The 56,878-nt window shown below is 73.1% G+C and carries 52 protein-coding genes and 1 pseudogene (2 of these 53 running past the window's edge); 23 read left to right on the top strand and 30 right to left on the bottom strand.

Features of this window, described 5'->3' with window-relative positions:
- Positions 1-773, bottom strand: the 5' portion of a protein-coding gene (locus FHU30_RS21530; protein ID WP_253878322.1) for an ABC transporter substrate-binding protein. It extends 550 nt beyond the left edge of the window; 773 of the gene's 1,323 nt are visible here — the first part of the coding sequence; its start codon is at positions 771-773; the stop codon falls past the left edge of the window.
- Between the two features lie 91 nt (positions 774-864).
- Between FHU30_RS21530 and gcvPA the strand changes: the two genes are divergently transcribed.
- From gcvPA to FHU30_RS21500, 6 genes are all read left to right on the top strand, one after another.
- Positions 865-2,232 carry an aminomethyl-transferring glycine dehydrogenase subunit GcvPA gene (gene gcvPA, locus FHU30_RS21525; RefSeq protein ID WP_253878320.1) on the top strand — a complete coding sequence of 456 codons (1,368 nt, stop codon included), beginning with the start codon at positions 865-867 and terminating at the stop codon, positions 2,230-2,232.
- Positions 2,229-3,809 (top strand): aminomethyl-transferring glycine dehydrogenase subunit GcvPB, encoded by a 1,581-nt coding sequence (gcvPB, locus tag FHU30_RS21520; protein WP_253878318.1) that lies wholly within the window; start codon positions 2,229-2,231, stop codon positions 3,807-3,809. Before gcvPA ends, gcvPB begins: the two co-directional genes overlap by 4 nt.
- Entirely contained in the window at positions 3,806-4,897 is a 1,092-nt protein-coding gene (locus FHU30_RS21515; protein ID WP_253878316.1) for an ATP-NAD kinase family protein, read from the top strand. Before gcvPB ends, FHU30_RS21515 begins: the two co-directional genes overlap by 4 nt.
- Before the next feature lie 21 nt (positions 4,898-4,918).
- Positions 4,919-5,668, top strand: a complete 750-nt coding sequence (locus FHU30_RS21510) for an SDR family NAD(P)-dependent oxidoreductase (RefSeq protein WP_253878314.1) — start codon at positions 4,919-4,921, stop codon at positions 5,666-5,668.
- A gap of 85 nt (positions 5,669-5,753) precedes the next feature.
- Positions 5,754-6,428 carry a GntR family transcriptional regulator gene (locus tag FHU30_RS21505; RefSeq protein WP_253878312.1) on the top strand — a complete coding sequence of 225 codons (675 nt, stop codon included), beginning with the start codon at positions 5,754-5,756 and terminating at the stop codon, positions 6,426-6,428.
- 126 nt (positions 6,429-6,554) lie between these two features.
- Positions 6,555-7,325, top strand: a complete 771-nt coding sequence (locus FHU30_RS21500; RefSeq protein WP_253878310.1) for an SDR family NAD(P)-dependent oxidoreductase — start codon at positions 6,555-6,557, stop codon at positions 7,323-7,325.
- A gap of 82 nt (positions 7,326-7,407) precedes the next feature.
- Here the strand turns inward: FHU30_RS21500 and FHU30_RS21495 are convergent, their stop codons facing one another.
- The 6 genes and pseudogenes from FHU30_RS21495 to FHU30_RS21470 all read right to left on the bottom strand — a co-directional run bounded on the left by FHU30_RS21495 (position 7,408) and on the right by FHU30_RS21470 (position 13,394).
- Positions 7,408-8,217, bottom strand: coding sequence for an ABC transporter ATP-binding protein (locus tag FHU30_RS21495; RefSeq protein ID WP_253878308.1), 810 nt, complete (start codon positions 8,215-8,217; stop codon positions 7,408-7,410).
- Positions 8,210-9,178, bottom strand: coding sequence for an ABC transporter ATP-binding protein (locus FHU30_RS21490; RefSeq protein ID WP_253878307.1), 969 nt, complete (start codon positions 9,176-9,178; stop codon positions 8,210-8,212). The genes FHU30_RS21495 and FHU30_RS21490 overlap by 8 nt, the downstream gene beginning before the upstream one ends.
- Positions 9,178-10,032, bottom strand: a complete 855-nt coding sequence (locus FHU30_RS21485) for an ABC transporter permease (protein ID WP_253878305.1) — start codon at positions 10,030-10,032, stop codon at positions 9,178-9,180. The genes FHU30_RS21490 and FHU30_RS21485 overlap by 1 nt, the downstream gene beginning before the upstream one ends.
- Positions 10,029-10,970, bottom strand: a complete 942-nt coding sequence (locus tag FHU30_RS21480; protein ID WP_253878303.1) for an ABC transporter permease — start codon at positions 10,968-10,970, stop codon at positions 10,029-10,031. The genes FHU30_RS21485 and FHU30_RS21480 overlap by 4 nt, the downstream gene beginning before the upstream one ends.
- 244 nt (positions 10,971-11,214) lie before the next feature.
- Positions 11,215-12,588 (bottom strand): annotated as a pseudogene (locus FHU30_RS21475) (ABC transporter substrate-binding protein); the annotation flags it as partial.
- A 74-nt stretch (positions 12,589-12,662) separates the two neighbouring features.
- On the bottom strand, positions 12,663-13,394 hold the full coding sequence (locus FHU30_RS21470) for a TetR/AcrR family transcriptional regulator (RefSeq protein WP_253878299.1): 732 nt from the start codon (positions 13,392-13,394) through the stop codon (positions 12,663-12,665).
- Between the two features lie 112 nt (positions 13,395-13,506).
- Here FHU30_RS21470 and FHU30_RS21465 point away from each other — a divergent pair, with 112 nt between their 5' ends.
- Positions 13,507-15,141, top strand: coding sequence for an amidohydrolase (locus FHU30_RS21465; protein WP_253878297.1), 1,635 nt, complete (start codon positions 13,507-13,509; stop codon positions 15,139-15,141).
- Between the two features lie 28 nt (positions 15,142-15,169).
- On the opposite strand, the gene FHU30_RS21460 is transcribed toward FHU30_RS21465, so the two are convergent.
- On the bottom strand, positions 15,170-15,769 hold the full coding sequence (locus FHU30_RS21460) for a TetR/AcrR family transcriptional regulator (protein ID WP_253878295.1): 600 nt from the start codon (positions 15,767-15,769) through the stop codon (positions 15,170-15,172).
- A 53-nt stretch (positions 15,770-15,822) separates the two neighbouring features.
- On the opposite strand from FHU30_RS21460, the gene FHU30_RS21455 reads away from it, so the two are divergent.
- The 7 genes from FHU30_RS21455 (at position 15,823) to FHU30_RS21425 (ending at position 24,029) form a co-directional block, all read left to right on the top strand.
- Positions 15,823-17,229, top strand: a complete 1,407-nt coding sequence (locus tag FHU30_RS21455) for an ABC1 kinase family protein (RefSeq protein ID WP_253878293.1) — start codon at positions 15,823-15,825, stop codon at positions 17,227-17,229.
- Positions 17,207-18,325 carry a cytochrome P450 gene (locus FHU30_RS21450; RefSeq protein WP_253878292.1) on the top strand — a complete coding sequence of 373 codons (1,119 nt, stop codon included), beginning with the start codon at positions 17,207-17,209 and terminating at the stop codon, positions 18,323-18,325. Before FHU30_RS21455 ends, FHU30_RS21450 begins: the two co-directional genes overlap by 23 nt.
- Before the next feature lie 447 nt (positions 18,326-18,772).
- Entirely contained in the window at positions 18,773-19,741 is a 969-nt protein-coding gene (locus FHU30_RS21445) for an ABC transporter substrate-binding protein (RefSeq protein WP_253878290.1), read from the top strand.
- Positions 19,738-20,631 carry an ABC transporter permease gene (locus FHU30_RS21440; RefSeq protein ID WP_253878288.1) on the top strand — a complete coding sequence of 298 codons (894 nt, stop codon included), beginning with the start codon at positions 19,738-19,740 and terminating at the stop codon, positions 20,629-20,631. The genes FHU30_RS21445 and FHU30_RS21440 overlap by 4 nt, the downstream gene beginning before the upstream one ends.
- A gap of 44 nt (positions 20,632-20,675) precedes the next feature.
- Positions 20,676-21,533 carry an ABC transporter permease gene (locus FHU30_RS21435; protein ID WP_253878286.1) on the top strand — a complete coding sequence of 286 codons (858 nt, stop codon included), beginning with the start codon at positions 20,676-20,678 and terminating at the stop codon, positions 21,531-21,533.
- On the top strand, positions 21,530-22,585 hold the full coding sequence (locus FHU30_RS21430) for a methyltransferase (RefSeq protein WP_253878284.1): 1,056 nt from the start codon (positions 21,530-21,532) through the stop codon (positions 22,583-22,585). The genes FHU30_RS21435 and FHU30_RS21430 overlap by 4 nt, the downstream gene beginning before the upstream one ends.
- Before the next feature lie 220 nt (positions 22,586-22,805).
- The gene (locus FHU30_RS21425) at positions 22,806-24,029 is read left to right on the top strand and encodes a chitinase (RefSeq protein WP_253878282.1); all 1,224 of its coding nucleotides are present in this window, start codon (positions 22,806-22,808) and stop codon (positions 24,027-24,029) included.
- A 59-nt stretch (positions 24,030-24,088) separates the two neighbouring features.
- Here the strand turns inward: FHU30_RS21425 and FHU30_RS21420 are convergent, their stop codons facing one another.
- Complete coding sequence (locus FHU30_RS21420; protein ID WP_253878878.1) at positions 24,089-24,481, bottom strand: nuclear transport factor 2 family protein; 393 nt, start codon at positions 24,479-24,481, stop codon at positions 24,089-24,091.
- Between the two features lie 71 nt (positions 24,482-24,552).
- Entirely contained in the window at positions 24,553-25,491 is a 939-nt protein-coding gene (locus FHU30_RS21415; RefSeq protein WP_253878280.1) for a TIGR03621 family F420-dependent LLM class oxidoreductase, read from the bottom strand.
- Between the two features lie 141 nt (positions 25,492-25,632).
- Here FHU30_RS21415 and FHU30_RS21410 point away from each other — a divergent pair, with 141 nt between their 5' ends.
- Positions 25,633-26,997, top strand: coding sequence for an FAD/NAD(P)-binding protein (locus FHU30_RS21410; RefSeq protein WP_253878278.1), 1,365 nt, complete (start codon positions 25,633-25,635; stop codon positions 26,995-26,997).
- A gap of 34 nt (positions 26,998-27,031) precedes the next feature.
- Here the strand turns inward: FHU30_RS21410 and FHU30_RS21405 are convergent, their stop codons facing one another.
- Positions 27,032-27,694: a DUF6875 domain-containing protein gene (locus tag FHU30_RS21405; RefSeq protein ID WP_253878276.1), complete on the bottom strand. Its 663-nt coding sequence runs from the start codon at positions 27,692-27,694 to the stop codon at positions 27,032-27,034.
- A complete protein-coding gene (locus FHU30_RS21400; protein ID WP_253878274.1) occupies positions 27,691-28,314 on the bottom strand; it encodes an EF-hand domain-containing protein in 624 nt (207 codons plus the stop codon). The genes FHU30_RS21405 and FHU30_RS21400 overlap by 4 nt, the downstream gene beginning before the upstream one ends.
- A 249-nt stretch (positions 28,315-28,563) precedes the next feature.
- On the opposite strand from FHU30_RS21400, the gene FHU30_RS21395 reads away from it, so the two are divergent.
- On the top strand, positions 28,564-30,672 hold the full coding sequence (locus FHU30_RS21395; RefSeq protein WP_253878272.1) for a phosphocholine-specific phospholipase C: 2,109 nt from the start codon (positions 28,564-28,566) through the stop codon (positions 30,670-30,672).
- Between the two features lie 26 nt (positions 30,673-30,698).
- Here FHU30_RS21395 and FHU30_RS21390 read toward each other — a convergent pair whose 3' ends face one another.
- From FHU30_RS21390 to FHU30_RS21370, 5 genes are all read right to left on the bottom strand, one after another.
- Positions 30,699-32,579, bottom strand: a complete 1,881-nt coding sequence (locus FHU30_RS21390) for an endonuclease/exonuclease/phosphatase family protein (protein WP_253878270.1) — start codon at positions 32,577-32,579, stop codon at positions 30,699-30,701.
- Positions 32,580-32,661: 82 nt separating this feature from the next.
- Positions 32,662-33,300: a TetR/AcrR family transcriptional regulator gene (locus FHU30_RS21385; protein ID WP_253878268.1), complete on the bottom strand. Its 639-nt coding sequence runs from the start codon at positions 33,298-33,300 to the stop codon at positions 32,662-32,664.
- A gap of 102 nt (positions 33,301-33,402) precedes the next feature.
- Positions 33,403-34,413, bottom strand: coding sequence for an aldo/keto reductase family protein (locus tag FHU30_RS21380; RefSeq protein WP_253878266.1), 1,011 nt, complete (start codon positions 34,411-34,413; stop codon positions 33,403-33,405).
- 39 nt (positions 34,414-34,452) lie between these two features.
- Positions 34,453-36,072, bottom strand: a complete 1,620-nt coding sequence (locus FHU30_RS21375; RefSeq protein WP_253878264.1) for an amidohydrolase — start codon at positions 36,070-36,072, stop codon at positions 34,453-34,455.
- A gap of 28 nt (positions 36,073-36,100) precedes the next feature.
- Complete coding sequence (locus FHU30_RS21370) at positions 36,101-36,787, bottom strand: TetR family transcriptional regulator C-terminal domain-containing protein (protein ID WP_253878262.1); 687 nt, start codon at positions 36,785-36,787, stop codon at positions 36,101-36,103.
- Between the two features lie 57 nt (positions 36,788-36,844).
- On the opposite strand from FHU30_RS21370, the gene FHU30_RS21365 reads away from it, so the two are divergent.
- Positions 36,845-38,284: a purine-cytosine permease family protein gene (locus tag FHU30_RS21365; RefSeq protein WP_253878260.1), complete on the top strand. Its 1,440-nt coding sequence runs from the start codon at positions 36,845-36,847 to the stop codon at positions 38,282-38,284.
- Between the two features lie 26 nt (positions 38,285-38,310).
- Positions 38,311-39,354 (top strand): agmatinase, encoded by a 1,044-nt coding sequence (gene speB / locus FHU30_RS21360; RefSeq protein WP_253878258.1) that lies wholly within the window; start codon positions 38,311-38,313, stop codon positions 39,352-39,354.
- A 9-nt stretch (positions 39,355-39,363) separates the two neighbouring features.
- Here the strand turns inward: speB and FHU30_RS21355 are convergent, their stop codons facing one another.
- The 8 genes from FHU30_RS21355 to FHU30_RS21320 all read right to left on the bottom strand — a co-directional run bounded on the left by FHU30_RS21355 (position 39,364) and on the right by FHU30_RS21320 (position 47,721).
- The gene (locus FHU30_RS21355) at positions 39,364-41,511 is read right to left on the bottom strand and encodes a hypothetical protein (protein ID WP_253878256.1); all 2,148 of its coding nucleotides are present in this window, start codon (positions 41,509-41,511) and stop codon (positions 39,364-39,366) included.
- Positions 41,512-41,650: 139 nt separating this feature from the next.
- Complete coding sequence (locus tag FHU30_RS21350) at positions 41,651-42,475, bottom strand: SAM-dependent methyltransferase (RefSeq protein WP_253878254.1); 825 nt, start codon at positions 42,473-42,475, stop codon at positions 41,651-41,653.
- A 94-nt stretch (positions 42,476-42,569) separates the two neighbouring features.
- Positions 42,570-43,331: a copper homeostasis protein CutC gene (locus FHU30_RS21345; protein WP_253878252.1), complete on the bottom strand. Its 762-nt coding sequence runs from the start codon at positions 43,329-43,331 to the stop codon at positions 42,570-42,572.
- Positions 43,328-44,272, bottom strand: a complete 945-nt coding sequence (locus FHU30_RS21340; protein ID WP_253878250.1) for an asparaginase — start codon at positions 44,270-44,272, stop codon at positions 43,328-43,330. The genes FHU30_RS21345 and FHU30_RS21340 overlap by 4 nt, the downstream gene beginning before the upstream one ends.
- Before the next feature lie 11 nt (positions 44,273-44,283).
- Entirely contained in the window at positions 44,284-45,132 is an 849-nt protein-coding gene (locus FHU30_RS21335) for an amino acid ABC transporter permease (protein WP_253878248.1), read from the bottom strand.
- A gap of 49 nt (positions 45,133-45,181) precedes the next feature.
- Complete coding sequence (locus FHU30_RS21330; RefSeq protein ID WP_253878246.1) at positions 45,182-45,826, bottom strand: amino acid ABC transporter permease; 645 nt, start codon at positions 45,824-45,826, stop codon at positions 45,182-45,184.
- A gap of 47 nt (positions 45,827-45,873) precedes the next feature.
- Positions 45,874-46,812, bottom strand: a complete 939-nt coding sequence (locus tag FHU30_RS21325) for a glutamate ABC transporter substrate-binding protein (RefSeq protein WP_253878244.1) — start codon at positions 46,810-46,812, stop codon at positions 45,874-45,876.
- Positions 46,813-46,992: 180 nt separating this feature from the next.
- Complete coding sequence (locus tag FHU30_RS21320) at positions 46,993-47,721, bottom strand: amino acid ABC transporter ATP-binding protein (RefSeq protein ID WP_253878242.1); 729 nt, start codon at positions 47,719-47,721, stop codon at positions 46,993-46,995.
- 116 nt (positions 47,722-47,837) lie between these two features.
- Between FHU30_RS21320 and FHU30_RS21315 the strand changes: the two genes are divergently transcribed.
- Positions 47,838-48,995, top strand: coding sequence for an ROK family protein (locus FHU30_RS21315; protein WP_253878240.1), 1,158 nt, complete (start codon positions 47,838-47,840; stop codon positions 48,993-48,995).
- A gap of 103 nt (positions 48,996-49,098) precedes the next feature.
- The gene (locus tag FHU30_RS21310; RefSeq protein WP_253878238.1) at positions 49,099-49,899 is read left to right on the top strand and encodes a class I SAM-dependent methyltransferase; all 801 of its coding nucleotides are present in this window, start codon (positions 49,099-49,101) and stop codon (positions 49,897-49,899) included.
- Positions 49,900-49,902: 3 nt separating this feature from the next.
- Here FHU30_RS21310 and FHU30_RS46205 read toward each other — a convergent pair whose 3' ends face one another.
- On the bottom strand, positions 49,903-51,141 hold the full coding sequence (locus FHU30_RS46205) for a PucR family transcriptional regulator (protein WP_301323469.1): 1,239 nt from the start codon (positions 51,139-51,141) through the stop codon (positions 49,903-49,905).
- A gap of 238 nt (positions 51,142-51,379) precedes the next feature.
- Between FHU30_RS46205 and FHU30_RS21300 the strand changes: the two genes are divergently transcribed.
- A complete protein-coding gene (locus tag FHU30_RS21300) occupies positions 51,380-52,048 on the top strand; it encodes an esterase/lipase family protein (protein WP_253878236.1) in 669 nt (222 codons plus the stop codon).
- A 113-nt stretch (positions 52,049-52,161) separates the two neighbouring features.
- Here the strand turns inward: FHU30_RS21300 and FHU30_RS21295 are convergent, their stop codons facing one another.
- From FHU30_RS21295 to FHU30_RS21280, 4 genes are all read right to left on the bottom strand, one after another.
- Positions 52,162-53,427 (bottom strand): S41 family peptidase, encoded by a 1,266-nt coding sequence (locus FHU30_RS21295; protein WP_253878234.1) that lies wholly within the window; start codon positions 53,425-53,427, stop codon positions 52,162-52,164.
- A gap of 220 nt (positions 53,428-53,647) precedes the next feature.
- Positions 53,648-54,757, bottom strand: coding sequence for a sensor histidine kinase (locus FHU30_RS21290; protein ID WP_253878232.1), 1,110 nt, complete (start codon positions 54,755-54,757; stop codon positions 53,648-53,650).
- A 3-nt stretch (positions 54,758-54,760) separates the two neighbouring features.
- Entirely contained in the window at positions 54,761-55,411 is a 651-nt protein-coding gene (locus tag FHU30_RS21285) for a response regulator transcription factor (RefSeq protein WP_253878230.1), read from the bottom strand.
- A gap of 109 nt (positions 55,412-55,520) precedes the next feature.
- Positions 55,521-55,940 carry a hypothetical protein gene (locus FHU30_RS21280; protein WP_253878228.1) on the bottom strand — a complete coding sequence of 140 codons (420 nt, stop codon included), beginning with the start codon at positions 55,938-55,940 and terminating at the stop codon, positions 55,521-55,523.
- A gap of 92 nt (positions 55,941-56,032) precedes the next feature.
- Between FHU30_RS21280 and FHU30_RS21275 the strand changes: the two genes are divergently transcribed.
- Positions 56,033-56,452, top strand: coding sequence for a hypothetical protein (locus FHU30_RS21275; RefSeq protein ID WP_253878226.1), 420 nt, complete (start codon positions 56,033-56,035; stop codon positions 56,450-56,452).
- A gap of 24 nt (positions 56,453-56,476) precedes the next feature.
- Positions 56,477-56,878, top strand: partial view of an inositol monophosphatase family protein gene (locus tag FHU30_RS21270; protein WP_253878224.1) — the 5' portion only. Its footprint extends 381 nt past the window's final position; only the first 402 of its 783 coding nucleotides appear in the window; it begins with the start codon at positions 56,477-56,479; its stop codon lies beyond the right edge, outside the window.

Genomic DNA, 56,878 nt, shown 5'->3' with positions numbered 1-56,878 from the left:
CCGCGCGCCCAGTCGACCAGGCCCTTGTCGGACAGCTGCTTCAGGACGGTCATCGCCTTGACGGCCTGCGGCGTGTTCACCGCGACCTTGCCGTCCTTGAACAGGCCTTGCCCCTGCTGCTGGAGCATCATCGAGAACGTGTTGTCCTCGGCCGGGTCGAGGCTGATGAACTTGGTGCCGGTCTTGGCCTTGACCTGCTCGCCGGCCTTGACGTAGTCGTCCCAGGTGTTGATCGAGTTCGGGTCGACGCCGGCCTTCTGGAACAGGTCGCGGCGGTAGAAGACGCCGACGGGGCCGGAGTCCCAGGGCAGGCCGAGCGTCCGGCCCTTCTCGTCCGTGGCGGTCTTCCACGCGGCCTGGTTGAACTGGTCCTTGTACTTCCCGGCGAGCGTGCTCAGGTCGTAGAACCCGTTGGGGAACGAGCCGAGGAAGCTCTGGAACCGGGGGCCCTCGACGGTGGTGACGTCCGGCAGGCCCTTGCCCGACTTCAGCCCGACCGTGATCTTGTCGTAGGCGTTGTCGTAGCCGATGTCGACGACGTTGATCTTCGTCCCGGGATGCTGCTTCTCGAACTCGGGGGCGAGCCGCTTGAGCGCGGTCGCGGCGGTGTCCCAGGACCAGACCGTGACGTCGCCCTTGATGTCGGCGGCCGACCCGGCGGTCAGGCTCGGAGCGGCCTTCTTGCTGCTCGAACCGCCTGCCGCGCACCCGCTCACCGCGACCGCGGCGGCGATCGCGCCCGCGAGCAGAACCGACCTTCGTGTCCGTTTCATCCGGTTGGTATGCACCCTTGCCTCCTGACACCGGCATGCTGAATGCTGTATACAGCACACCGAATGATGATGTTTCGTCAAGAGGGGGAGCATGACCGGCCCGTTCGCACACCCGTACATCCCCAACGCGGCACCCGATGTGAAGCGCGAGATGCTCGCGGCCGTCGGCGCCGAGTCGGTGGAGGACTTCTACGCCGACGTCCCCGCCGGGCTGCGGCTGGGACGCCCGCTCGACCTGCCCGCGCCGATGCGCTCGGAGGCCGCGCTGGTGCGGCACATGAGCGGACTGCTCGGCCGCAACACCAGCACCCGCGACGTCCTGAGCTTCCTAGGCGGCGGCGTGTACCAGCACTACGTGCCCGCCGTGGTGGACGAGGTGGTGGACCGTTCCGAGTTCCTCACCGCCTACGCCGGCGAGCCCTACGAGGACCACGGCCGCTTCCAGGCGCTGTGGGAGTACCAGTCGCTCATGGGCGAGCTGCTGGAGCTGGACGTGGTGAACGTCCCGACCTACGACGGCTTCCAGGCCGCGGGCACCGCGCTGCGCATGGCGGGCCGGGTCACCGGCGCGCGCCGCCTGCTCGTCGCCTCGTCCGTCGCGCCCGACAAGCTGTCCAAGATCCGCGACTACGTGCGGCCGGACCACGACGTCGTGGTCGTCCCGGTCGTGGACGGACGCGCCGACGTGGCGGCCGTCCGCGCCGCGCTCGCCGAGGGCGACGTCGCGGCCGTCTACGCCGAGGCGCCGTCCTACCTGGGCATCGTCGACCCGGCGCTGCCCGAGCTGGGCGAGCTGGCGCACGCGTCCGGCGCGCTCTACGTCGTGAACTGCAACCCGATCTCGCTCGGCGTCGTCGCGCCGCCGGCGTCCTACGGCGCGGACATCGTCTGCGGCGACGTCCAGCCGCTCGGCGTGCACATGAGCTTCGGCGGCGGCAACGCCGGGTTCATCGCCACCCGCGACGACGAGCCGCTGGTCGCCGAGTTCCCGTCCCGGCTGTTCGGCGTCGTGCCGACGGCGGTCGAGGGCGAGTACGGCTTCGGCGACGTCGCCTACGAGCGCACCTCCTTCGCGATCCGCGAGGAGGGCAAGGAGTGGGTCGGCACGGCCGCCGCGCTCAACGGCATCGCCGCCGGCGTCTACCTCGCGCTGATGGGCCCGCAGGGCATGCGCGAGGTCGGCGAGACGATCATGGCGAACACCCGCTACGCCATCACCCGGCTCGCCGCCGTCCCCGGTGTCGAGGTCCCGCACGCGGACGCGCCGCACTTCGCCGACTTCGCCGTCCGCTTCACCGGCTCCCGCACCGCCGCCGAGGTCAACGACGCGCTGCTGGAGCGCGGCGTGTTCGGCGGCCACGCGCTGTCCGAGCGCGACGCCCTGTACTGCGTCACCGAGGTGCACACCAAGGACGACATCGACCGCCTCGCCGCCCTGCTGGAGGAGATCGCCAAGTGAGCGCCCCCGCGAACACCGGACCCGTTTCGACCGACGACGCGCGGATCGCCCCGAAGCCGCCGCTGCGCCGGTTCCACCAGGCCCGCTGGGACGAGCCGCTGATCTTCGAGCTGGGCACGCCCGGCGCGCGCGGCGTGGCCGTCCCCGCGCCCGAGGTCCCGCTGGACGACACGCTCCCCGAGGCGCTGCGCCGCAAGGACGCGCCCGGCCTGCCCGATATGTCGCAGCTGCACGTGCTGCGGCACTACCTGCGGCTCTCGCAGGAGAACCTCGGCGTCGACATGAACATCGACGTCGGCCAGGGCACCTGCACGATGAAGTACAGCCCGAAGGTCAACGACCGGTTCGTCCGCGACCACCGGGTCTCCGAGCTGCACCCCTTGCAGGACGAGCGGACCGTCCAGGGCGTCCTGGAAGTCATGCACACGCTGGAGAAGATGCTCGCGGAGATCTCCGGCATGGACCGCGTGTCGCTGCAGCCCGGCGCCGGGTCGGCCGCGATCTACACCAACATCGCGATGATCCGCGCCTACTTCGCCGCGCGCGGCGAGCTGGAGCAGCGCGACGAGGTCATCACGACGATCTTCTCCCACCCGTCCAACGCGGCCTGCGCCAAGACCGCCGGGTTCAAGGTCATCACCCTGTACCCGGACAAGGACGGCTACCCCGACATCGAGGCGCTGAAAGCGGCGGTCGGCCCGCGCACTGCGGCGCTGATGATCACCAACCCGGAGGACACCGGGATCTTCAACTCCCGGATCGCCGAGTTCGTGGACATCGTGCACGAGGCGGGCGGCCTGTGCGCCTACGACCAGGCGAACGCCAACGGCATCCTCGGCATCACCCGCGCCCGGGACGCCGGGTTCGACCTGTGCCACTTCAACCTGCACAAGACCTTCTCCACCCCGCACGCGTGCGGCGGACCGGCGGCGGGCGCGTCCGGCGTGAGCGAGAAGCTGGTGCCGTTCCTGCCCCGGCCGACCGTCGAGTTCGACGGCACCCGCTACCGGCTGGACGACGACCGCCCCGAGTCCGTCGGTAAGATCCGCCCGTTCTACGGCGTGGTGCCGAACCTCGTGCGCGCCTACGCGTGGATCATGTCGCTCGGCGCGGAGGGGCTCCGCGAGGTCGCGGAGATCGCCGTGCTGAACAACAACTACCTGATGAAGAAGGTCCTGGAGATCCGGGGCGTGTCGGCGCCCTACGCCGAGGGGAAGCGGCGCATCGAGCAGGTGCGGTACTCGTGGGAGGAGCTGCACCGCGACACCGGCGTGCACAGCGAGGAGATCGGCGTCCGCGCCGCCGACTTCGGCACCCACTACTGGACGAGCCACCACCCGTACGTGGTGCCCGAGCCGATGACGCTGGAGCCCACCGAGTCCTACTCCAAGCAGGACCTGGACGAGTACGCCGCGATCCTCGCCGAGGTCGCGCGCGAGGCGTACGAGGAGCCGGAGACCGTCCGGACCGCGCCGCACAACTCCACCATCCACCAGGTGAGGCAGGCGACGCTGGACGACCCGAAGACCTGGGCCGTCACCTGGCGCGCGTACCGCCGGAAGATCCTCGGCCAGTGAGGTACGGACTGGTGGTCAACCCGGTCGCCGGACTCGGCGGCCGGGTCGGCCTCAAGGGCAGCGACGGCCCGGACGTGCAGGCCCGCGCCCGCGAGCTGGGCGCGGTGCCGCGCGCGTCCGAGCGCGCGACGGCCGCGCTCCGCGAGCTGGCGGGCCGGGCCGGTGCCCCGGTCGTCCTGACCGCCGCCGGACCGATGGGCGAGGACGCCGTCCGCGCCGCCGGACTGGAACCGGACGTCCGCTACACCCCGGACGACCCGTCCACGGCCGGGGACACGGTCGCCGCCGCCAAGGCCCTCGCGCCGGACGTGGACCTGCTGCTGTTCGCGGGCGGCGACGGGACGGCCCGGGACGTCCTGGACGCGGTGGGGACGTCCGTGCCCGTCCTCGGCGTCCCGACCGGCGTGAAGATGCACTCGGCGGTGTTCGGCGTCGGACCGCGCGCGGCCGGGGAGGTCGCCGCCCGGGCCGCCACCTCGTTCATCGAGGCCGAGGTCATGGACCTGGACGAGGACGCCGTCCGCGACGGCCGCGTCTCGGCCCGCCTCTACGGCCAACTGCTCGTGCCCGACGCGCCCGTCCGCGTGCAGCAGCGCAAGGTCGGCAGCTCGGCCGCCGACCCGTACGCCGTCGGCGGGATCGCCGCCGAGCTGGCCTCCCGCGTCGGCGACGGCCTGCTCGTGCTCGGGCCGGGCGGGACGACCCGGGCCGTCGCGGCGGCGCTCGGCGTGGACGTCCCGGTCATGGGCGTCAACGTGCTGCGCGAGGGCCGCCTGGTGGCCGCCGACGCCAACGCCGCCGAGCTGGCCGGGCTCGTCACGCCGGACACCTGGATCGCGGTCACCCCGATCGGCGGGCAGGGCTTCCTGCTCGGCCGGGGAAACCAGCAGATCTCGCCCGAGGTGCTGCGCACCGTCCGCCCGGACCGGCTGCTGGCCGTCGCGACCGAGGCCAAGCTCGCCGCGCTCGGCGGCCGTCCCCTGCTGCTCGACACCGGAGACCCCGATCTGGACCGGGCGCTGGCCGGATACCGCACCGTGATCACCGGCCGCGGCCGCACCGCCCGCTACCCCGTGCAAGGAGCCTGACCATGTGCAAGGAGCCTTCCCATGATTGATCTGACCGGAAAGCGCGCCGTCGTGACCGGGGCGGCGTCCGGAATCGGCCGCGCCACGGCGGAGCTGCTCGCCGAGCTCGGCGCGTCCGTCGTGCTCGCCGACCTGAACGCCGAGGCGGGGGAGGAGGCCGCCAAGGCCATCCCGAACGCCGTGTTCGCCCGCTGCGACGTGTCGAGGGCGGCCGACTGCGAGGCCGCGATCGGCCTGGCCCGCGAGGCGTTCGGCGGGGTGGACGTGCTGTTCAACAACGCCGGGATCATCCGCCGCTCGACCGTGTCGGAGATCACCGAGGACGACTGGGACCTGGTGATGGCGGTCAACATCAAGTCGATCATGCTGATGAGCCGGTACGCGATCCCGCTGATGGCGGCCGCGGGCGGCGGCAGCATCGTCAACACCGGCTCCGGTTGGGGCATCCGGGGCGGCGCGCAGGCCGTATCGTACTGTGCGTCGAAGGGGGCGGTCGTCAACATGACGCGCGCCATGGCCATCGACCACGGACCGCAGAACATCCGGGTCAACTGCGTCTGCCCGGGCGACACGGCCACCGGGATGCTCGCCGACGAGGCGCGGCAGCTCGGAGAATCGGTCGAGACGTTCTATGCCGACGCGGCCGACCGTCCGCTCGGCCGGATCGGCACCCCGCGCGACATCGCGAGCACGGTGGCGTTCCTGGCCGGCGACGCCGCGGCGTTCGTGTCGGGGGCCGTCCTCGCGGTGGACGGCGCGGGCACGGCGTGAGCCCGCGGCCGGGCGCGCGCACCGACGGCGGTGGCCGCGCGCCCGGCCGGCACGGTCGGAACCGGGCACTGGGAAGAGGGAGAGCATGCCGATCGAGCGCCGCCCGCTGCGCGAGCAGATCAAGGACGAGCTGCTGGAGCGGCTCGGCCGGGGCGAGTTCGCCGCGGACGAGCCGATCAACGAGAACCGGATGGCCGCCGACCTCGGCGTCAGCCGCACCCCGCTGCGCGAGGCGCTGATCGCGCTGGAGCGCGAGGGGGTGATCCGCAGCGAGCGCGGCAAGGGCTTCCGGTTCGCGCCGCTCAGCCGCAAGGAGTTCCTCGACCTCAGCACGATCGTGCGGGAGATGGAGTCCCTGGCGCTGCGGCTGACCGACCCGGCGTTCCTGGTGTCGATCGCGCCGCGGCTGCTGGCCGAGGCGCGCGGGTTCCCCGACCAGCGCGCCGCCTACGCCGTCCTCGAACGCTACGACGACGAGTGGCACGAGCTGCTGACCTCCGGCTGCCCGAACGAGCGGCTGCTGGACATGATCGGCTCGCTGAAGCTCACCATGCACCGCTACGAGCGGGTCGTCGTCGGCGACCAGGACGTGCTGGAGCGGTCGGCCGCCGAGCACGAGCGGATCGCCGAGTGCCTGCTCGCCGGGGACGTCGAGGGCGCGGTCGACGCGCTCAAGACCAACTGGGCGAGCGGCTCCGAGCGGATCATGGAGCGCTTCGACCTGGACCGCCGTCCCGCCGCCGAGCCGACTCCCTCCTGATCCGCGTCCTGAGCCGCGCTTTCGCCGCCCGGTGAGCGGGCGGTGAGGGCGCGGTGAGCGGCCCGCGGCACTGTCTCCTCATCGCCGGAACGCAACCGGGTTCCGGCCCCTGACGAGGAGGACGACATGGGCACGCTGAACGGCAGGACGGCGCTGGTGACCGGCGGCTCGCGCGGGATCGGGCGGGCGGTGGCGCTCCGGCTGGCCGCCGAGGGCGCGTTCGTGGCCGTCCACTACGGGTCCGACGCGGACGCGGCCAAGCGGACGGTCGGCGACATCGAGCGCGCCGGCGGCCGGGCCGTCGCGATCCAGGCGCCCTTCGACGAGGACGACGCGGTGGACCGCCTCTTCGACGCCCTCGTCCCCGCCCTGGACGGCCGGGGCCTGGACATCCTGGTCAACAACGCCGGAATCGGCTCGGCGAGCCCGGCCGCGACGCTCACCCGCGGCGAGTTCGACCGGCTGATGAAGGTGAACGTCGCCGCGCCGTTCTTCGTCGTCCAGCGCGCGCTGCCGCTGCTGAACGACGGCGGCCGGATCGTCAACATGGGCTCGGTCGCGAGCCGGGTCGCGGTGCCGGTGCAGATCGGCTACACCGTGACCAAGGCCGCGCTGGAGGCGCTCGCCCCGACCCTCGCCAACGAGCTGGGACGGCGCGGGATCACGGTCAACACGGTCGCGCCCGGCGCGATCCGCACCGACATGACGGCCGGGTACACCGGCATCCCGGAGGCCGTCGCCGCGCTGGAGTCGATCACCGCGCTCGGCCGGCTCGGCGAGCCCGAGGACGTCGCGGACGTCGTCGCCTTCCTCGCCGGACCGGACGCCCGCTACGTCACCGGCCAGACCCTCGACGTCTCCGGCGGCACCTGGCTCGGCCCGATCACCCCGGCGTGAGGCCGCTCCAGCGCCGGGTGGCCCGGCACCCCTGCGGCTCGGGAGGGGAGCAGAGCCGCCGGGGTGGGTCAGGCGGGACGGGTCAGGCCAGGGCCCGGCGGTCGGCGGCGATGCGGGCCGGGTCCCAGCCGCGCCGTGGCACCGAGTCGAGCAGCAGCCGGGTGTAGGGGTGCTCGGGCGCGGCGAGGACGGCGGCGGCCCGCCCCGACTCGACGGCCCGCCCCCGGCGCAGCACGAGCACGTCGTCGGCGACATGCCGGACCAGCGACAGGTCGTGGCTGACGAACACGAACGCGACCCCGAGCGTGGCCCGCAGCTCCCGCAGCAGCTCGACGATCTGGGCCTGGATGGACACGTCCAGCGCGGACGTCGCCTCGTCCAGCACCAGCACCTTCGGCTCGACGGCGAGCGCGCGGGCCAGCGCGACGCGCTGCCGCTGGCCGCCCGACAGGCGCCGGGGGAGCGCGGCGGCCTCCCGCTCGCCGAGCCCGACCCGGTCCAGCAGCTCGTCCCGGCGGGCGTGCCGCGCGGCCTGGTCCAGGTCGAAGTGCAGGCGGAGCGGCTCCTCCACGGCGCCGGCGACGGTCACCCGCGGGTCCAGCGACAGGTACGGGTCCTGGAAGACCATCTGGACGTCGCGGGCGCGGGCGAGCCGGGATCTCCGGCCGCGCGGCGGGGACGTCCGGTCCGTCCCGCAGACCAGGACGCGCCCGGCGGACGGCCGCTCCAGCCCGACCAGCATCCGCGCGGTCGTGGTCTTCCCGGACCCGGACTCGCCGACGATCGCCAGGCTCCCGCCGGGCGGGACGGTGAACGACACGCCGTCCACGGCCGCGTGGTCGCCGAACGTCTTGCGCAGTCCCTCGACCGCGAGGACGGGCTGCTCAGTCATGTACCAGCTCCTCGGCGCGAAGGCAGGCGACGGACACGCCGTCCACCGGGCGAAGCGGGGGCCGCTCGGCGGCGCACCCGGGCGCGGCGAAGCGGCAGCGGGCCGCGAACGCGCAGCCCTCGGGGTCCTCGGCGAGCGACACCGGACGTCCCGGCACGCCGCGCGGCGGCTCGTCGGACTCCAGCCGCGGCGTCGCGGCGAGCAGACCGGCGGTGTACGGATGCCGGGGGTGCGCGAACAGGCCGTCCGTGGTCTGCTCCTCCACGATCCGTCCCGCGTACATGACGTAGATCCGGTCGCAGACGGCGGCGGCGAGGTCCAGGTCGTGGGTCACGAACAACATCCCGGTGCCGCGCTCGGCCTGCAGCCGCGTGAGGATCGAGATGACCTCGGCCTGCGTGGTGACGTCCAGGGCGGTGGTCGGCTCATCGGCGAGCAGGAGCCGCGGCCCGCCGGCCAGCGCCCCGGCGATCATGACGCGCTGCAGCATGCCGCCGGAGAACTCGTGCGGGAACCGGCGCAGCGCGCGGCGCGGCTGCTCGATCCCGACCGACTCCAGCAGCTCCTCGGCCGCCTTCAGCGCGGCGCGCATCGGCGTGCCGCCCGCGCGCAGCCCCTCGGTGACGAAGTCGCCGATGCGCCGGACCGGGTTGATCGAGGCGCGCGGGTCCTGGAACACCATCGCGACCTCGCGCCGGCGCACCTCGCGCAACCGCGCGGGCGGCAGGGCGAGGACGTCCCGTCCGGCGACCCGGACGGACCCGGTGACCTCGGCCCCGTCCGGCATCAGCCCGAGCACGGACCGTCCGGTGACGGACTTGCCCGATCCGGACTCGCCGACGAGCCCGACGGTCTCGCCCTCCGCCACGCGCAGCGACACCCCGTCCAGGACGGGCCGCGCGGCGCCCGACGCGAGCCGGACGGTCAGCCCCTCGATCTCCAGCAGCGCGCTCTCCCGCATCACGCCTCCCGCTTGGCGACGCGGTCGGCGACACCCTCGCCGACGATCCCGAACGCCACGACCGCGACCACGATGGCCGCGCCGGGCGCGAGCGCGGGCAGCACCGCGCCCTGCAGCAGCGCGGACGCGCCGTTGTTGATCATCGCTCCCCAGTCCGAGTCCGGCGGCTGCACGCCGAAGCCGAGGAAGCTGAGCGCGGCCAGGTCCATCAGCGAGTAGCCGAAGTTCATCGCCGACTGCGCCAGCACCAGCGGCGCGATGTTCGGCGCGAGGTGGCGCAGGCAGATCGTCCAGCCGGACCAGCCCTGCACCCGGTAGGACTGGATGTACGGACGCGTCGCCTCCTGGACGGCCACGTTGCGCACGAGCCGTCCGACGTAGGGGACGTAGGCGATGCTCATCGCCGCGATCGGCGCGGTCAGGCCGGGTCCGAACACGGCGACCAGGACGATCGCGAGCAGCAGGCCGGGCAGCGCGAACACCAGGTCCATGGCCCGCGACAGCAGCGCGTCCACCCAGCCTCCGCACCACGCGGCGGTGACGCCGACGACCGCGCCGAGCACGGTCGAGACGGCCACGACGACCAGCGGGCCGAGCAGCCCGGTGCGCGCGCCGTAGATCATCCGGGACAGCACGTCCCGGCCGGACTCGTCGGTGCCGAGCGGGTGGTCGCCGGACGCGCCGCCGAGCGCGGCCGACAGGTCCAGCCCGTTCGGGTCGTGCGGCGCGATCCAGGGGGCGAGCGCCGCCACCAGGACGATCACGGCGAGCACGATCAGCGCGGCGGTCTGCAGAGCGTCGCCGCCGTGCAGCCGGCGCAGCATCCGGCGCCGCCGGAGGGCCACGGCGGTCATCGCGCGGCTCCCTTCACTCGCGGGTCGATGAGCGGCTGGACCAGGTCGACCAGCAGGTTCGCGAGCACGAAGGCGAACACGACCAGCAGCGACACGGCCTGCACCACGGGGAAGTCCTTCACGGTCACCGAGGACACCAGCAGCTGCCCGACACCGGACAGGCCGAACGCGGTCTCCACGATCGAGGTGCTGACCAGCAGCCCGGCGACGACGGTCCCGGTGACCGTGCTGATCGGGCCGAGGCTGTTGCGCAGCACGTGGCGGCGGACGACGGTCGCGCCCGGCACGCCGCGCGAGCGCGCGACCTCCACGTGTTCTCTGGCGAGCGCTTCGAGCATGGACGAGCGGGTGACGCGGGCGAGCAGGCCCGCGAACGTCAGCGCCAGCGCGACCGCCGGGAGCGTGAGGTGGGTGATCCGCCCGCCGAACCCGGTGCCGTTGCCGAACGCGGGGAACCAGTGCAGCTTCACCGAGAACACCGTGATCAGCCCGATCGCCGCGACGAACGCGGGTGTCGCGGTCGCCACACCCGTCCCGACCAGGACGATCCGGTCGGCGACCCCGCGCCGCAGCGCCGCGACCGCGCCGACCGCGAGGCCCGCGACCAGGATCAGCAGCGCCGCGTAGGCGACCAGCCAGAGCGTGGTCGGCAGCCGCGCGGCGATCAGCCCGCCGACGTCCTGCCGGAATTGCACCGAGCGGCCGAAGTCGCCGGTCAGCACGCCGCCGAGCCACTTGCCGAACTGCACGGCGAACGGGTCGTTCAGGTGGTACTGCGCGCGGATCGCGGCGAGCGTCTCGGGCGTGGCGGGCCGTCCCTTCATGAGGAACACGGCCGGGTCGCCGGGCGCGAGGTAGATCGAGCCGAACACGGCCAGCGCGGTCGCGAAGAGCGTCGCGACCATCCCGGCGAGCCGCTTGAGCAGGAACAGGGCCACCTCAGCCCGCCGATCCGAGCTTGGCCGCCCAGGGGTACTCCAGCTGGGTGATCCCGGTCGGCGCGCCGGTGACCTTCCGGTTCAGGAACAGCGTGTACGGGACCTCGTAGAGCGGGATCCAGACCATGTCGTCCACGGCGAGCTTCTGGAGCTTCGCGACGGTCGCGGCGCGGGCCGCCGGGGCGGGCTCGGAGTTCGCCTGGTCCACGAGCGCGTCGTAGGCGGGGTTGGAGTAGCCGCCGTAGTTGGCGAAGTTGCCCGTCCGCAGGATGCCGTAGAACTCCAGCGGGTCCGGCGTGGAGTCGTACCAGGTCGTCATCATCAGGTCCACGCCCGTGCGGGACTTGGCGTCGGTGAACAGGGCCGTGTAAGCGTCCGGGGCGACCGACCGCAGCTCGACGCTCAGCCCGATCGCGCGTCCGGCGGCCTGGACGGCGTTGGCGATCACGCCGACCTCCGGCGACACCGTGCTGGTCGTCATGACGATCTTCTTGCCGGACGCGCCCGCCTGCTGGACGAGCTGCTTCGCGGCGGTCACGTCCTGCTTGAGGTCGGGCAGCTGGGCGTAGTAGCCCTTGGCCGCCTCGGGCGCGATGCCCCACGCGCCGATCGCGGCGGGGGCCTTGGCCGGGGTGGCGACGCCCGCGGCGGCGGCCTTGATGATGCCCGTCCGGTCCAGCGCCATCGACAGCGCCTTGCGGACGCGGGCGTCCCCGAGCGTCCCCTTGAGGTTCGTCGGGATCAGGCTCACGGCCGTGGTGTTCGGCCCGTAGTACAGCTTCCCATTGGAGGCTGCGCGCAGCTTGGCGAATCCGGACGACGGGAGGAAGTAGGTGCCGTCCACCTCGCCGGACAGCAGCGAGTTCACCCGCGTGGACGGGTCCTGGATGAAGACGGTCCGGATCGTGGCGGCCTTGGGGCGCAGCGAGGCGTCCCAGTAGCCGTCGAACCGCTTGAGCGTGATCGCCTGGCCCTTCTGCCACCGGGCGAGGCTGTACGGGCCGGTGCAGTTGACGCCGGTGTCGGGCGTGCCGTAGTTGCGCCCCTCCCTGGCGAGCGTCGCGGCGCTCTCGACCGTCCCGGCGGAGGTGCCCATCTCCTCGTTGAACAGCTGGTCGGGCTTGGTCAGGTGGACGGTCACCTGCATCGGCCCGGTCTTCTCGACGGACGCGACGTTCATGTAGGCCGAGATCCAGGACGAGCCGACCTTCGGGTCCAGGTGCCGCCGCAGGCTGGCCACCACGTCGTCGGCGGTCAGCGCCGTCCCGTCGTGGAACTTCACGCCCGGACGGATCGTGTACACCCAGCGCTTGGCGTCGGGCGAGGACGACGCCGAGGCGAGGCCAGGTTCGACTCTCAGGTCCGGCGTGATGCGCTGCAACTGCTCGCAGACGTTGGCGAGCACGGTGTTCGGCGGATAGTCGAACGCGTACGCGTAGTCGAGCGACAGCGGTTCGCCGTACAGCGACCAGGTGACCGTGTCGACCGGGCCCTTGGCGGGCGCGGTGTCCTTGGTGATCTGGAACGCGCCGGACCCGGCGGGTCTCGAACCGCCGCCGCAGGCGGCGGCCGCGACGGCGACGAGCGCCAGCGCGGCCAAGGGACGGGAGGTGCGCATCGGACGACCCCTTACAACGGACCGGACGCGGTGACCGGTCGGCGAGCGTGAGGGCCATCAGAGTCCTCTCGGCCTCAACCGTCAATACTGTTGTCATAAGAGCGGGCGGCCGCGGGAAGGCGCGCCTCCATGGCGTCCAGCAGCAGTTCGAGCGAGAACGGGTAGGCGCTGTGCCGCATCTCGGCGGTCAGCAGCTGGGCCGTCGCGGCGATGTTCGGATGCGTGTCCGGGCTCAGCTCGGTGTACTGCCCGCGCCAGACCCGGAGCTCGGCGTCCCGCGCGGCGGGCGGCAGCGCCATCGACGCCGCCTCCAGCGCGGCCATGCCGAGCGCGTGGTCGATGAAGGCGTGGTAGAGCGTGACCGCCTCGGCGTCGGGGAACCCGGCCGTGCGCAGCACGCCGAGGATCGCCTCCACCGCCCGCATCTCGTTGCCGCGCCCGGTCGTGCGGTGCGTGGCGAGCATCGCCAGCTGCGGGTGCGCCTGGTAGGACGCGTGGATCCGCAGCCCGATCTCGCGCAGGTCGGAGCGCCACTCGCCGGTCGGCGCCCAGCCCGCCTGGGTGCGTCCGATCAGCTCGTCGGCGACGGCGAGCAGCAGGTCGTCGGTGTCGCGGAAGTAGCGGTACAGCGAGCTCGGGTCCGCGCCGAGCGCCGCGCCGAGCCGCCGGACGGTCAGCGCCGCCGCGCCGTGCCGCGCGATCAGCCGCAGCGCCGTCTCGACGATGAGGTCCTCCGACAGCACGGTGCCCTGCTTGGTCGGCCGCCGGCGGCGCCGCCGATCCTCGGGTGTGACGCGTTCGCTCATGGCCGCACCTTATGTCAACAGCATTGACGTTGGAAGGCCTGGCAGGCTTGCCTGGTCAGCCGTCCGGTGCCGGAGGCGGCGCGCCGGACGGAACCACCGACGGGAGCAACCCATGACACACGCCGAGCTGATCTTCATAGGCGGACCGGTCCACACCGTGGACGCGGCCCGCAGCCGCGCGACCGCGCTCGCCGTGCGCGGCGGGCGGATCGTCGCGGTCGGGCACGACGAGGTGCGCGAGCTGGCCGGTCCCCGCACCGAGGTCGTCGACCTGGCCGGACGGCTGCTGATCCCCGGCTTCCAGGACGCGCACGTGCACGCCGTCAGCGGCGGCGTCGAGCTGGGCGAGTGCGACCTGACCGGGACGGTCGAGGTGGCGGGCTACCTGGAGGCGGTGCGGGCCTTCGCCGAGGCGCATCCGGACCGCGAGTGGATCACCGGCGGCGGCTGGTCGATGGAGAGCTTCGCGGGCGGTCTGCCGGACCGGCGGCTGCTGGACGGGATCGTCCCCGACCGCCCGGTCTACCTGCACAACCGCGACCACCACGGGGTCTGGTGCAACACCCGCGCGCTGGAGCTGGCCGGGGTGACCGCCGAGACGCCCGACCCGCCGGACGGACGGATCGAGCGCGAACCCGACGGCACCCCGAGCGGCGTGCTGCAGGAGGGCGCCGCCGAACTGGTCGGACGGCTCGTCCCCGCCCGCACCGATGCCGACATGCTCGCCGGGCTGCTGCGCGCGCAGCGGCTCCTGCACTCGCTCGGCATCACCGCCTGGCAGGACGCGGCGGTCGGCGGCTTCGGCTCCTTCAGCGGGAACGACGCGGCGTACCTGGCGGCGGCGCGCGACGGCAGCCTCACCGCGCGGGTCAACGGCGCCCTGTGGTGGGACCGGGAGCGCGGCGCCGAGCAGGTCCCCGAGCTGGTCGAGGCCCGCGCGCGGCTGCGGCACGGCCGGTTCCGCGCGGACAGCGTGAAGATCATGCAGGACGGCGTCGCGGAGAACTTCACCGCCGCGATGACCGGCCCGTACCTGGACGCCTGCGGTTGCGCGACCGACAACTCCGGCCTCAGCTTCGTCGACCCGGTGGCGCTGCGCGGGTACGTGACCGAGCTGGACGCGCTCGGCTTCCAGGTGCACTTCCACGCGCTGGGCGACCGGGCCGTCCGGGAGGCGCTGGACGCGGTGGAGGCCGCGCGCGCCGCCAACGGCCGGCTCGGCACCCGCCACCACCTGGCGCACCTCCAGGTCGTCCACCCCGACGACGTGCCGCGGTTCGCCCGGCTCGGCGCGGTCGCGAACATGCAGCCGCTCTGGGCCGCGCACGAGCCGCAGATGGACGAGCTGACCATCCCGTTCCTCGGCCCCGAGCGCGCGGCCTGGCAGTACCCGTTCGGCGACCTGCTGCGCGCGGGCGCGACCCTCGCCGCCGGGAGCGACTGGCCGGTGAGCAGCCCCGACCCGCTCGCGGGCCTGCACGTCGCGGTCAACCGGCGCGAGCCCGGCTCGTCCGACGAGCGCGTCTTCCTGCCCGAGCAGCGGCTCGACGCGGGCACCGCCCTCGCCGCCTACACCGCCGGGTCCGCGCACGTGAACGGCCTGGACGACACCGGCAGCCTGCGCGTCGGCAACCTCGCCGATCTCGTCGTGCTGGACCGCGACATCCTCAGCGGCCCGCCGGAGGAGATCGCCGACGCCCGCGTCCAGGCCACCTACGTCGGCGGCGAGGCGGTGTACACCGCCTGAGCGCCCGGGCGGACGACCCGGCCCGGCGCTACGCCGGGTCGGGCCTCAGCATGCGGTGCATCATCTCGACCCAGGTCGCGACGAACGTCTCGTCGTCCACACCCACGGCGGTGACGCGCAGCAGGCCGGTCATCATCCGGGACGAGAACAGCGCGCCGAGCCCGACCGAGGCGACGGCGGCGGCGCGCTCCTCCGGGACGCCGGCGCTGTCCCGCAGCCACGCGGTGAACTCGGCGAACGTGGTGTGCACGAGCTGCCGGACGGCGTCCTCGACGATCTCCGGGCGGCTGCGCGCCTCGGTGACCATGATGCGCAGCAGCTCCTGCTCGCCGTCCAGCTCGGTGAGCACGTAGCGCGCGGTCAGCGTCAGCTCGGCGCGCAGGTCGCCGAGGTCGCCGAGCACCCGGCGGATGTCGCGCAGCGCGTCCAGCCGGTTGAGGTTGCGCTCGATGCCCGCCCGCAGCACCGCCTCCTTGGTGCGGAAATGGTGGTACATGCCGCCCGCGCCGGGGGTCAGCCCGGCGGCCCGCTCGATCTGCGCGACGCTCGTTCCGCGGTAGCCCTGCTCGCCGAACAGCCGCATGGCCGCGTCGATGATCCGGTCCCGGGTGGGGGTTGACGTCGTCATGCGCCTAAGTAAACACTGAGGCGACGGCAGTGTCCACTGACTGGGGCTCTTGGATGGCTGAGCAGGAGAGGTCGCACGCGGTGCGCCGGGGACGGGTGGCCCGGGCCGCGCCGCTACTGGGGGCGGCGGGCCGGACGGCGGGCGAGGCGGTGGTCGCGTCCCTGCGCGGGCGGCGCGACGCCTCGTTCCACGAACGGGCCGCCGAACGCTACGCCGAGCGGCTCGGCCGCTCGAAGGGCGTGCTGATGAAGGCGGGGCAGCTGCTCTCGTTCGTCAGCTTCGCGCCCGCGCTGGACGGCGACTACGCGCCCGTCTACCGCGCCGCCCTCGCGCGGCTGCAGGACAGCGCGCCGCCGATGCCGTACGAGGACGCGGCCGCGATGGTGAAGCAGGAGCTGGGCGCGCGGCCGGAGGAGCTGTTCGCCGAGTTCTCCCGCGAGCCGATCGCCGCCGCGTCCATCGGCCAGGTGCACGCGGCGACGCTGGAGGACGGCCGACGCGTCGCGGTGAAGGTGCAGTACCCGGGCGTCGAGGCAGCGATCCGCGCCGACCTGTCCAACACCGAGCTGCTGGTCGGCTTCTTCAGCCTGGCCCGCTCGATGGCGCCGAGCCTGAGCCGGATGGACATGCGCGCGCTCGCCGCCGAGGTGAGCGTCCGGATCGGCGAGGAGCTGGACTACCGGACCGAGGCCGCCAACCAGGCCGAGTTCGCCGGGGTCTACCGCGGGCACCCGTTCGTTCGCGTCCCGGAGGTCGTGCCGGAGCTGTGCGCCGACCGGGTGCTGACCATGGAGTTCGCGGACGGGATGCGCTGGGCCAAGGCGCTGACCGCCGAGCAGGACCTGCGCGACCGCTGGGGCGAGGTCGTCTACCGCTTCACGCTCGGCTCGCTGCGCCGGCGCGGCCTCTTCCACGCCGACCCGCACCCCGGCAACTACCTGTTCCACGACGACGGGACGGTCACGTTCCTCGACTTCGGCTGCGTCAAGCGGTTCACGCCGCGGCAGATCGGCCAGATGCGCGCGATGGTGACCGCGACCGTGGACGGCGACGCGTCCGGGTTCAGCCGGGCGCTCCTGGACGCGGGCTTCTTCCCACCGGACGACGCCGCACCCGACCCCGCCGAGCTGCTGAGCTGGTTCCAGGCGAACCTGCACTCGCTCGTCGGTCCGCAGCCGTACACGTTCACGCCGGACCGGGGCGCGGCGGCCGTCCAGGCGGCGTTCTCGCCGACGGGGGCGTACGGGGCGCTGCTGCGGCGGCTCACGATGCCGGCCGACTTCCTGTTCCTGTCCCGGATCGAGATGGGCATGAGCGCCGTCCTCGGCGAGCTGCACGCGACGGGGGAGTGGCGCGGCATCTGCGACGAGTGGGACCGCGGCGCGCCGCCCGCCACCCCGTACGGAGAACTCGACCAGGACTTCTGGAGGGAGCGCCATGTCGGTCGCAGCCTCGGCTGAACCGGTCGCGTGGGACGCCCACATCGGCGCCTTCGTCGTGTCGGGCTTCGAGGAGGCCGCGCGGGTGCTGCGCGAGCCCGGCTGGAGCAGCGACCCCCGCACGCTCGCCGACCGGCCCTTCGAGGTCCCGCCCGGCGCGCTGCTGTTCATGGACCCGCCCGACCACACCCGCCTGCGCCGCCTGCTCAGCCCGGCGTTCACACCGCGCGCGGTCGAGCGGCTGCGCCCGCGCGTCGCGGCGATCGCCGACGCCGTCCTGGACGGCCTGTTCGCCGAGGGCCCGTCCGGTGACCCGGCGGACGAGTCCGATCTGATGAGCGAGGTCGCCTACCTCGTCCCGCTCGCGGTCATCGCTGAGCTGTTCGACGTCGGCGCGGAGGGCGCGCGGGTGTTCCGCGACCAGACGCCGGGGCTCGTCCGGATGCTGGAGGTGGCGCCGACCGCCGAGGATGTCGCGCGCGGCGCGGAGGCGTCCAACGAGGTGATGATGTTCCTGCTGCCGCTGCTGCTCGAACGCCGGGAGCATCCGCGCGGCGACTTCGTCAGCGAGCTGGCGGCGATCCCGGAGCTGAGTCTCGAAGAGGTCGTCGCGACCTGCGTCCTGCTGCTGGCGGCCGGGCACGAGACGACCGCGAACCTCATCGGGAACGGCGCGTTCGCGCTGATGAGCGACCGGACGCAGATCGCGGCGCTGCACGCCGACCCGGCCCGCGCCGTCGAGGAGCTGCTCCGCGCCGAGACGCCGGTCAAGCTCGCCGGACGCGCCGCGCTCACCGACCACGATCTCGGCGGGACGCGCGTCCCGGCGGGTTCGCGGGTCGTGATCCGCCTGGACGCGGTGAACCGCGACCCGCGCCGCTTCCCGGACCCGGACCGGCTGGACCTGGCCCGCGAGCCCGTGCCGCATCTGGCGTTCGGTGCGGGCCACCACTACTGCCTCGGGGCGGCGCTCGCCCGGCTCGAAACCGCCGAGACCCTGACGCGCCTGTTCGCGCGGTTCCCCGGCCTGACGCCCGTGGACGCCGAGCCGCGCTGGCGCACGTCGTCCACGTTCCACGGGCTGTCGGAGCTGGTCGTCCGGCCCGGCGCGGGGTAGCGCCGGGCGGAGCGGGCCACCGCATCGGAAGACCGGGCGCGGGCCGTCCCACGGGGACGGTCACGCGCCCGTTCGGCGTTGTGAGAGATTCTCGCGCTCGCGAGGCCGTGCGGACCGGGGTTGGGGTTACGACCTAATGCATCAACTTCGCGACCGAAACACATTGCGGACATCGCGGCCGCGGCGCCGAATTGGCACGGTCCATTTCGTGTCCGCCGAGGGAGTGGACGTCTGACCGGATCTGTCAGCGCCGTCCACCGGCGAATGGGAACATCCGATAGGTGCGAATGACTCCGGCCAGAACTCGGAGCGCGGCGGCGTTGTCAATTCTTGATCTTTTAAGCCTGACCGGCGGCACTAAGCTGACCCGCGTTTTCGTTGTCCGCCCTGCCCGGCGCCGTCCCTCCGGCACGTCCGGCGACGGCGTTCCCCCAGCTTGGAGCATAGATGCGGTTCCCTCGCGCACTTTCGGCCGTGCTGGCCGCCGCCCTCGCGCTGTCCGCCTGCGGCGGGTCCGGCGACAAGCACTCCGGCGGCAAGAACGGCCTGGAGAAGACCGACCTCAAGGTCGGGATCATCCCGATCGCCGACTCCGCGGCGGTGCCGATCGCGGTGAACAAGGGCTACTTCAAGGCCGAGGGCCTGAACGTGAAGTTCGAGCCGATCCAGGGCGGCGCGATCGGCACGCAGCGGCTGATGGCCGGCTCGCTCGACGTCACCCTGTCGAACTACGTCTCGGTGTTCCTCGCCCGCGACAAGGGGACCATGGTCAAGGTCATCGCGGACGCCGCCGAGGCGCGTCCCGACCTGTTCCCGATCGTGGTGCCCAAGGACTCGCCGATCAAGTCCGTGGCCGACCTCAAGGGCAAGCGGATCGCGGTCAACACGCTGAAGAACGTCGCCGAGCTGGCGGTCGTCTCCACGCTGAAGCTCAACGACGTGGACGCCAAGGACGTGCACTTCGTCGAGTTCGCCTTCCCGGAGATGCCCGCCGCGCTGCAGAAGGGCGCGGCGGACGCGGCCCTGCTCACCGAGCCGTTCCTGACCGGCGGCCGCGCCAAGCTCGGCCTGCGCACGATCGCCGACTCGATGACCGGCGCGACCGCCAACCTGCCTATCGCGGGCTGGGAGGTCAGCGAGAAGTTCACCAAGCAGAACCCGCACACGGTCGCGGCGTTCCAGCGCGCGATCGCCCGGGCCCAGCGGGACGCGGCGTCCAACCGGCCGGAGCTGAACCAGACCATCACCGGCTACGCCAAGATCGACCCGCAGCTGGTGAAGATCATCACGCTGCCCGGCTACCCGATCACGCTCAACCCGACCCGGATCCAGCGGGTGCCCGACCTGATGGTCCGGTTCGGCTACCTGAAGCAGACCATGGACGCCAAGGCGGCGCTCGCCACCCAGTCCGGATGAGCCCGCAGCCCGTACCGTCCGCCGCCTCCCCGGCCGCCGCCGCGCCCGACGCGCGCCGCGGGCCGGGGCGGGCGGCGGCCCCCGCGCCCGGGGGCGCCCCGGGCCGCCGCGCGGTCCCCCGCCGCCGCCTGAGCCCCGACCTGGTGCGGGGCGCGATCGGCGTGCTGGTGTTCCTCGCCGCCTGCGAGGCCGCCGGACGCACCGGACTCATCGACCGCAAGACCGTCCCGCTGGCGTCGGCCACTTTGGAACGTGCCGCACGGCTCGCCGGGGACTCGGAGTTCCTCGGGGACGTCCGGACGACGCTCACCGCGTGGGCGCTCGGCATGCTGCTCACGCTGGCCGTCGCCGTCCCGGCGGGGTTCCTGATCGGCTCGGTGCCCGCGGTGCGGACGGCGACCCGGCCGTTCGTGGAGTTCCTGCGCCCGATCCCGTCGGTCGCGGTGATCCCGCTGGCCATGATGATCTTCCCGGCCGCGCTGCACCTGAAGCTGGTGGTCATCGCCTACGGCGCGACCTGGCCGATCCTCGTCAACACCGTCTACGGGCTCCGCGAGGTCGACCCGGTCGCCGTGCAGACGCTGCGCACCTTCGGTTTCGGACGGCTCGCCGTGCTGCTGCGGGTGGCGCTGCCGAGCGTCGCGCCGTTCGTCGCCACCGGCGCGCGGGTCGCGTCCGGCGTCGCGCTGATCCTCGCGATCAGCGTCGAGCTGGTGAACGGCGGCACGTCCGGGGTCGGGGTGTACCTCGTCCAGGCGGGCGGCAGCGCGGACGCCCTGGAGATGATCGTCGCGGCGGCCGTCTGGGCGGGCCTGTTCGGCCTGGCGTTCGACGTGCTGTTCACCCGGGCGGAGCGCCGCCTGTTCCGCTGGCGGAGGGCGGCCGCATGACCGGATCCCCTCGCGTCCCCAGCGGCAGGCCCGGAGACCCGCACGTGACCGAAACCCCTGGCGTGACCGAAACCCGGGCCAGGCCGGCGCGCCGCCGCCCGAACCGGCTCGTGCGCGTGCTCGTGTGGCTGGCGCTGCGGATCGTGCCCGTGCCGCTGGTGATCGTGTTGTGGGAGGTGCTCGCGCGCCGCGCGGACGACATCAGCTACCCGCCGCCGACGCAGATCGTGCACGCGATGCGCGCGATGTGGCTGGGCGGGCCGGCCTCGCACCTCTGGCTCGGCCCGGGCGCGCTCGACAACGTGCCCGGCAGCGTGGAGCGGCTGCTCACCGCGTGGGTCCTCGCCGGGGTCGCCGGCGTGCTCGGCGGTCTCGCGCTCGGCCGCTCGCGGCGGCTGTACGGGTACGTCCGGCCGCTGATCCACTTCGGCTACGCGATCCCGCCGATCATGCTGCTGCCGTTCTTCCTCGCGCTGTTCGGCGGCGGCACGTCCATGCAGCTCGGCACCATCCTGTTCGGAATCGTCTGGCCGGTGCTGCTGAACTCCGCCGAGGGCGCCCGCTCGGTGGACCCGACGCAGCTGGAGATCGCCCGGGTGTTCCGGTTCTCGGCCGCGCAGCGGATCGGCCGGGTGCTGCTGCCCTCCGCCGCGCCGAAGATCTTCGCGGGGCTGCGGGTGAGCCTGTCGCTGGCCCTGATCCTCATGGTCGTCTCGGAGATGAAGGGCAGCACCTCCGGGATCGGCTTCCAGCTGCTGGACGAGCAGCGCAACTTCGACAACCCAGGCGTCTGGGGCGGGATCGTCCTGCTCGGCGTGCTCGGCACCCTGCTGAACGCCCTGTTCGGGCTGGCCGAACGCCGCGTCCTCGCCTGGCACGACGCCTCCGGAGGTACCTCGTGACCACGCTCCCGAAACCCGGCGAGCCGGCGAACGGCGAGTCGGCGAACGGCGAACCGGCGACCGACGAGCCGACGAACGCGATCTGGACGGCCATCGGCGGCCTGTCCCGGTTCGCCTCGCTCGCCGCCTTCGCCGACCTGGGCGCGGCCGACCACATGGACGGCCCGCTCACCCCCGCCGAGCTGGCCGCCCGCTGCGGCGCGGACGCCGCCGGGCTCGCGCGCGTGCTGCGCGTGCTGGCCGGGATGGGCATCGTCGCGTCCGACGGCGCGGGCCGCTACGCGCTCACCCCGTCCGGCGAGACGCTCCGCTCGGACGCGCCGGGCTCGATGCTCGCGGCCGTCAAGATGAACGCGTCGCCCGAGTTCCGCTACGGCTACGGGCACCTCGGGGACACGGTGCGCGAGGGCCGCTCCGCGTTCGTCAAGGAGCACGGCATGATCTACGACCACGTGGCGGCTCGTCCGGAGCTGTCCCGGCTGTTCGACGACTACATGACCGCCCGGGCCATCCCGCACCGGCGGGCGGTCGCGGCGCTGTACGACTTCAGCGGCGTGGACACGCTGGTGGACGTCGGCGGCGGCAAGGGCCACTTCCTCGCCGCGGTGATGGCCGCGAACCCGCACCTGCGCGGCACGCTCTTCGAGCTGCCGCACGTGGCCGAGCACGCCCGCAAGTACCTGCCGGCGAGCGTGGACGTCGTGACCGGCGACTTCTTCGCCGACCCGCTGCCCGCGGGCGCCGACGCCTACTTCCTGGCCAGCGTCCTGCACAACTGGTCGGACGGGGACGCGGTGCGCATCCTCCGGAGGATCCGCGAGGCGATGCCGCAGGACGGCCGGCTCCTCGTCCTGGAGTACGCCCTTCCCGACGAGGACCGCCCCCACGTCGGCCTCGACGGCGACATCCGCATGCTCGCCATGTTCGACGCCGGGCAGGAGCGCACGCACGCCGAGTACGGCGCGCTCTTCGAGGCCGCCGACCTCAAGCTCACCTCCGCCCAGGAGCTCCCGGCCGGCACGACCCTGATGGAAGCCCGCCCGACCGGCTGACCGGCCCGGGCCGCGGGGGCCTTCCGGAGGCCGGGGAGCACCCCGGCCTCCGGGGGTGACAGGGGCCGGTTCCGCGGGGGTGACAAGGGCCGGGTGCGCGGGGGTGACAAGGGGCGGGTGCGCGGGGGTGACAAGGGGCGGGTTTGGGCGTATCAATAGGAAAGCTTCTTTATTGATGCGTGGCGGGGGAGCGCTCGGACGTCCCGAGGAGGACCGTCGGATGACCCCGCCCACCCCGCTGCTCCCGCGCGCCGGCCTGCTGCGCGCGCTCGGGGCGCTCTCGGTCGTGCTGCTCGCCCTGGCCCTGGCCGTCGTGCTGCGGCCCGGCGCCGCGCGCGCCGACGTCGGCCGCAACTGGTACGGCGCCGCGCCGTACGTGATGCCGCTGGACAACGATCCGCCCGACCTGGCGCAGGTCATGGCGGCGACGTCGCAGAAGTCGTTCGAGCTCGCCTTCGTCCTGGCCTCCGGCGGCTCGTGCGCGCCGGCCTGGGACGGCACGGCGCCCGTCTCGTCCGACACCGCCGTCGGCGCGGTCATCGCCAAGATCCGGACGGCCGGGGGCGACGTGTCGGTGTCGGCGGGCGGCTACAACGGCACCAAGCTCGGTGAGGTCTGCCCGGACGCCGCGTCCACGGCGGCGGCGTACCAGCAGGTCATCACCAAGTACTCGGTCAAGGCCATCGACTTCGACCTGGAAGAGCCCGAGTACGAGAACAGCGCGGCGATCTCGCGCGAGCTGGGCGCGGCGCAGATCCTCCAGCGCGACAACGCCGGGCTGTACGTGTCGGTGACCACCGCCGGGACGGCCCAGGGCACCGGCTGGTTCGGGACGCAGCTCCTCAACACCGCCAAGAACCTCGGCTTCACCCCGGACAACTACGCGATCATGCCGTTCGACGGCGGCTTCAACGGGTCGTCCGCGCAGATCTCGGCGCTGGAGAACTTCCACTCGCTGCTGATGAGCACGTTCGGCTGGGACGGCGCCACCGCGTACGCGCACGAGGGGTTCTCCGGGATGAACGGGCGCTCGGACTCGGGCGAGTACTTCTACCAGGCGGACTTCCAGGCCGTCTTGAACTACGCGACGAGCCACCACCTGAGCCGGTTCACGTTCTGGTCGGTCAACCGCGACCGGCAGTGCAACCCGCCCGACAACAACGGCCGGACGTCCGGGACGTGCAGCAGCGTCGCGCAGGGCGCGTGGGACTTCACCAAGTTCACCGCGGCCTTCGCGGGCGCGACCCCGCCGACCACGCCGCCGACCACCCCGCCCACGACCCCGCCGGGCACCTGCACGGCTCCGCCGTGGAGCGCGACGACCGCCTACAACGGCGGTGCCGTCGTGAGCTACCAGAGCCACAGCTGGAAGGCCAAGTGGTGGTCCTACGGCGACGTCCCCGGCGGGCAGGCCGGAGTGTGGGTCGACCAGGGCGCCTGCTGACCGCCGGAGGCCCGGCGCGTGCGACGCGCCGGGCCTCCTGGCTGCGGTAACCGGGCGGCTCAGTCGCCGCGGGCCTCGCGCTCGATCTGGGCGAACTGCGCGGCCATGGCCTCGGCCAGCGCGTTCGCCCCGGACAGCGGGCGCACCATGACGGTGAACTCGTCGATCAGCCCGTCCTCGTCCAGGTGCAGGAAGTCGCAGCCGTGCACCTCGCGCCCGTTCACGGTCGCCTTGAAGACGAACGCGTGGTCGCGGCCGCCCGGCTCGGAGATCTCCCGGACGTAGCGGAAGTCCTCGAAAACGCGCAGCACGCCGCGCAGGATCGCCGCCGTGATCGCCTTGCCGGGGTAGGGCTTGTACGCGACCGGGCTGGTGAACACCACGTCGTCCGCGAGCAGCGCCTCCAGCGCCGCGGCGTCGCGCGCCTCGACGGCCTTCCGGAACGGATGCACGACCTCACCCCTACTCAACGAGTTGACTATGCGCCTCGAAGGCTAGCACATGCACCTAATCAACAAATTGACTAGAGGAGCCGTTCGAGCACCGGGCCGAGGACGTCCAGGAACGGCCCGTGCACGGTGATGTTGCTGAACCCGAACCGCTCCCGCGACTCCCGCAGCTGCTCGGCGATCTGCTCGGCCGTACCGACCAGCAGGAACGGGGTGTCGAGCGCCTCGTCCAGGGTCATGTGCGGGAGGGCCTGCGCGGCGAGCTTCTCCACCGTCCCGCGCCGGTCTTCGGTGATCATCACCCGCTGGACGAGCGCGTTCAGCTCGATGCCGGCGAACCGCTCGCCCGCCTGCTCCCGGACGAACGCGACCCGCTCGGCGGCCTGCTCGGCGGTCGCGAGCATCAGCGTTCCGGGCGGCGCGCCCGGAACCTGGTAGGTGCCCGCGATCGCGACCGTGTCCGCGTGCTTCGCGGCGATCCGGAGCACCCGGTCACCCGTCCCGCCGATGAGCAGCGGCGGGCCGAAACCCCCGAACCCGGTGCGCTGGACGGGCCGGAGCGCCGCCAGGTCGTAGAGTTCGTCCACCTTCGCGCGCTGCTCGTACCGGTCCGCGGCGAACAGGCGGCCTAGCTCCTCGACCGTCTCCTCCAGCCGCCGCGCCCGCGCCGCGAACCCCTCCCACGGGATGCCCGCCTCGTCGAACTCCCACTTCATGTGCCCGGCGCCGAGCCCCAGCTCCAGCCGCCCGCCGGTGAGCCGGTCCACCGAGGCGACCTCGCGCGCCAGCAGGTGCGGGTTCCAGAACGGCGCGTTCAGCACCAGCGACCCGACCCGGAGCCGCTCGGTCGCGTCCGCCGCCGCGACCATCGTCGGGAACGGCGCGGGCGACCCGAGGTGGTCCGGCACGAACGCGACGTCGAACCCGTACTCCTCGCCCCGCCGGCACTGCGCCGCGAACTCCTCGCGCGAGCGGATCTCGAAGAAGTTGAACCCGAAACGGAATCTCCTCATCCAGCGATCATGCGCCCCGCCCCCGCGGCCCGGCCACCCGATCCGTCACGCCGAGCGCGAACGCGCGGCCGCCCGCCGGGGGCTGCGAGGCGGTTGATAGAAACGGTGGGGGTGGTTGTTTCGCTGGTTCGGGGGGACGGCGTGCGGCGACGAGTGGTGATCATCGGCGGGGGAGTCGCGGGGACGGCGGCGTTCGCGGCACTGGCGCGGGCCGGGGCGGACGCGTCGGTCGACGTCGTGGATCCGCTGCCCGCCGGGGGGAGTCCCGCGTTCGCGGTCGAGGACGCGGCGCTGCTGTGCAACACCTCGGCGGACCTGATGTCCCTGGTGCCGAGGACGCCCGGGGATTTCGGCGGAATCCTGTCCGCGCGGGGCGTGGTTTCGGACCGGGAGGCGTTCGCGCCGCGCCGGGAGTTCGCGCGCTACCTGCGGGACGTCCATGACTTCTGGGCGGGACGTCCCGGTGCCGCATACCGCCGGTTCGCGCGGCGGGCCGTCCGGGTCGAGCGGCACGACGACGGGTACCGGGTCGTCCTGGATGACGGCACGAGCCTGTCCGCTACCGATGTGCTGGTGTGTTCGGGATGGGGGCCGCCACGGGTTCCGGACGGTCTGGACCGCATGCCGGGCGTGGTGCCGAGCCCCTTCCCGGAGCGGCGGATGCTGGAGTCGGTGCCGCCGTCCGGCAACGTGCTGGTGCTGGGGACGAAGCTGTCGGCGATCGACGCCGCGCTGCTGCTCGCGCGGCACGGGCACCGGGTGACGATGGCCTCGCCGTCCGGCGACCTGCCCGCCGTCCGCACCCGGACCGTCCGGGGCGCCGTGCGGATCGACCCGGCGGAGGTCGGCAGGCTCGACCCGGCCGACCCGCGCCTGACCCGTCGCATCCTGGCGCTCGCCGCGCGGACCCTCGGCCTCCCGCTGAGCTGCGCCGACGCCTCGCGCGGGACGGTCGAACGGCTGCGCGCCGAGATCGGCCTCGCGCGGCGGGGGCAGGTCGGCTGGCAGGACGTCCTCGTCGAACTGGTCGATATCGCCAACCCGATGCTGCTGCGCCGGGACGCCGACGCGCGGCGGCGCGTGCATCGCGCGTGCGGCCCGCTCATGCGCTACCTGGGCGCGTTCCCGCTCTGCAATGCCGAACGGCTACTGGCCCTGCTCGACAGCGGGCAGGTGAGGGTGCGCGCCGGAGCGCCGAGCCGCCTGGACGGCCCGTCCCGCGTGCAGTGGCCGGACGGCCGGACCGAGCGTTTCGACACGATCGTGTGCGCCACCGGCTTCACCAGCAGACCCATGCACATGCGCCACGGAGCCCTGGTGCTGTCGGACGGCCCGTCCGCCGCGCCCCCGGAACTGGACACCGACCTGCGCCTGCGCATGGACGGACGCAGCGAGCGGATCTGGCTGCTCGGGATCTCGTCCGGCTTCCGGATGCCGTTCGTCAACGCCGTCCACCACGCGGCCGACCAGGCCGACGCCTTCGTCCAGAAGTTCGCCGAAGCCTGACACCGCAAGTCCCAGCGCTCGCCGGGCGTTGTGATCAGCCGAAGCGGGCGGTCCAGGCGTCCAGCGACCAGGGCGCCTGGTCCAGGAACGGCAGGTCCGAGCGGACCATCGGCCGGACGGCCAGCAGCGGCACAGGGCTGCGCAGGGGCCGGAAATCGGGGTTGCGGATGCCCGCCGCAGCGGGCGGGCCGGGATGGAACTCGCCGACCATCAGGCCGTGCTTCACGAAGGACGGCTTCAGGCGCTGCTGCGCGCCCTCGATGACCGTCTCCCACTCGTGCTCGGTGACCAGGGGGAACGCGACCAGGAGCGCTCGGTACACTTCGTCGCCGCCGCGCCGCGCGACGAACCAGTCCAGGTAGCGGCGCATCACCCGCGCCACCTGGTCCGGGCCGTCCGGTCGCCGCGCCCACACCGCGCCGAGCAGCCCGCCGTCCGCGAGGGCCTTGCGCGTGTAGGGGCAGACCGCGCCGGCCCGGCCGAGTTCGGGATGGGGGCTGCACAGGTAGTCGCGCACCCAGCGGGCGACCGTTTCGAGCGGCTCGGCCCGCGCTCCTGCGGCCAGCGCGCCCGTGGCCCGCGCGCCCGCGGGCCACGCACCTTCGGGGCGGGCACCGGCGGGGCAGGCGCCGGCAGAGCCGGCACCGGACGCCTCCCCGGCCACCAGGGGCCGAGGAGGCTGCCATCCGTCGGTCATCGAGCCGTGAACACGTCCACCGGCTCGTCCGAGATGTAGAACCGGCGCGCCTCGGCGAGCAGTTCGGCCGTGCTGATGTGGCCGTCGCTGTCGGTGTCGAGCCCGCGCGCCGACGACGACGCCTGCTGGCGGTCCGCGCCCATGGCGGTGAGGACCTGCGTCCACTCGTCGACCGAGACCCGGCCGTCGTCGTCGCGGTCGGCGACCGCGATGACCGCCTCGGCCCACGGCCGCAGCGAGCTCTCGAAGCCGTGCTGCCCCGACTTCAGCGTGTCCTGGGCGGCGGCCAGGAACTCGGCCCGGCTGATCTTGCCGTCCCGGTCGTTGTCCGCGATGCGCGCGAGCTCCTCGAAGTAGCGGCGGGCCCCGTCCTGGAGCGCGCGCCCCTTCGGCGACTTCGGGTTCTGCGCGCAGGCACGCAGGATGCCGTCGGCCATCAGCTCGAAGTCCCGCTGGGAGATCGCCCCGTCGCGGTTCCGGTCGAACGTCTCGAACCGGTCGCCGAGCTTGGCGTCGTACGGCGCGCCGCCGCCGCCGGACCGCTGCTTGCGGCCGGACCGGTCCTTGCGCCCCGACCGGTCCTTGCGGCTGGACGGCTCCTGGCGTCTGGACGAACTCATCTGTCCCCCATCATGTTGTCTGACGCGTTGCCATCCCTAGCGCTACCCCCTGACCTGCGGCGATAGCCTTGATCGTCGACCTTGCGCAAGGTAAGAGTCGGCAAACCCCGGCGCGCCGGACCGGGCGCGGCGGCCACGCTCCGGCCGCCGTCTGTTCACGCCCTGGATGCCGCACCGACCTGGGAGGACGCGGTCCGTTCCTGCCATGATCCTTTCCGTTTGGGCGGAATGCGAGCAGTGGGAGGTTCGGTGGCCACGCTGGACAGGCGGCGGTTCATGCAGCTGATGGGGGCCGGCACGGCCGCGGCGGGGCTGACGGCGTTCCCGCCGGCGGTGTCCAGGGCGCTGGCCATGCCCGCGCTCGGCCGCACCGGCACCATCAAGGACGTCGAGCACGTGGTCATCCTGATGCAGGAGAACCGCAGCTTCGACCACTACTTCGGCACCATGCGCGGGGTGCGCGGCTTCGGCGACCCGCGGCCGCACCTGCTGCCGAACGGCCGCCCGGTCTGGAACCAGCCCGCCGCCAAGGTCCGCACGGGCAACTACCACTCGCGCGGCCTCGCCGACAGCGCCGCCGAGGTGCTGCCCTGGTACGTGGACCCGCAGGAGCACACCGAGGCCATCCCCGGCACCAACCACGGCTGGAGCAGCGGCCACCTCGCCTGGAACGAGGGCCGCTACGACGAGTGGGTGAACCAGAAGCAGGACGTCCTGACGATGGGGTACGTCCAGCGGCAGGACATCCAGTACCACTGGGCCCTCGCCGAGGCGTTCACCGTGTGCGACGCCTACTTCTGCTCCGTCCACGCCGACACCGCGCCCAACCGCATCTACCTGTGGACGGGCACGATCGACGCGCAGAACCGCCTCGGCGACAAGCCGAACGGCCCGGGCCTGTGGGAGCGCAACGGCACCAACGGCTACACCTGGACGACCTACCCCGAGCGCCTGGAGAAGGCCGGGGTCAGCTGGAAGCTGTACCAGGGCGGCACGGGCATCCCCGGCGACGCCACCGACAACTTCACCGACAACTCGCTGGAGTTCTTCCACCGGTACCAGCGGCAGGAGGGCGCGTCCGGCCCGCTGCCGGACAAGGGCGCCTCGACCCACACGCTCGCCGAGTTCGCCGACGACGTGAAGAACGGCCGGCTGCCGCAGGTGACGTGGATCGTCCCGCCGTCGATGTACTCCGAGCACCCGTCCTCGACGTCCACGCACGGCGCCTACTACCTGAACAAGGTGCTGGAGGCCCTCACCGCGAACCCCGAGGTCTGGGGCCGGACGGTCTTCCTCATCAACTACGACGAGAACGACGGGCTGTTCGACCACGTCGTCCCGCCGATGCCGCCGTCCGCGAGCGCGCCGGACGCGGGCGGCGTGCTGTCCCGCGCGCTGACCGCCCACCTGGACGACGAGTTCATCGACCTCGACAAGTACCCCGGTGAGAAGGGCCCGCTCGTGCCCGGCGCGGACCCGGGCGGCAAGCAGCCGATCGGGCTCGGCCCGCGCGTCCCGATGCTGGTCGTCTCGCCCTGGTCGCGGGGCGGCTGGGTGTGCTCGGAGACCTTCGACCACACCTCGGTGCTGCGCTTCTTGGAGAAGCGCTTCGGGATCGGCGAGCCCAACATCAGCCCGTGGCGGCGGTCGGTCTGCGGCGACCTGACCTCGGCGTTCGACTTCTCCAAGGGCGTGGACCCGCGTCCGGTGGCCTTCCCGGTGCCGGCGCCGCCCGCGTCCAAGGGCAAGCCGTACCAGGTGTCCACGCCGCAGGCGATGCCCGCGCAGGAGAAGGGCGTGCGTCCGGCGCGTCCGCTGCCTTACGACCTGCTGGTCAACGAGGTGCCCGGCAAGGCGGGCCGTTTCGCGCTGGAGTTCGACAACCGGGGCAGGGCGGGCGCGGCGTTCTACGTCTACGACCGGCTCGCGTCCGGCTCCAAGCCCCGCCGGTACGCGGTCGCCGCGCGCGACTCCGTCTCCGACCACTGGACGGTCGGCAAGGCCTACCACCTGGCCTATTACGGCCCGAACGGCTCGCTGTGCGAGTTCGCCGGGGAGACCGCGACGCCGCTGGTCGCCGAGTTCTCGCACGACAAGCAGGCCCGCGTCATGGTCCGGCTCCGCAACACCGGCCGCACCCCGATCGAGGTGACGGCGACCAACGCCTACGACCGGACCCGCGAGACCAAGAAGTACACGCTGCACCCGCACGCCACGCACGTCTTCCACTGGAAGGCGTCCGACACGCAGGGCTGGTACGACATCAGCATCAGCTCCGGCGCCTACCTTCGCCGCTACGCCGGACACCTGGAGAACGGCCGTCCGAGCACCAGCGACCCCGGCCCGGTCAACGCCTGACCGGTCCGAGGTCCGATGACGGTTCGCTAGCGGACGCCGGTCAGGGTGACGGCGACCGGGAGGTGGTCGGAGTAGGGGACGGCCAGCTTGACGGCGTCGCGGGCAGTCAGCCCCGGCGTCGTCAAGATGTGGTCGAGCTGGTCGGTCGGGTTCCGGCCCGCCGGATACGTCTTGAACGGCCGGACGGAGGCGAACGCGTCGTTCAGGCCGGCGCCTTGGAGGATCTGGAAGGCGCGGTCGCTCGGCTGCATGTTCAGGTCGCCGCCCAGGATGACCGGGGTGCCCGTCGCGGCGGCCGTCCGCGCAATCCGGGCGAGCTGCGTCGCCTGGCCGAGGTCGGTCCAGCCGTCCGGGGGCTGGGTATGGGTGGCGATGAACGTGACGGTCCGTCCCTGCCAGCGGACGCCGACCTCCAGCGCCTCGGCGCCGGTCGGCCCGCCCTTCACCAGGACGTGGTTCCGGACGGTCACGACCGGCAGGTCCGTGAGCAGCGCGTCGCCCCACACCTCGTCCCCGGCGGGCGCCCACAGCGGCTTCAGGCCGAGCCGGTCGGAGATCAGCCGCAGCTGGTCGCGGCCTCCGTTGAGGAACCAGCCGCGGTCGACCTCGCTCAGCAGCACGACGTGCGGACGCAGCGACCGCAGCGCTTTGGCCTGCTTCTCGACCGTCATCGTGCCGTTCATGCCGTAGCCCATGCGCAGGTTGTAGGCGGCCACGCGAAGCCCGCCGCCGGGAGCCGGAGTCCAGGACGCCGAGCCCGGCCAGGCCGCGGCGAGCGAAACGAGCAGCGCGCCCGCCACACTGGCGGCGAGCACGCCCCACTGCCGTCCCTCTTGGGCCTGTAGCTCCGACCGGACGGATGACGCCTGCCGCTCCGAGCGGACGAACGAGACCGCCGCGACGACGACGGCCGCCGCCACCGGCACCCAGCGGTTCGGGATGCCGAGGTCATAGGCCGAGTAGTAGGCGAAGAACAGCACGACGAAGACCAGGAACCCGGTCGCGGTGGCGAGGCCGCGCCTCGTGGCCCGGTCGCGGCCGGACGAGCGGGCGGCCCAGCCGAGGCATCCGGCCAGCGCGAACTGGCCTGCGACCTGCGCGAACAGCGTCCAGGCGGGGGAGACGCCGTGGATCCCGCCCGCCGTGACGCGCCCGAAGGCGAACCCGAGCGCCGACAGGACGAGCACGACGCCGGGCACCGCGGGATGCCGCGTCCAGAACGCGGGCCGTTCGGCGACCGCGACCGAGAGCACCGCGCCGGTCGCGACCACGACGGCCGCCCAGGTCGCGCCGTCCGTGCTGGCCTGGGCATGCGAGGTGCTGCCCGTGTACAGGCCCCACAGCAGGAGCGCGGGTCCGAACGTCCACCAGACCCGCCCGCCCAGCGCACCCGCATCCTGCGCTTGGTCTCCGGACGCGCCGGCGCCGGGACGCAGGGTCAGGGCGAAGGCGGCCAGTTCGAGCGCGAGGACGAGCCACGGCCACACGCCGTCCCGCCACACCAGGTCGATGCCGCCGAGCGCCGCGTGCAGCACGCCCGACACCGCAAGCCCGGCGATGAAACCGTTCGCGACCGGACGGGCATCGGGCGCCTTCGCGGCCGACGCGACCAGCCAGCACAGCCCTGCGAGGAGTCCGATGCTGGAGATCGCGGCCTGCGGCGTCCCGCCGTCGGTGAACTGCAACGCCGCCCGGCAGGCCAGCAGCAGGACGGCCGCGGCCGTGCCGATCCGCGCGAACGGCGCGGCGGCGAACGCGGCGAGGAACCACACGAGCGCGTACAGGCCGATCAGTTCGGCCGGGGTGCTCCCGGCGTCGCCTACCACGGTGATCAGGGACGGCAGGAAGACCCGGACGACGTCCAGGAGGACGACGGCACCCGCCATGATGTCGAGCCGCACCCGCATCGCGCACCTCCGTGTCCGGCGAATGCGAGAGAGTTTCACGTACGCGCGGGGCGCCGCGCAAGAGGCAGGACGCGCCTTTCGGTCAGGACGTCCCCGGCCCGGTGAACGCACCGGCGCGCGCCGCGAGCACGGCCGTCCTCGCCGCGTGCTCGGGCAGGCCCGGATCGGCGGGCGCGCGCAGCAGGACCAGCTCGTGGTAGACCGGCGCGGTGGCCGCGATGAGCAGGCTCCGGGCGTCGGTACCGGCCGGGATCTCGCCGCGCCCGACCGCCCGCGCGACGATGACCTCGCAGCGCGCGTACCGGTCCTCCCACAGGTTCCGGACGCCGCGCGCCGCGTCGTCGGACCGGAACGACGCGGCGATCAGCGCGGACACCAGCGGCGGCCGGGCGGTCAGCGCCGTCTGGCTCTCCAGGTTCAGCGCCGTCAGGTCGCCCTGGAGCGACCCGGTGTCGGCGGGCCGCCAGTCGTCGTCGCGCGCCGCGTCGAACACGTCCGCGAGCAGGCCGCCGATGTCGTGCCAGCGGCGGTAGACCGTGGCCCGGTGCACGCCCGCGCGCGCCGCGACGGCGTCCATCGTGAGCGCGTCGTACCCGCGCTCGGCGAGCTCGGCCTGCACCGCTTCGAGCACCTGCCGCCGGACGCGCTCGCTCCGCCCGCCCGGCCGCCGCCGGGGCCCGTCCGCGTCGGACGCGTCGTCCGGCGCCTCGCCGGCGGTCACCCCGGCAGCCCTGCGCGCGACGTCATGCCGCCATCCTAAAGCTCGGGCCGTCTCCTCAACGGCCGCTGACCTCGGCTTGAAACCCGAGGTCGGAGTCCGAGGTCAGCGGCGCCAGGCGGGCATGATGTTGAACAGGTCGGCGGTCTTGGCCGGGTCGCGCTCGACCAGGTCGCCCAGGACGTCGTCCACGCGCTTCATCGTCTCGTCGGAGAGCCGGACACCCGCGGCGGCGGCGTTCTCGGCGACCTGCTCGGGCCGCGACGCGCCGATGATCGCGCCGGACACCGCCGGGTTCCGCAGCGTCCACGCGACGGCGAACTGCGCCATGGTGAGCCCCGCGTCCTCGGCGAGCGGGCGCAGCCGCTGGACGGCCTCCAGCACCGCGTCCGACATGTACCGGCCGACGAACCGGGAGCCGCGCTGGTCGGTCGCGCGCGACCCCTCCGGCGCGGCGCCGCCCGGCAGGTACTTGCCGGTCAGGACGCCCTGCGCGACGGGCGAGAAGACGATCTGCCCGAGGCCGAGCCGCTCCGACACCGGGACGACCTCGGCCTCGATGACGCGCCACAGCATCGAGTACTGCGGCTGGTTGGAGATGAGCGGCACGCCCATCTCCGCCGCCAGCGCGTGGCCGCGCTCGATCTGCTCGGCCGTCCACTCCGAGACGCCGACGTACAGCACCTTCCCCTGGCGCACGAGGTCGGCGAACGCCCGCATGGTCTCCTCAAGCGGGGTCTCGTCGTCGAACCGGTGCGCCTGGTAGAGGTCCACGTAGTCGGTGCCGAGGCGGCGCAGCGAGGCGTGGCAGCTCTCGGTGACGTGCTTGCGCGACAGCCCCCTGTCGTTGGGGCCGTCGCCGACCGGCAGGCACACCTTGGTCGCGATCTCGACCGACGACCGCCGGACGCCGTCCAGGGCGCGCCCGAGCACCTCCTCGGCGGCGCCCAGGGAGTACACGTCGGCGGTGTCGAACGTGGTGATCCCGGCGTCGAGCGCGGCCCTGATGCACGCGACCTGCGCGTCCCGGTCGATCTGGCCGTCCAGCGTCAGCCAGTTGCCGAAGACGATCTCGCTGATGCGCAGCCCGCTGGTCCCCACCCGTCGAAATTCCATGATCACAACGTTAGCCCGCCGCACAACCCCTTTTCCCGGCTAGAGGTCGTCCGCGCGGAAGGTCGGGCGGCCATCGGTCACCGTGAGGACGACCGGGAGCCCGGCCAGGTCCTCGTCGGCGACGGTGAGCGGGTTCGCGGCGAAGGCGGTCAGGTCCGCGCGGTGGCCGAGCGCGAGCCGTCCGGCGCGGTCCTCCTCGCCCGCGACCCAGGCCGGGGTGAGCGTGTAGCCCTGGAGGGCCTGGAGCGGGGTGAGGGCCTGGGACGGCCCGTGCGGCGGCCGGCTCAGGTCGCGGCTCGGCCGCCGGTGCCGCGCGCCCGCCATGATCCCGGTGGGTGAGTAGGGCGCGATCGGCCAGTCCGAGCCGAGCACGACCCTCGCCCCCGCGTCCCACAGGTCGCGGCAGCGGAACGCGTGCGAGGCGCGCTCCTCGCCGAGGCGGCGCGACCAGTTGTCGGTGTGGTCGGCGCGGGTGTACTCGGTGCAGTGCGTGGGCTGCATGGACGCGGCGACCCCGAGCTCGCCGAACCGGCGCACGGTGCCGTCCGGCACGGTCTCGATGTGCTCGATCCGGTGCCGCGGACCGGGCCGCTCGGCCTGCGCCTTTTCAACCGAGTCGAGGACGTGCCGGACGGCCGCGTCCCCGATCGCGTGGGTGGCCGTCGGGACGCCGTGCCGGTGCAGCTCCGCGATGATCCGGGTGTAGACGTCCGGGTCGGGCCAGAAGGCGTGCGTGGACTCGCCGTGGCAGTCGGGGCGTTCGAGCCACGCCGTCCCGTTGTCGATCGTGCCGTCCATGAACAGCTTGACCCCGGCGACCTTCCACAGCTCACCGCCGGTCCCCTGGAGGCGGACGAGGCCCGCGACCTCCTCGGCGTCCGCGCCGGGCTGGCACCAGGGCAGGACGCGGAACCGCATCGGCAGCTCGCCCGCCTCGTCCAGCGCGGCGAAGAGCGCGAGGCTGTCGCCGTTGGCGTCCATCGCGTGCGCGCCGGTCAGTCCCGCCGCCGCCATCGCGCGCAGCACCCCGGCGGCCCGCTCCCGGACCTCCTCGGCGGACGGACGAGGCATGACGGCCTCGATCAGCTCGCACGCCGCGTCCTCCAGCAGCAGGCCGGTCGGACGGCCCGCCTCGTCGCACACGATCTCCGCCGCCTGCGCGAACCCGCGCGGCCCGTCGATGCCCGCGAGTTCCAGCGCGCGCGGGCTGGCCAGCATGGAATGCGCGTCGAACAGGTCGATCGCGGCGGGCACGTCCGCGAGGACGGGCCCGATCGCGGCGGTGCCGACCGGCTGGTCACCGAAGGCGTTCGGGTCGAGTCCCCAACCGCGCAGCCACGCGCCGGGCACGAGCGCGGCCTTCTCCCGCGCCAGGGCCGCGCGGACCGCGTCGAGGTCCTCGCATCCGGAGAGGTCCACGCCCATCGTCCGCTCGGCCCCGGACAGCGGGTGCATGTGCCCGTCCACCAGGCCCGGCGTGACGACGGCCCCGCGGACGTCGACGACCGTGGTCGCCGGTCCGGCCAGGGCGCGGATCTCGCGGTCGTCGCCGAGCGCGGTGATCCGTCCGCCGCCCGCGGCGAGCGCGGTGTGCGGGAGGAGGCCGCCGGTCAGCGGGTCGAGGAGCCGGGCGGACAGCAGGATGAGGTCGGGCTGCAAGGAACTCTCCGTGGGGTGGTGGGGCAGGTCAGGCGGGAGCGGTCGAAGGGGACGCCGGAGGCGGCGTCGAGGGCGGCGTCGAGGGGGACGGGACGGGAGCGGCGAGGCGGCCCTCGGGGAGGCCGAGCTCGCGCTCGGCGGTCGCGGCGGCCATCCGCTTGACGGGGTCGGGATGGACGTCGCGGCCGGTGTTGGCATGCGAGGCCAGGCCGTCCATGACGACCAGGACGCGCATGGCGGTCAGTTCGGGTTCGGGCGCGCGGAACTCCCCGGCGGCGTCGCCGTCGCGCAGCAGCGCCGCCAGCCGCTCGCGCCACAGGAACTCCTGGTGGTTGACGCGTTCGCGCAGCGTGTCGCGGTAGCGGCTGAGGTGCCGGGCGTTCAGCCAGAGCCTGCTCATGCCGTCGTAGCGCGGCCCGGACGTGAGCGCGAAGAACCGCGCGAGGTGGCTCACCGCGCCCCCGGGCCGGACGGCCGGGATCAGGTCGTCCAGCTCCGCCGACGCCGCGTCGCCGAACGCCTCGGCCACCAGGTCCTCGGTGACCGGGAAGTAGTGGCTGATCAGCCCGGGCCGGACGGCCAGCTCGTCGGCCACCCGCCGCAGCGTCACGCACTCCAGGCCCTCGGCCAGCGCGATCGCCGAGGCGGCCGCGACGATCTCGGCGCGGCGCTCCTCGGGCGACTTGCGAACGCGTTTCGGCTGTGGTCTTGACAACACGCCTCCCAAGTTATTGGTTATGCGACCAATAGAACAAGCCCCGGAGGAGCCCGTATGGCATCCACGATTCCAGACCCCCTGGACGACGCCCCGCCGGGCGGCGCGGCCACCCCGCCCGACCGCGCCGGACGCGTCGAGGTCCGCGGCATCGACCACGTCCCCGACGACGAGCGCCACGGCCGCCCGCGCGAGCTGTTCGCCGTGTGGGCCGCGCCGAGCGTCAGCTACCTGGCCCTGGTCGTCGGCGGCGCGCTGGTGCTCATGGGGCTGGGCCTGTGGCAGGCGCTCGCGCTGGTCGTCGCGGGCAACGCGTTCTGGCTGCTGGTCGGGCTGCTCGCCGCCAGCGGCCCGGCCGCGGGCGCGCCCAGCGAGGTGATCACGCGGGCGGTGTACGGGATCCGGGGCAACCGGATCAACGTCCTGGTCAACGGCTGGTTCGTCTCGGTCTGCTACGTCGCGCTGAACTGGGCGGCGGCCGCGCTCGCCGCGTTCGCCCTGCTCGGCGACCTCGGCGTGCACGTCACCACGCCCGTCAAGGTCGCGACGACCGCGGCGATCGCGGTCGCGACGCTCGCCATCAGCGTCTACGGGCACGCGACCATCGTGCGGCTGTACCCCCTGATGACCTGGGCGCTGACCGCCGCGTTCGCCGTCCTCGCCTGGTACGTCCTCGGGCACGCGCACTGGGACTACCGCCCGGAGCACCCGCTGCACGGATCGGCGCTCTGGGCCGCCGCCACCGCCGGGCTCGCGCTCGTCGCGTCCGGGCCGCTGTCCTACAGCAACAGCGCCGACTTCTCCCGCTACCTGCCGCGCACCACCTCGGCGAAGGCCGTCGCGGGCTGGACGGCGGTGGGCGCGTTCGTCCCGTCGGTGCTGTTCACCGCGCTCGGCACGATCGCGGGCACCGCCGTCGACATGACCGACCCGCAGGTCTCGCTGGCGGCGGTCCTGCCGGACTGGTTCGAGCCGGTGTTCCTGCTCTCGGTCATCGTCGGCACCATCGCCAACAACGCCATGACGGCCTACAGCTCCGGCCTCGCCCTCCAGGCGGTCGGGCTGCGCCTGCGCCGCTCCCGCAGCGTCGCGCTGGACGGCACGCTCGGCCTCGCCCTCACCCTGTACGCGCTGCTGATCTCGAACTTCCTCGACACCGTCAACAACATGCTGCAGGTCATGGTCGTGCTCCTCGGCCCCAGCATGGCGATCTACGCAGCCGACATCCTGCTGCGGCGCAACCGCTACGACGGCCCGGCGCTCGGCGTCGAGTCCCGCGGCGGACCGTTCTGGTACATCGGCGGAGTCAACCCCGCCGGTGCGGTCGCCCTGCTCGCGGGCGCCGCCGTCGCGTCCCAGTGCGTGCACACCACGGCCTACACCGGCGAGATCGCCAAGGCCATGGACGGGGTGGATCTCTCCCTCCCCACGGGAATGCTGATCTCCGCGGCCCTCTACGTCCTGCTCATGCGGCGGGCCCGCACCGCCGTCCGCTGACGGCTTCGACACTCATGGAGGCATTCATGCCGGAACGGTACGGCCCGCAGTTCGGCCCCGACATCACCTTCCTCGGCGTCCCGCGCTGCACCTGGTCCGAGCCGTCCAGTTACGCCGGTGCGGACGTGGTGATCCTCGGCGCGCCGTTCGACGGCGGCACGTCCCACCGGCCCGGCACCCGGTTCGGCCCGCAGTACATCCGGCAGACCTGCTACCTGCCGCAGGACGGGTCGCGCCCGTCCCTCGCGCTCCGGGTGGACGGCCTGCGGGGCGACCTGACCGTGTACGACGCCGGCGACGTCGAGATGTACTCGGGCGACGCCGAGCGCTCCGTCCGCGATCTCCAGGAGGCCGTCCACGCGGTCACGGCGAACGGCGCGATCCCGCTGGTCCTGGGCGGCGACCACACGATCGCGTGGCCGGACGCGGCGGGCGTCGCCCAGCACCTCGGCCAGGGCCGCGTCTCGATGATCCACTTCGACGCGCACGCCGACACGGGCGACGTGGAGTTCGGCTCGCTCGTCGGCCACGGGCAGCCGATGCGCCGCCTGATCGAGTCCGGCGCGCTGCGCGGCGACCGCTTCCTCCAGCTCGGCCTCCGCGGCTACTGGCCGGGCCCGGAGACGCTCGCGTGGATGGCCGGGCAGGGCATGCGCTCCTACGAGATGACCGAGATCGTCGCGCGCGGCCTGGACGAGTGCCTGACCGAGGCGTTCGCGATCGCGACGGACGAGTGCGACGGCGTCTTCCTCTCGGTCGACATCGACGTCTGCGATCCCGGCCACGCACCGGGGACCGGCACGCCCGAGCCGGGCGGCCTCACGGCGCGGCAGCTCCTGGACGCCGTCCGCCGCATCGCCTACGAGCTTCCGGTCGCCGGGATCGACGTGGTGGAGGTGTCGCCGCCCTATGACCACGCGGACATCACGTCCGCGCTGGCCAACCGGGTCGTCCTGGAGGCGCTGTCGGGCATCGCGCGCCGCCGCCGCGACGCCCGCGACGGCACGACCTGGGACCCGCGGCGACCCCTCCTCGAAGGACGAGGAACCGCCCCCGACCCGGAGTCATAGCCCCTCGACTCAGCCGGCGTCGCAGCGCGCGTGGCGGCAGGTGGTCAGGTGTAGGCGGAAGCCGTCCGCGCCGGGAGAGCGGCCGTACCAGAGGACCCGCGGACGGCCGTTGCGCCCGACCGCGAGGTCCATCGGGCCGGGGGTCCCGCGGTTCGCGGCGATCCGGGACGTGGTCCGCCGCGCGCAGTCCGCGGTGCGGCAGGCGATGACGGTCACCGCGTGGCCGGACGGCCCGTAGGTGGCGATCACCGGCAGGCCGTCCGGCCCGAGGGCCATCGACGGCGCGAAACGGCTCCCGGCGTCGCCGAGACCAATGGGGTCGGCCGCCGGGCACGCGGGCGTCCGGCAGCGGAGCAGGCGAGCGGTGCCCGTATGGCCGTCCCGGTAGGCGATCAGCGGCCTGTCGTCGGGCGGGACGACAACGCTCACGCCGCCGTCCCGCGCGCTGCTGAACTCGTCGGACGGGGCGCCACCTGTACCGCCGCTGACCAGGCGCGTCGCCGTGGCCGGGCAGGACGTGGTGGTGCACGCGGCGAAGTAGAGGTCGCCGCGTGCGAGGTCCTGGAAGGCGGCCACGGGACGTCCGCCACGGCCCGTCGCGACGGCGAGCGGGTGCGCCCAAAGCCCCTCCTCCGCATTGGACGGCACCGTGACGACGCCCGCGGTGACCGGGGACGCGCAGGGGAGGCGCTCGCACTTCAGGAGGTGCAGGTCGATCGATCCGCCGGCGGCCTTGTTCCGGTCCACCGCCGCGACCGCGACGCCCGGACCGGAAGGGGCCACGGAGACCCACAGGTGGCGCGCGAGGCCGGAGGTCAGCGGCGGATTGCTCCGCAACGGCGGGGCGTTCTGCAAGGTCGGGCAACTGTGGCCGTCGCAGCGGACCAGCCGCAGCGACTCGTCCTTGCCGTCGAGCCACGCGGCGACCGCGACCGAGCCGTCCGGGAGTTCCGCCGCGTCCATCCATGGCTGGAGGAAACGGTCACCGCCGACCTGCCGGGTGCGGGTGCAGGGCTGGTCGGTGCAGGCGTGCACCGAATACCGGGCGAGGCGCGGTGCGAAAACCAGCGGACGGTCCCCGCCGGTCACCAGCAGCCACGATTGTGCGCTCACGGCTTTGACCACGTGGTCGGTCACGCTCGGCATGCCGAACGGGTTGAGGGTGAGGAGCCCCTGGAGGAGCAGCCCTGGCAGCGCGACCGCCGCGACCAGCAGCCCACCCGCCACCACGGGCCGGGTTCGCCGCGGCGCGGGCGATGGCGGCAGCATGCCGGCCGTGACCTGCGGCTCCATCGGACGCCGCTGGTCCTTGCCTTCGGCGGACGCGGAGTACCAGCCGTCCAACGCGATGATCGCCGGAGCCGCGCCCTGCATCAGGACCGCCACCATCCCCGCCACCGCGAACGCGGCCGCGCCGAGGACCATAGAGAGAGCGCCCCCGGCAAGCCGCGCAGCCTCGCCGAGCCCCCACCCCACCAGCACCGGAACCGCGACGGCGAAGACGCCGAGATGCCAGGAGGTCCGCGTCCGCCGCAGCCGCACGATCTCCCACGTCCGGACGAGGGCGCGGCGCGGGCCGGCGTCCTCCAGCACCACGACGGCCGGTACCAGCAGCAGCCAGCCGAGCAGCAGGACGCCCGCCAGCGCGACGACCAACCCGACCAGCCGGAACCCGCTCGCCGACCACGCGACGGCGTACGCCACCACGATCCCGGCGCTCAGCAGCAGGAGCCCCGCCCCGACGACCGCCAGGGCGACCGCGCGGCGCGCCACGCGCCCGAGCGCCGCCCGCGCCGAGACCGGCCGTCCGAGCAGCAGGCCCGCCGAGATCACGCTGACCGCGCTCGCCGCGAACACCTGCACGGCCAGCAGCGCGACCAGCACGGCGCACAGCCCGACGACCAGCCCGGACGACACCGACGACGGACGCGGCTGACCGTTGACGATGTATCCGCCGTCCCCAATGAGCGCGAGCGCGATCGCGGCGCCGGCGACCTGCGCCACGACCACTCCGAGCAGGACGGGCAGCGAGGCGCCCGCCAGCCCGGTCCGCAGCAGCCGTCCGAGCAGGCCCGCCACCGGCAGCAGCCCGCCCGCGTCCACGCGCGGCGGGCTCGCGGGCGCGACGCCCTCCTCCGGCTCTGGAACCGCGTCCACCAAGGCGCTTCACGCTCCCGTGATGAGGCACTCCGGAGGCGGCACGCGCGCCGCCCGCCGCTCGTCGCCTTACTTGATCACGGTTTGGACGGACAGGACACCGTTTCGGTTGCGATGACGCCCGTCGCGGCGAGTCCTGTCAGGTCAGACGGCCCACGCCGCCGAGCAGGGACCTGGTGCGCGGCGACAGGTCGTCGGTCGGGCGCCATTGCCAAGGCGGGACCAGGCCCGGCTCCACCAGCTCGTACCCGTCGAACAGCTTGGCGACCTCCGGCTCGGAGCGCAGCACGAGCGGGACGGTCGCGCCGTCGAAGCCGTCGTACCAGCCCTGCCGCTCCGGCTCGCTCATGCCGTCCGCGCACAGGTGCGAGATCGACACGTACGAGCCGGGCGCCTGGCGCTCGCGGAACGCGCGGACGATCCGGCCCGGGTCGTCCTCGTCGGTGGTGAAGTGGAAGACGGCCACGAACAGCACCGCCACCGGCTCGTCGAAGTCGAGCAGCTCGTTCAGCTCCGGGTCGTCCAGGACGGTCTCGGGCTCGCGCATGTCGGCGGTGACGATCCTGGTGTCGTCGTTGGCCAGCAGGGCGCGCCCGTGCACCGCGACGATCGGGTCGATGTCCACGTAGACCACGCGGGCGCTCGGGTCGGCCTCCTTGGCGATCTGGTGCGTGTTGCGCACCGTCGGCAGGCCGGACCCGACGTCCAGGAACTGCCGGACGCCGCACTCGCGCGCCAGGTACTCCACCGCGCGGCCGAGGAACCGGCGGTTCTCCATCGCGGTGTCGCGCACCCGGCGCTCGCCGATGGCGGCGTACAGCCGGGCGTTCGCCTCGCGGTCGACGGCGTAGTGGTCCTTGCCGCCGAGCGCCTCGTCGTACATCCGGGCGGCGGTGGGCCGGCCCAGCGGCACCCGGGCGCGGGCGGCGGGGCCGCGGTCGTCGCGGCGCGGCTCGTCTTCCATCGCGCGGCCTCCCTCGTGGACTTTACCGATCATGTTGCCGAGCGATATGCGGGCGCGTGAGAAATGATCATATATCGGCTGCCCGGCCGTTTCCTCAGCCTGCGGCGCGGATCACAGCGCCGATTCCGGCGCCGCTGGTGACCAGCCGCTCGTACTCGGGTCGGCGCAGCTCACCGCCCATGAACGGGTACGGGTTGCGGTGCACGGCGGGGCTGTCCTCGGGCGCGAGCGCGGCGAAATGGATCTCCCGCGCGCCGGTTTCCGCGACGACCCGCGCGACGTTCCGATCGGTGATCCCGCCGCCGGGCATGATCACGATCCGGTCGCCCGCGCGCCGGACCAGTTCGGCGATCAGCGGCGCGCCCTCCAGCGCGCTGGTGTCCTGCCCGGAGGTGAGGACGCGGTGCACGCCGAGGTCGATCAGCGTGTCCAGCGCGGCGAACGGGTCGGCGGCCATGTCGAAGGCGCGGTGGAAGGTGACCGACAGGTCGCCGGCCGCGTCCATCAGCCGCTCGGTGACCGGGCGGTCGATCTCGCCCGCCGGCGTCAGCGCGCCGATCACGACGCCGTGCGCCCCCGCCTCGCGGACGAGCCGGACGTCGTGCTCCATCGCCGCGATCTCGTGCTCGTCGAAGATGAAGTCGCCGCCGCGCGGGCGGATGATGACGTGCACCCGGATCGAGGCCACCGCGGCGAGCGCCGCGCGGACCGTGCCCAGCGTGGGCGTGAGCCCGCCGTCGAACAGCGCCGCGCACAGCTCCACGCGGCCGGCCCCCGCCTTCTCGGCCGCGATGGCGCCCTCGACGCTGTCGATGCAGATCTCGTGGGTCAGGCTCGTCTCGCGGGTCGGGCTCACAGGTGTCCTTCCGGGGTCGTGCGGATCTCGCCGACGGGACGTCCGCCGCCGAGGACGGGGACGGCGCCGAGCGGCGCGGCGCCCGCGGTGTCGGCGCCGAGCGCGGCGAGCGCGCGCAGCGCGATGGCGGTGGTGGCGCGGGGGCTGCCGTCGATGACCTTCACGGCGACGGCGGCGCCCTCCGCGGTGGCGGCGACCAGCACGCCCTCGGCGCCGCCCTTGGCGACGCAGCCGGGCAGCAGCCGCATGAACTCGGTGTTGGCGTGGCCGGTTCCGCCGACGTACTCGGGGTGCGCGCGCATGGCGTCCGCGACCGCGCGGTACGGGCCGTCCGCGCGGACGAGGGTGACCATCGCGCGGGCGAGGCCGGTCAGGGTGAGGCCGAACAGCGGCGCGCCGCAGCCGTCGACCGCGACGGGCGAGGGCTCCTCGCCCGCCGCCTCGGCCATGATCCGCGCGACCTCGCGCTGGACCGGATGGCCGGGGTCGAGGTAGTTCCCGGTCGGCCGGCCGTTGGCGGCGCTGGCGGCGAGCATCGCGGCGTGCTTGCCCGAGCAGTTCATCCGGACGCGCGACTCGCTCTCGCCCGCCCTGATCAGCGCCGTCCGGGTGGGCGCGTCCTCCGGCCAGTCCGGCGGGCATCGCAGCGCGTCCACGCCGAGACCGGCGTCCGCGAGGATCGCCTCGACCGCCTTGACGTGGAAGTCCTCGCCGGTGTGGCTGCCCGCGGCGATCGCGAGCCGCTCGCCGGACAGCGGCGCGCCCGCCGCGAGGCACGCGACCGCCTGGAACGGCTTGGTCGTCGAGCGCGGCAGGACGGTCTCGTCCACCTCGCCGCGCGCGTAGCCGACGGACCCGTCCGGGGCGATCCCCACGACGCTGCCGTAGTGGCGGCTCTCCACGAAGCCGTTGCGGACGACTTCGGCCAGCACTTCGTACATCGGTTTCCTCATCAGGGTTGTGCCGTGGGGACGGCCTGCCGCACGGACCGCGACGGGCGGGTCCGCTGCCGCGCCTCCAGCGTCCGCGCGAGCTTGGCCAGCGACGCGTTGATGACCAGGTACACCAGCGCGATCACCAGGTAGGTCTGGATCAGCAGGTGGTTGTAGTTCGCCAGCACCTTGCCGCTGTAGAGCAGCTCGGCGTAGCTGACGACGAAGCCGAGCGAGGTGTCCTTCAGGACGCCCACGGACTGGCTGACCAGCGACGGCAGCACCCGCCGCGCGGCCTGCGGCAGGACGACCAGCCGCATCGCCCGGCCGCGGGTGAGGCCGAGCGCGAGGCCCGCCTCCAGCTGCCCGCGCTCCACCGACCGGATGCCGGCCCGGAAGATCTCGGCGAACGCGGCGGCGTTGGACACCGACAGCGGCACCACGAGCTTCCAGAACAGCGGCAGGTCCAGGCCGTAGCGGGGGAGCGCGAACAGCACGACGTAGACCAGCAGCAGCGCCGGGACCGTCCGGACGATCTCCACGTACGCGCCGGCCGGGATGCGCAGCCACCGGGACGGCGAGACCCGGCCGAGCGCGAGCACGACGCCCGCGGTCCCGGCCAGCGCGATCGCCATGGCGGCCGCCTGCACGGTGGACCGCAGGCCCTCCAGCAGGTACCGCCACATCGGCCACGTCCCGTACGGGCGCCACCGGTCGGCGGCCAGCTGGCCGTTGTCGGCGAACTGCCGCAGCGCGAGCGCGATCAGCGCGCCGGCGACCAGCACGGCCAGGACGGTCGCGATGCGGATGCGGCGCCGGGCGCGCGGCCCGGGCTCGTCGAACAGCAACCGCGAGGACGGCGCGCTCATCGCTGCGTCACCCGCTCCCGGGCCTTAGCGTTCATGGATTCCGGCGTGCTCATCGGAGGATCGCCCACTTCCGTTCCAGGGCGCCGGTCACCAGGCCGAACAGCCCGGAGAGCGCCATGTACGCCAGGCCCGCCGTGACGAAGATCCAGATCGGCGTCGCCTCGGCCAGGTTGACCCGGTTCGCCGCGGCGGTCAGCTCCACGACGCCGACCGCGGCGGCCATCGCGGTGTTCATCAGCGTCATGATCGCGATGTTGCCGAGCGGCTGGACGACCGTGCGCAGTCCCTGCGGCAGGACGACCAGCCGCAGCGACTGGGTGAAGGTGAGCCCGAGGGCGCGGGCGGCCTCGCCCTGCCCCGCCGGCACCGCGTTGATCCCGGACCGGACCGCCTCGGCCGTGTACGCGCCCTGGTAGAGCGAGATGACCACGACCGAGGTGGTGAACAGCCCGGTCATCAACCCGATCTCCGGCAGCCCGAACACGGCGAGCACGAGCCACACCAGCAGCGGGACGTTCTGCAGCACCTCGACGTAGGCCATCCCGGCGGCGCGCAGCACGCGCACCGGGGACACCCGCATCGAGGCGACGACGGTCCCGGCCACGAGAGCGCCGGCGAGCGACAGCAGCGTCAGCTCGGCGGTCAGCAGCAGGCCGTGGCCGAACTCGGAGAGATGGTCGGTGATGACGTTCATGGCGGGGCGGGACCCCTTCCCCTCGATCTCCTACTCGGCGGGCCGGATCACTCGGAGCCCGGCGCGGAGCCGATCGCGGGCGGCTGCGGCGCGTCGCCCTCCACGACCGTCCCGATCGAGTTCTTCCAGACCTTGGCCCACAGCCCGGACGCCTGGATCTGCTTCAGCCAGTCGTTGACGAACTGCTTCATCTGCGCGTCGCCGTGCTTGAGCCCGATGCCGTAGGGGTCGCTGGTGAACGGCTTGCCCTGGATCTTGATGGTCGGGTCCTGCTTGGCGGTCGCCAGCAGCACCGCCTCGTCCTGGACGTAGGCGTCGCCGCGGCCCTGCTTGAGCGCCTGGACGCACTCGGGGTCGCTGCCGAAGGTGACGATCTTGGCGTCCGGGGCGGCCTTCTTGATGGCCGGGATCGCCGGCGTGTTGGCGCCCGCGATGACCGTCTTGCCCTTCAGATCGGCGGGCGTCGCGATGCCCGTCTTGTCCTTCTTGGTGGTGATGACCAGGCCGGAGCTGTAGTACGGCCCGGCGAACGCGACCTGCTTGGCGCGCTCGGGCGTGATGCTGTAGGTCTGGAACACCACGTCGACCGTGCCGTTCGACAGCAGCGCCTCGCGGGTCTCCGACGCCGAGTTGACGATCTTCACGTTCGGCTTGCCGGTGATGTACTTGGCGAGCAGCCGGCCGAAGTCGGCGTCCAGGCCCTCGACCTTCTTGCTGGCCGGGTTCTGCTGGGACAGCAGCGGCGCGTCCAGCGAGCCGCCGACGATGAGCTCGCCGCGCTTCTTGATCTTCTCCATGGTGGAGCCGGCCGGCAGGTTCGCCGCGACCGGCGCCGCGGCGACCAGGTCGTCCTGCTTGCCGCCGCCGGACCCGGGCACGGCCGAGCCGGAGTCGCCGCCGCTGGAGCAGGCCGCCAGGCCCGCCACCGACAGCGCCGTCACCGCGACCGGCAGCGCCCAGCGCTTCCCCGCAGAGGTACGCACCATGTTCAACAACCTTTCTCGGTTGGCGCGCCGGGGGCGGCGCGCCGGGGGTGGAGCCGGGCCGGGAGCTCAGGGGTTCGGCGGGTGGTCCGCCGCTCCAGCCGCTTCGTGCGGCGGGGGCGGCGGGGTCTGGTGGCTTGGGCGGCTCGGGGGCCGGCGGTGGCTTCCGGTGGCCGAGGCCCCTCAGTGGCTGAGGACCTTGGCCAGGAAGTCCCGGGCCCGGTCGGTGGCGGGGGAGTCGAAGAACGCGGACGGCGTGCCGGTCTCGACGACCTCGCCGTCCGCCATGAACACCACGCGGTCGGCGACCTGGCGGGCGAACCCCATCTCGTGGGTGACGACGACCATCGTCATCCCGTCCCGGGCCAGGTCGGTCATGACGTCCAGCACCTCGCCGACCATCTCCGGGTCGAGCGCGGACGTCGGCTCGTCGAACAGCATCGCCTTCGGACGCATCGCGAGAGCGCGCGCGATCGCCGCGCGCTGCTGCTGCCCGCCGGACAGCTGCGCGGGCAGCTTGTCCGCCTGCGTGCCGATCCCGACGCGGCCCAGCAGCTCGCGGGCGTCGCGCTCGGCCTCGTCCCGCGGCAGGCCGCGCACGCGGGTCGGCGCGAGCGTCAGGTTCTGCAGGACGGTCTTGTGCTGGAAGAGGTTGAACGACTGGAACACCATCCCGACGTCCGCGCGCAGCCGGGCGAGCGCGCGGCCCTCCTCGGGCAGCTCCTCGCCGTCGATGCGGACCGTCCCCGCGTCCGGCGTCTCCAGCCGGTTGAGGCAGCGGCAGAGCGTGGACTTGCCCGACCCGGACGGGCCGATCACCACGACCACCTCGCCGCGCGCCACGTCCAGGTCGACGTCGCGCAGGGCGGTGTGGCCGCCGAAGCGCTTGTGCAGGCCGCGAACCTCGATCATTCGGTCATCCTCGATCCAACTTCCTTCGAAATCGAAGTCGAGAGGGACATTAGACCTTCAAATCGATGCAAGTCAACGCATTGCTGTACCAAGTCGGCGCATGCTATCTATCTGGGGTGCGCAACAGCAGAGACGACCGACCGGCGGCACTCGTGCGCATGGTCGCCACCGGGCAGGCCGAGTCGCGGGCCGAGCTGGCCCGCCTTTCCGGGCTCGCCGCGTCCAGCGTCTCGCTGCGGGTCGAGCAGCTCATCGAGGCCGGGCTGTTCGCCGAGGGAGGCACCGGCGCGTCCCGCGGCGGGCGCCGCCCGCGGCGGCTGCGGCTCGCGCCGACCGCGGGCGTCTTCCTGGTCGCCGACCTCGGCGCGCACCACGCCCGGCTCGCCGCCGTCGACCTGAGCGGCGCGCCGCTCGCGCTCGCCGACCTCGCCTTCGACATCGCGGTCGGCCCCGAGGCGACGCTCGCCGCCGTCATCGACAGCCTGCGCGCGCTCGCGCACGAGCACGGCCTGCGGGACGTGCCCGTCCGCGGCCTCGCCATCGGCATGCCCGGCCCGGTCGACCCGGCCACCGGCCAGGTCGTCTCGCCCTCGCGCATGCCCGGCTGGAACGACTTCCCCGTCCGCGAGTTCGCCGCCGCGCACGCGGGCCTGCCCGTCCTGGTGGAGAACGACGCGAACCTGATGGCCGTCGGCGAGCACCGCGCGTCCTGGCCCGATCTCGACAACCTGATGGTCATCAAGCTCGGCAGCGGCATCGGCTGCGGTGTCATCGTGGACGGCCGGCTGCACCGCGGCCGCGGCGCCGCGGGCGACATCAGCCACGTGCGGATCCGGTCCGAGGCGACCGTCGACTGCTCGTGCGGCCATCCCGACTGCCTGGAGGCGCACGCCAGCGGCGCCGCGCTCGCCGCGACCCTCGCCGCGCAGGGCATCGTCGCCGACTCCCCGGCGCGGATCGTCGATCTCGTCACCGACGGCGTCCCGCAGGCGACGGCCGCGGTGCGGAACGCCGGCCAACTCATCGGCGACGTGCTCACCGCGCTGGTGAACTTCTTCAACCCGGACGCGCTGGTCATCGGCGGCAGCCTGTCCAACGCCGAACCGCTCGTCGCGACCATCCGCGGCGCCATCTACCAGCGCTGCCTCCCGCTGGCGACGCGCAACCTGCAGATCGCGACGTCCCGCTCGGGGCGCGACGCCAGCATCCTCGGCGCCGGCCACCTGCTACTGGACCAGGCCGACACCTGGATCGACCACGCCCTCGACCGCTGACGCTTTCAGTGTCGGCGTGCGGTGTTGATATCGCCGGGGGCGATCGAGTTGATCGGGGATTATCGCTTTTTCCGATGGAGGGCGCCGGCCTAGCGTCGTCCTCATGACCGAGCACCAGCAGGACACCCGCACGCGACCGGCCGCGAGCGACGAGCCGTTCGACTACGACGCCGAACTGCGCCGCTACAACGAGCACTTCCGCGCCGCCGCCCGCGTCGGCCCCGGCGACCGCGTCCTCGACATCGGCTGCGGGACGGGCCAGACGACCCGCGAGGCCGCGAGCGCCGCCGTCGGCGGAAGCGCGCTGGGCGTGGACGTGTCCGCGCGGATGCTCGAACGCGCCCGCCGGTACGGCTCGTCCAACGTCGCCTACGAGCAGGCGGACGCGCAGACCCACCGCTTCGAACCGTCGGGCTTCGACCTCTGCATCAGCAGGTTCGGGACGATGTTCTTCGCCGACCCGGTCGCCGCGTTCACCAACATCCGACGCGCGCTGCGTCCCGGCGGGCGCCTGGTGCAGCTGGTCTGGCAGGGCGGCGACCGCAACGAATGGGCCACCGCGATCGGCCAGGCCCTCAGCGCCTTGCCGCCCGCCCCGAGCGACGGCCCCGACGCGTTCTCGCTCGCCGACCCGGCCGCCACCGAAGGCATCCTGACCGCCGCGGGCTTCACCGACATCGCGTTCACCGACGTCCACGAGCCCGTCTACTACGGCCCGGACGCCGACGCCGCGCTCGACGCCGTCCTGCACCTGTGGGCGGTCGGCTCCCGCCTGGCCGACCTCGATCCCGAGGCGGCCGACGAAGCCCGCGCGCGCCTGCACGCCACGCTCGCCGCCCACGCCACCGACGAGGGCGTCCTTTTCGACTCCCGGGCCTGGATCATCACGGCCCGCCGCCCCTGACCCCTACATCGCCTTCCGGCTGACGATGCGGAGCGGGCGGGCCTCCTCGGCGTCCTCGGTGCGCTGCTTGGCGAGCCAGAGGGTCAGGAGCATGTGCAGTTCGAGGTGGCGGGACGGGTCGTCGAGCTGCTCGCCGAAGAGGGCGTGCAGGTTCCGGATGCGGTAGCGGACGGTCTGCGGGTGCAGGTGCAGGCGGCGCCCGATCTCGGTGGCGTTGAAGCGCAGCTCGAAGCAGGCGTTCAGGGTGTGCGCGAGGTCGAGCCGGGTCGACTCGCGCGCGTCGAGCAGCGGGCCGAGCCGGCGGGCGATGGCGTGCTCGGCGAGGTCCGGGTCCTGCATCAGCATCAGCAGCGCGAGGTGGTCGGCGGCGAACACCGGGCGGTCGCCCGGCAGCACCCGGCTCTCCACCAGCCGGAGCGCCTGGCGGCTCCACCGGACGGACTTGGCCGCCTCGGCCGGCGGCACCTGGATCCCGACCGCGCACATCCGGCCCGCGAGCAGGTCGGTCAGCAGCGCGCGGCGGCCCGGGCCCTCGGGGTCGGGGACGAACAGGAACGGCGCGTCCAGGTGGTACCCGGTCAGGATGTCCGGCGGGAAGACGCTCTCCGGGACGCGGTCCAGCGCGACCGCCGCGATCGTCCGGGGGACGGGCCAGCGCAGCTCCCGGGCCAGGTCCGCGATCTTGTCCGCGTCCGGGTCGTCCGAGACGAGCAGGTCGACGAGCCGCTGCCGGCCGAGCTCGAACCGGTTGCCGGCGCTCCCCGACTCCTCCGCGTGGCCCTCGGCCGCGGCGGCCATGAGGTGGTTGTGGAAGATGAGCAGGGCGTCGGTGATCTGGGCCATGGTCCGCGCCGAGGTGTCCATGCCGAGGCGGTCGGCCTCCTCGGTCATCCGGCGGACGGAGATGCCCGCGCCGACCCGCAGGCTCTCGGCCATCGGCACCAGGCTGCGGCCCTCCCGCGCCTCGCCGCGGCCGAGCTCCCGCCAGAAGTTCAGCAGGTCCGCGGACGGCAGCGACGGCTTGGCCAGCAGCGCGAGGAAGTGGTCGATCACCCAGAAGGTCGCCTGCCGCTGGATCTCGGCGTAGCGCGGGTCGTGCGGCCGGGCGTAGACGGGGAACCGCCGGAGGATCTCGGCGGACGTCTCGTCGGCGATCCCGTCCACGTAGGCGCGCAGTATCGCGCAGCGCTGGGCCAGGTCCTTGCCCGTGACGTTCAGCTCGATGCGCCCCGCCTCGTCCATCCTGCCTCCGCTCCTTCGGGGACGCGCAGCCGCGGCCGCCGTCCACCCACCGGACGGCGGTCCCTGGCGTCCCACCCCAGCAGACATAAGCGATCACTTTCATATGCCGGATTTCTTGTCCGCGGGCGCACGAGTTCGGCGCCGATGTAGAAGCCGCCGCGTAGATCGGTTCCAGGGCCCGGCCGGAGCATGAACCCCCCAGCCCGAAGTCCCCGGGCGTCTCACCCCTGGAGCCCCCATGCGCTTTGCTCGCCTTGCCGTGGCCACCCTCGCGTCCACGGCCGCCCTGGTCGGAACCGGCACGGCCGCCAAGGCCGACACCCCCGCCCCGGTGGTGTTCGTGAACGGCTTCATGGGCAGCGGCGCGAACTGGACGACCGCCCGCACCGTCTTCCAGAACGCCGGCTACCCGGCCGACCGGCTCTTCGCCTACGAGTACAACTCCTACGGCGACAACAAGCAGAACGCGCAGGGCCTCGACACGTTCGTCCAGCAGGTGAAGTCCCAGACCGGCGCGGACAAGGTCGACATCGTCAACCACTCCATGGGCGGCCTGGTGAGCCTGTGGTACCTCAAGGTCCTCAACGGCTCCCCGAACGTCGCCCACCTCGCCTCGCTGGCCGGCGCCAACCACGGCACGACCGCCGCCTACGCCTGCTTTTGGCTGGAGACCTGCCGCCAGATGTTCCCCGGCTCGCCGTTCATCCAGCAGATCACCGCGGGGGACGAGACGCCCGGGAACACCGCGTACGCGACCTGGTACTCGTCCTGCGACGGCGTCATCAACCCGTACAAGAGCACGATGCTGACCGGGGCGACGAACAACGAGGTGGCCTGCGAGAAGCACATGGACTACCTCACCGACACCAAGGTCCTGGGCCAGGTCGCGACCTTCCTGCGCTCCTGAAGGACGCCGCAGCCTCCGCGCTCCTGAAGGGCTCCGCGCGCTTGAAGCCTCCGCGCTCTTGAAGGGCGCCGCGCACGCCCGGTCCCTGGGAGGGACCGGGCGTTCCGCGTCCTCTAGTGCGTCAGGAGGGTGACGGCCTTGGCGACGGCCGGGTCCTTGCCGGTCGCGACGTCCAGGGGCGTGAGCGGCTGCCGGTAGTCGGCCGGGACGCCGATGCCGTCGAAGATCTCGCCGTTCGCGCCGAGGGCGTGGGTGGCGGGCATCATGAGCGTGGTGGCGTTGTCGTCAAGGCTGTAGGCATCGGCGCCGCCTGATGCGACGCCGCGGGTGCGGTCGCCGACGAGCGTGCCGAGGCGCAGATCCTTCACCGCCATGGCGAACGCGTCGCAGGCCGAGGCGCAGCCGTTGCCGATGAGCGCGACCAGCTTGGCGTTCAGGAGCGGCGTGCTGTCGTCCGTCCGCTGCGGTCGGCAAGCGCCGCGGACGTCGCAGAAGGACGAGTACGTCTTCCCGTGGACGAACGCGCCGAGCAGCTTGGAGACCTCGGTGTCCATACCGCCCGCGTTGTCGCGAAGATCGAGGATGACCCCCTTCAGGGGATGGCCGTACTTGGCGGTCAGCGCGGCGATCGCGGTGAGCGCCTGCTGCGCGCCGCCTGGCTGGAAGGTCGTCACGGGCACCTCGGCGATGCCGTCGGCGACCAGGCGGCCCTGCGCCGGCGGCGCGACGATCGGCAGCAGCCCGGGCTTGACGGTGACGTTCAGATCCTTGCCGGTCGTCGGCCGCCGCACGGTGAACCGGACGGGCGTGGCCTGCGGGTATCCCTGGTCCAGAAACTTCCACTGGCCCGCGTTGGCGATGCCGTTGGTGAACATCGGGACGCCGTTCAGCGCGAGCAGGACGTCCCCGGTGCGCAGCCCCGCCCGGCTCGCCGGGGTGTCCTTGCCGACGTCGCTCAGGTAGGGCGGATCGGTCAGCTTCGAGGTGTCGCCGTTCGGCTCGGGCAGCTCGCTCGGCCGGAAACCGAACCCCCAGTTGTAGTGGCCCGGCGGATGCGTCGGGTTCGACGTCCGGTGGACGACCACGACGTGGTCATCGTGCAGGCTCGCCGCCATGCCCCTGATCGCCGCGACCGCCACCGCGGACCGGACGGTCCGGTCGGGCAGCGCGTCCAGGAGCGGGCCGAAGCGGCGGGCGAAGGCCGTCCAGTCGCGGTCCCGGTCGCCGGTGAGCGGCGGCAGGACGGCGCCCGGCTCGTTCACGCCCCTTTCGCGCAGCTCGCGGGCCGCCGCGCCGAACGCCGCCGCCAGCGGCACCCGGTCGTCGATCACCGGACCCGCGTAGGAGTGCGCGAGGAAGCACCGGTACGCCTGCTCCACCGTGCTCAGCGTGGTCGCACCGGGCGCCGGCGGCTGCCCCGACGTCGGCCCCTGCTTCACGCAAGCAGTCGCCTCCGCCGGCGTAGCCATGGCGGGCGCGCTGGTTGCGGCCAGCACCGCAATGGCAGCACCCACGGCCGGAATCCATCGTCTACTCGTCATGTGAGACTCCTCGATCGGACGTGCTCGGATCACAGGAGCCGTTCTATGGACAGGCCGGTTACACGCCAGTTGCCGCGAGCGGGAACGCCACCCGCACCACCAAGCCGCCTTCAGGCCCGGGACGAGCCGTCACGCAGGCGTCGTGCGCCTCCGCGATCGCCGCCACGATGGACAGCCCGAGCCCTAGGCCGTCCCGCCGCGCGAGCCGTCCGGCGGTCGAACGCCGGAACGGCTCGAAAAGCAGCCCGACCTCATCGTCCGGTACGTGAGGCCCGGAATTCGCGACGACCAGGACGGCCCGGTCGCCTTCCGTCCGCGTGGTCGCGTGCACGTATCCACCCGGAACGTTGTACCGGACGGCGTTGTCCAGCAGGTTCGCGATCAGGCGTTCGGCGAGCGGCGCATGCCCGGTCGTCGGCGCGGCGGCGAGGTCCAGGACGACCGCCGTCTGCCGCCCGGCGGCGCCCCGCACGAGAGGGGCGAGGTCGAACGGCTCCCGGACGTCCAGCCCCGCATGCGCCCGCGCCAGCGTCAGCAGCGCCTCGATCAGCCGCTCCTGCTGCGCGCCCGCCACCAGGACCCGCTCGTGCGCGGCGCGCAGCTCGGCGTTCGTGGCGTCCGGGTCGGACAGGACGTCCTGGCTCAGCAGCCGCTGCCTGGTCAGTGGCGTCCTCAGCTCGTGCGACGCGTTCGCGACGAACATCCGCTGCGCCCCGAACGCGCTTTCCAGCCTGTTCAGCAAGGCGTCGAAGGTGTCGCCGAGTTCCTTCAGCTCATCGTTCGGGCCGACCATGGCCAGCCGCCGGTGCAGGCTCGTCGCCGAGATCTCCCGCGCCGCCGCCGTGATCGTCCGGACGGGCCGCAGCGCACGCCCCGCGACGACCCAGCCCAGCGCGACCGACGCCACCGCCATCCCCGCCAACGCGACGAGCGACCGCACCAAAAGCTGATGCATCAGGACGGCCCGCTGCTGATGCAGCGCCTGCGCCGCCGAAGGCGACAGCGTGCTCACATGGGGCGCACCACCGGCCGCCTTCCGCGGCACCAGGTTCGGCCCGAGCACCCCGTGCCACATCAGCAGGTAGACGACCGCGATGAGTGCGGCGCCCGAGCACGTGAACATCGCCCCGTACAGGAGCGTCAGCCGCAGCCGGACGGTGTTCCGCATCGCTCAGATCCGGTAGCCGCCGGCCACCGTCCGGATCACCGGCGGCTCCCCGAGCTTGGCGCGCAGCCGGCTCACCGTCACCTTCACCGTCCCGCTGAACGGGTCGGCCGCCTCGTCCCAGACCCGCTCGAACAACTCCTCGGCCGAGACCACACGCCCCTGCGCCGCCATCAATAACTCCAGCACACCGAACTCCTTCGGCCTCAGAGGCAGCGCCCGCCCACCCCGCGACGCCTCCCGCCGCGCCGTATCGACCACCAGATCCCCATGCCTCAACACCGGCGGCACCGCCGGATGCGCCCGCCGCGCCAGCGCCCCGACCCGCGCCTGCAACACCGGCAAATCGAAGGGCTTCGCCAGGTAGTCATCAGCCCCGACCCCAAGCCCCTCAACCAAATCCTCACTGCTCCCCGCGGCCGTCAGCATCAGAATCCGCCCCCGCCTCCCGGCCGCGACAAGCTCCGCGCACATCTCGTCCCCATGCATCCCGGGCAGATCCCGATCCAGCACGACCACGTCATAGTCGTTCACCATCGCCAACTCGAACCCGGCGCCCCCGTCGAACGCCACGTCCACCGCCATCCGAGCCCGCCGCAAGAACCCCGCGACAACCCGAGCCGTCTCCACATCGTCCTCAACCACCAAAACCCGCACCCCCCAAAAACGCCCAACCCCACCCCCCACGTTCCGCCGCCCCGGCTCATGTTGCCTGCGGTGATGAGGCGCGACGTCGGAAGCTCTCAGACCCCTGGCGTTGCAGCCATCAGTCCCACACAGAAGGAACGTCGGACGCTTCGCGGAGCCGTTGTCCTTGCGGCGTGTAGAGCAGCGCCTCGTCCAGGACTGCGTCGCCGAAGCGCACGGCGCCGAGCATCAACCCATCGCGCGCCGCCCGATCGCCGGCCTTCGCCTCCGTGTCGATGCCGTCCCAGAGATGAAAGAAGATCATTGGCTCGGCGGGATCCTCCGACACGTACCCCAGCGTCTTTCCGTAGAGGGGGCTGGTGGGGCCGAAGAGCACCGAAGGTTCGCCGAACGTGTCGGTCACGTCCTGCCACGTGTGATCCTGAGCGGCCCACCCAGCGACCGACTCGCGCAGGTCGGCGAATTGACCAGCGGCCAGCGTCCGATCGGGTCGCAGCCAGCCCCGCCGGTGCGCGAGCTCCGCGTAGAGCGAGGCCATGGCCGGTTGGTCGGCCGCCCAGGCAACCGACAGTTCCCCGCAGGCCGGAGCTTGCGGTGGCAGGGTGCTCTCGGCGGCTGTTGGATGGGGGCGTGGACGAGGCGTTGGTGCTGTGGTGGGACGGGTTCGAACGGGCGGCCGACGAGGAGGACGCCTTCTGTTCGGATGCGAGGCGGCCGTCATGGGTGCCGCCGAACATGGGCGCGCTGGCTCGGGCCGTCCGCCGGACGAGCCTCTGCAGGCTGTTTCCGTTCACGTCACATGCCCTCTTGTGCCTGAGCGACCGGGAGGACTTCTGGCAGGCAGGCCTGCTTGGTGGGCAGATCGCTCCGGCGTTCGTGGCGCGGACGTGTGAGGACGGCTATCTCGTCCACTCGGGCAGTGCGGCTGAGCCGCACGAAGCGAGCAGGGTTCTGGTGACTCACGATGCGGTGGTCGCTGCCGCTCAGTTGGAGTTGCTGCTCGCGGCGTGGCCCCCTGGGCGGACGGGTGACCTCGCTTCCTCTGGCTGATCAGGGCAGGGTTAGGGTGCGCGGATGGTTGATCTGGGTGATGCGGAACTGGCTTTGGCGGCGGCTCGGGCGGGGGGCGCTGTGGTGCGCGACCTGTACCGGGAGCCGCTGGCGCGGTTCGAGAAGTCCGCTGGCGATTTTGCGACGACCGCTGACCTGGAGGCTGAGAAGGCCATCCTTGAGGTGATCCGGACGGCTCGTCCTGATGACGCGGTAGTGGGTGAGGAGAGCGGGCTTACCGGTGCGGGGGAGGCTGAGCGCAGGTGGATGGTCGATCCGCTGTGCGGGACGCTCAACTATGCCGTCCGGAACATGCTGGTCGCGGTGAACGTGGCGCTGCGGGTCGGGGACACTGTGACTGCGGCGGCGTCGGCCGATCCGTTCAACGACGAGGTGTTCTGGACGGACGGGCGCCGGGCCTACGTC

The organism is Actinomadura rupiterrae, assembly GCF_024172125.1.
Classification (GTDB): Bacteria; Actinomycetota; Actinomycetes; order Streptosporangiales; family Streptosporangiaceae; genus Spirillospora; species Spirillospora rupiterrae.
Note: the sequence above shows the minus strand (reverse complement) of the source record. Positions and strands in the feature narration are given on the sequence as shown.

Bases quoted from the DNA above. Each gene is read 5' to 3' on its own strand.
- gcvPA (WP_253878320.1), top strand. From the start codon at position 865: ATGACCGGCCCGTTCGCACACCCGTACATCCCCAACGCGGCACCCGAT.
- FHU30_RS21510 (WP_253878314.1), top strand. From the start codon at position 4,919: ATGATTGATCTGACCGGAAAGCGCGCCGTCGTGACCGGGGCGGCGTCC.
- FHU30_RS21505 (WP_253878312.1), top strand. From the start codon at position 5,754: ATGCCGATCGAGCGCCGCCCGCTGCGCGAGCAGATCAAGGACGAGCTG.
- FHU30_RS21500 (WP_253878310.1), top strand. From the start codon at position 6,555: ATGGGCACGCTGAACGGCAGGACGGCGCTGGTGACCGGCGGCTCGCGC.
- FHU30_RS21495 (WP_253878308.1), bottom strand. From the start codon at position 8,217: ATGACTGAGCAGCCCGTCCTCGCGGTCGAGGGACTGCGCAAGACGTTC.
- FHU30_RS21490 (WP_253878307.1), bottom strand. From the start codon at position 9,178: ATGCGGGAGAGCGCGCTGCTGGAGATCGAGGGGCTGACCGTCCGGCTC.
- FHU30_RS21485 (WP_253878305.1), bottom strand. From the start codon at position 10,032: ATGACCGCCGTGGCCCTCCGGCGGCGCCGGATGCTGCGCCGGCTGCAC.
- FHU30_RS21470 (WP_253878299.1), bottom strand. From the start codon at position 13,394: ATGAGCGAACGCGTCACACCCGAGGATCGGCGGCGCCGCCGGCGGCCG.
- FHU30_RS21465 (WP_253878297.1), top strand. From the start codon at position 13,507: ATGACACACGCCGAGCTGATCTTCATAGGCGGACCGGTCCACACCGTG.
- FHU30_RS21460 (WP_253878295.1), bottom strand. From the start codon at position 15,769: ATGACGACGTCAACCCCCACCCGGGACCGGATCATCGACGCGGCCATG.
- FHU30_RS21455 (WP_253878293.1), top strand. From the start codon at position 15,823: ATGGCTGAGCAGGAGAGGTCGCACGCGGTGCGCCGGGGACGGGTGGCC.
- FHU30_RS21450 (WP_253878292.1), top strand. From the start codon at position 17,207: ATGTCGGTCGCAGCCTCGGCTGAACCGGTCGCGTGGGACGCCCACATC.
- FHU30_RS21445 (WP_253878290.1), top strand. From the start codon at position 18,773: ATGCGGTTCCCTCGCGCACTTTCGGCCGTGCTGGCCGCCGCCCTCGCG.
- FHU30_RS21440 (WP_253878288.1), top strand. From the start codon at position 19,738: ATGAGCCCGCAGCCCGTACCGTCCGCCGCCTCCCCGGCCGCCGCCGCG.
- FHU30_RS21425 (WP_253878282.1), top strand. From the start codon at position 22,806: ATGACCCCGCCCACCCCGCTGCTCCCGCGCGCCGGCCTGCTGCGCGCG.
- FHU30_RS21415 (WP_253878280.1), bottom strand. From the start codon at position 25,491: ATGAGGAGATTCCGTTTCGGGTTCAACTTCTTCGAGATCCGCTCGCGC.
- FHU30_RS21405 (WP_253878276.1), bottom strand. From the start codon at position 27,694: ATGACCGACGGATGGCAGCCTCCTCGGCCCCTGGTGGCCGGGGAGGCG.
- FHU30_RS21400 (WP_253878274.1), bottom strand. From the start codon at position 28,314: ATGAGTTCGTCCAGACGCCAGGAGCCGTCCAGCCGCAAGGACCGGTCG.
- FHU30_RS21390 (WP_253878270.1), bottom strand. From the start codon at position 32,579: ATGCGGGTGCGGCTCGACATCATGGCGGGTGCCGTCGTCCTCCTGGAC.
- FHU30_RS21380 (WP_253878266.1), bottom strand. From the start codon at position 34,413: ATGGAATTTCGACGGGTGGGGACCAGCGGGCTGCGCATCAGCGAGATC.
- FHU30_RS21365 (WP_253878260.1), top strand. From the start codon at position 36,845: ATGGCATCCACGATTCCAGACCCCCTGGACGACGCCCCGCCGGGCGGC.
- speB (WP_253878258.1), top strand. From the start codon at position 38,311: ATGCCGGAACGGTACGGCCCGCAGTTCGGCCCCGACATCACCTTCCTC.
- FHU30_RS21350 (WP_253878254.1), bottom strand. From the start codon at position 42,475: ATGGAAGACGAGCCGCGCCGCGACGACCGCGGCCCCGCCGCCCGCGCC.
- FHU30_RS21340 (WP_253878250.1), bottom strand. From the start codon at position 44,272: ATGTACGAAGTGCTGGCCGAAGTCGTCCGCAACGGCTTCGTGGAGAGC.
- FHU30_RS21335 (WP_253878248.1), bottom strand. From the start codon at position 45,132: ATGAGCGCGCCGTCCTCGCGGTTGCTGTTCGACGAGCCCGGGCCGCGC.
- FHU30_RS21330 (WP_253878246.1), bottom strand. From the start codon at position 45,826: ATGAACGTCATCACCGACCATCTCTCCGAGTTCGGCCACGGCCTGCTG.
- FHU30_RS21325 (WP_253878244.1), bottom strand. From the start codon at position 46,812: ATGGTGCGTACCTCTGCGGGGAAGCGCTGGGCGCTGCCGGTCGCGGTG.
- FHU30_RS21320 (WP_253878242.1), bottom strand. From the start codon at position 47,721: ATGATCGAGGTTCGCGGCCTGCACAAGCGCTTCGGCGGCCACACCGCC.
- FHU30_RS21310 (WP_253878238.1), top strand. From the start codon at position 49,099: ATGACCGAGCACCAGCAGGACACCCGCACGCGACCGGCCGCGAGCGAC.
- FHU30_RS46205 (WP_301323469.1), bottom strand. From the start codon at position 51,141: ATGGACGAGGCGGGGCGCATCGAGCTGAACGTCACGGGCAAGGACCTG.
- FHU30_RS21300 (WP_253878236.1), top strand. From the start codon at position 51,380: ATGCGCTTTGCTCGCCTTGCCGTGGCCACCCTCGCGTCCACGGCCGCC.
- FHU30_RS21290 (WP_253878232.1), bottom strand. From the start codon at position 54,757: ATGCGGAACACCGTCCGGCTGCGGCTGACGCTCCTGTACGGGGCGATG.
- FHU30_RS21280 (WP_253878228.1), bottom strand. From the start codon at position 55,940: ATGGCCTCGCTCTACGCGGAGCTCGCGCACCGGCGGGGCTGGCTGCGA.